Source organism: Acinetobacter sp. TR11 (genome assembly GCF_027105035.1).
In the GTDB taxonomy this organism is placed as follows: Bacteria; Pseudomonadota; Gammaproteobacteria; order Pseudomonadales; family Moraxellaceae; genus Acinetobacter.
Genome location: NZ_CP114256.1, coordinates 2,996,846 through 3,054,516 on the forward strand (window position 1 = coordinate 2,996,846; position 57,671 = coordinate 3,054,516).

50 protein-coding genes, 5 tRNA genes and 1 pseudogene (2 of these 56 running past the window's edge) are annotated in these 57,671 nt (G+C 39.3%); 13 read left to right on the forward strand and 43 right to left on the reverse strand.

Annotation, left to right across the window (positions count from 1 at the left end; genetic code table 11):
- From O1450_RS14540 to O1450_RS14570, 7 genes and pseudogenes are all read right to left on the reverse strand, one after another.
- On the reverse strand, positions 1 to 1,151 hold the 5' portion of the coding sequence (locus O1450_RS14540; protein WP_269228997.1) for a hypothetical protein. 10 nt of this gene lie to the left of the window's left edge; 1,151 of the gene's 1,161 nt are visible here — the first part of the coding sequence; the start codon lies at positions 1,149 to 1,151; its stop codon lies off the left edge, out of view.
- Between the two features lie 119 nt (positions 1,152 to 1,270).
- On the reverse strand, positions 1,271 to 1,858 hold the full coding sequence (gene pgsA / locus O1450_RS14545) for a CDP-diacylglycerol--glycerol-3-phosphate 3-phosphatidyltransferase (RefSeq protein ID WP_005218610.1): 588 nt from the start codon (positions 1,856 to 1,858) through the stop codon (positions 1,271 to 1,273).
- 105 nt (positions 1,859 to 1,963) lie between these two features.
- Positions 1,964 to 2,761, reverse strand: a complete 798-nt coding sequence (locus O1450_RS14550; RefSeq protein WP_269228998.1) for a thioesterase family protein — start codon at positions 2,759 to 2,761, stop codon at positions 1,964 to 1,966.
- Positions 2,762 to 2,865: 104 nt separating this feature from the next.
- Positions 2,866 to 4,665: an excinuclease ABC subunit UvrC gene (gene uvrC / locus O1450_RS14555; RefSeq protein WP_269228999.1), complete on the reverse strand. Its 1,800-nt coding sequence runs from the start codon at positions 4,663 to 4,665 to the stop codon at positions 2,866 to 2,868.
- A 106-nt stretch (positions 4,666 to 4,771) separates the two neighbouring features.
- A pseudogene (locus O1450_RS14560) lies at positions 4,772 to 5,092 on the reverse strand (hypothetical protein); the annotation flags it as partial.
- Positions 5,093 to 5,163: 71 nt separating this feature from the next.
- Positions 5,164 to 6,078, reverse strand: coding sequence for a lipid A hydroxylase LpxO (lpxO, locus tag O1450_RS14565; RefSeq protein ID WP_005218617.1), 915 nt, complete (start codon positions 6,076 to 6,078; stop codon positions 5,164 to 5,166).
- Between the two features lie 158 nt (positions 6,079 to 6,236).
- A complete protein-coding gene (locus O1450_RS14570; protein ID WP_269229000.1) occupies positions 6,237 to 7,301 on the reverse strand; it encodes a GGDEF domain-containing protein in 1,065 nt (354 codons plus the stop codon).
- Between the two features lie 608 nt (positions 7,302 to 7,909).
- Here O1450_RS14570 and fadB point away from each other — a divergent pair.
- The 3 genes from fadB to O1450_RS14585 all read left to right on the forward strand — a co-directional run bounded on the left by fadB (position 7,910) and on the right by O1450_RS14585 (position 12,038).
- Entirely contained in the window at positions 7,910 to 10,063 is a 2,154-nt protein-coding gene (fadB, locus tag O1450_RS14575) for a fatty acid oxidation complex subunit alpha FadB (protein ID WP_269230478.1), read from the forward strand.
- 12 nt (positions 10,064 to 10,075) lie between these two features.
- Positions 10,076 to 11,248, forward strand: a complete 1,173-nt coding sequence (fadA, locus tag O1450_RS14580; protein ID WP_269229001.1) for an acetyl-CoA C-acyltransferase FadA — start codon at positions 10,076 to 10,078, stop codon at positions 11,246 to 11,248.
- Between the two features lie 166 nt (positions 11,249 to 11,414).
- Positions 11,415 to 12,038 (forward strand): PH domain-containing protein, encoded by a 624-nt coding sequence (locus O1450_RS14585; RefSeq protein WP_269229002.1) that lies wholly within the window; start codon positions 11,415 to 11,417, stop codon positions 12,036 to 12,038.
- A 55-nt stretch (positions 12,039 to 12,093) separates the two neighbouring features.
- On the opposite strand, the gene O1450_RS14590 is transcribed toward O1450_RS14585, so the two are convergent.
- Entirely contained in the window at positions 12,094 to 12,594 is a 501-nt protein-coding gene (locus tag O1450_RS14590; protein ID WP_269229003.1) for a hypothetical protein, read from the reverse strand.
- A 295-nt stretch (positions 12,595 to 12,889) separates the two neighbouring features.
- Here O1450_RS14590 and O1450_RS14595 point away from each other — a divergent pair, with 295 nt between their 5' ends.
- Positions 12,890 to 13,588, forward strand: a complete 699-nt coding sequence (locus O1450_RS14595; protein WP_269229004.1) for a hypothetical protein — start codon at positions 12,890 to 12,892, stop codon at positions 13,586 to 13,588.
- A 54-nt stretch (positions 13,589 to 13,642) separates the two neighbouring features.
- Here the strand turns inward: O1450_RS14595 and O1450_RS14600 are convergent, their stop codons facing one another.
- Complete coding sequence (locus O1450_RS14600) at positions 13,643 to 14,392, reverse strand: hypothetical protein (protein WP_269229005.1); 750 nt, start codon at positions 14,390 to 14,392, stop codon at positions 13,643 to 13,645.
- Positions 14,393 to 14,568: 176 nt separating this feature from the next.
- Between O1450_RS14600 and O1450_RS14605 the strand changes: the two genes are divergently transcribed.
- The 5 genes from O1450_RS14605 to O1450_RS14625 all read left to right on the forward strand — a co-directional run bounded on the left by O1450_RS14605 (position 14,569) and on the right by O1450_RS14625 (position 19,634).
- A complete protein-coding gene (locus O1450_RS14605; protein WP_269229006.1) occupies positions 14,569 to 15,264 on the forward strand; it encodes a DsbA family oxidoreductase in 696 nt (231 codons plus the stop codon).
- A 392-nt stretch (positions 15,265 to 15,656) separates the two neighbouring features.
- Positions 15,657 to 15,842, forward strand: coding sequence for a hypothetical protein (locus O1450_RS14610; protein ID WP_269229007.1), 186 nt, complete (start codon positions 15,657 to 15,659; stop codon positions 15,840 to 15,842).
- Positions 15,843 to 15,853: 11 nt separating this feature from the next.
- Positions 15,854 to 17,296, forward strand: coding sequence for a hypothetical protein (locus tag O1450_RS14615; RefSeq protein ID WP_269229008.1), 1,443 nt, complete (start codon positions 15,854 to 15,856; stop codon positions 17,294 to 17,296).
- A 194-nt stretch (positions 17,297 to 17,490) separates the two neighbouring features.
- Positions 17,491 to 18,621, forward strand: coding sequence for a hypothetical protein (locus O1450_RS14620; RefSeq protein WP_269229009.1), 1,131 nt, complete (start codon positions 17,491 to 17,493; stop codon positions 18,619 to 18,621).
- Positions 18,622 to 18,752: 131 nt separating this feature from the next.
- Complete coding sequence (locus O1450_RS14625; RefSeq protein ID WP_269229010.1) at positions 18,753 to 19,634, forward strand: selenocysteine synthase; 882 nt, start codon at positions 18,753 to 18,755, stop codon at positions 19,632 to 19,634.
- Between the two features lie 90 nt (positions 19,635 to 19,724).
- Here the strand turns inward: O1450_RS14625 and htpG are convergent, their stop codons facing one another.
- From htpG to O1450_RS14650, 5 genes are all read right to left on the reverse strand, one after another.
- Entirely contained in the window at positions 19,725 to 21,644 is a 1,920-nt protein-coding gene (htpG, locus tag O1450_RS14630) for a molecular chaperone HtpG (protein WP_269229011.1), read from the reverse strand.
- Between the two features lie 116 nt (positions 21,645 to 21,760).
- The gene (locus O1450_RS14635; RefSeq protein ID WP_269229012.1) at positions 21,761 to 22,111 is read right to left on the reverse strand and encodes a lysozyme inhibitor LprI family protein; all 351 of its coding nucleotides are present in this window, start codon (positions 22,109 to 22,111) and stop codon (positions 21,761 to 21,763) included.
- A gap of 133 nt (positions 22,112 to 22,244) precedes the next feature.
- A complete protein-coding gene (locus tag O1450_RS14640; protein ID WP_269229013.1) occupies positions 22,245 to 22,847 on the reverse strand; it encodes an OmpW/AlkL family protein in 603 nt (200 codons plus the stop codon).
- Positions 22,848 to 23,241: 394 nt separating this feature from the next.
- Positions 23,242 to 24,663 (reverse strand): Na+/H+ antiporter family protein, encoded by a 1,422-nt coding sequence (locus O1450_RS14645; protein ID WP_269229014.1) that lies wholly within the window; start codon positions 24,661 to 24,663, stop codon positions 23,242 to 23,244.
- Positions 24,664 to 24,786: 123 nt separating this feature from the next.
- Positions 24,787 to 25,662, reverse strand: a complete 876-nt coding sequence (locus tag O1450_RS14650; RefSeq protein WP_269229015.1) for an alpha/beta fold hydrolase — start codon at positions 25,660 to 25,662, stop codon at positions 24,787 to 24,789.
- Positions 25,663 to 25,776: 114 nt separating this feature from the next.
- Here O1450_RS14650 and O1450_RS14655 point away from each other — a divergent pair, with 114 nt between their 5' ends.
- Positions 25,777 to 26,268 carry a DUF4442 domain-containing protein gene (locus tag O1450_RS14655; protein ID WP_269230479.1) on the forward strand — a complete coding sequence of 164 codons (492 nt, stop codon included), beginning with the start codon at positions 25,777 to 25,779 and terminating at the stop codon, positions 26,266 to 26,268.
- Between the two features lie 58 nt (positions 26,269 to 26,326).
- On the opposite strand, the gene O1450_RS14660 is transcribed toward O1450_RS14655, so the two are convergent.
- Positions 26,327 to 26,686, reverse strand: a complete 360-nt coding sequence (locus O1450_RS14660; protein ID WP_004659341.1) for a YMGG-like glycine zipper-containing protein — start codon at positions 26,684 to 26,686, stop codon at positions 26,327 to 26,329.
- 255 nt (positions 26,687 to 26,941) lie between these two features.
- Between O1450_RS14660 and O1450_RS14665 the strand changes: the two genes are divergently transcribed.
- Positions 26,942 to 27,793 (forward strand): alpha/beta hydrolase, encoded by an 852-nt coding sequence (locus O1450_RS14665; protein WP_269229016.1) that lies wholly within the window; start codon positions 26,942 to 26,944, stop codon positions 27,791 to 27,793.
- Positions 27,794 to 27,896: 103 nt separating this feature from the next.
- On the opposite strand, the gene rpoC is transcribed toward O1450_RS14665, so the two are convergent.
- The 28 genes from rpoC to O1450_RS14805 all read right to left on the reverse strand — a co-directional run bounded on the left by rpoC (position 27,897) and on the right by O1450_RS14805 (position 56,121).
- Complete coding sequence (rpoC, locus tag O1450_RS14670) at positions 27,897 to 32,090, reverse strand: DNA-directed RNA polymerase subunit beta' (RefSeq protein WP_269229017.1); 4,194 nt, start codon at positions 32,088 to 32,090, stop codon at positions 27,897 to 27,899.
- Between the two features lie 172 nt (positions 32,091 to 32,262).
- Complete coding sequence (gene rpoB / locus O1450_RS14675) at positions 32,263 to 36,351, reverse strand: DNA-directed RNA polymerase subunit beta (protein WP_269229018.1); 4,089 nt, start codon at positions 36,349 to 36,351, stop codon at positions 32,263 to 32,265.
- Between the two features lie 309 nt (positions 36,352 to 36,660).
- Positions 36,661 to 37,026: a 50S ribosomal protein L7/L12 gene (rplL, locus tag O1450_RS14680; RefSeq protein WP_269229019.1), complete on the reverse strand. Its 366-nt coding sequence runs from the start codon at positions 37,024 to 37,026 to the stop codon at positions 36,661 to 36,663.
- 48 nt (positions 37,027 to 37,074) lie between these two features.
- Entirely contained in the window at positions 37,075 to 37,581 is a 507-nt protein-coding gene (rplJ, locus tag O1450_RS14685) for a 50S ribosomal protein L10 (protein ID WP_004659354.1), read from the reverse strand.
- A 246-nt stretch (positions 37,582 to 37,827) separates the two neighbouring features.
- Positions 37,828 to 38,523 carry a 50S ribosomal protein L1 gene (gene rplA, locus O1450_RS14690; RefSeq protein ID WP_269229020.1) on the reverse strand — a complete coding sequence of 232 codons (696 nt, stop codon included), beginning with the start codon at positions 38,521 to 38,523 and terminating at the stop codon, positions 37,828 to 37,830.
- Between the two features lie 3 nt (positions 38,524 to 38,526).
- Entirely contained in the window at positions 38,527 to 38,955 is a 429-nt protein-coding gene (gene rplK / locus O1450_RS14695) for a 50S ribosomal protein L11 (RefSeq protein WP_004637639.1), read from the reverse strand.
- 112 nt (positions 38,956 to 39,067) lie between these two features.
- Positions 39,068 to 39,601 (reverse strand): transcription termination/antitermination protein NusG, encoded by a 534-nt coding sequence (gene nusG, locus O1450_RS14700; RefSeq protein WP_004659359.1) that lies wholly within the window; start codon positions 39,599 to 39,601, stop codon positions 39,068 to 39,070.
- Positions 39,602 to 39,608: 7 nt separating this feature from the next.
- Positions 39,609 to 40,049: a preprotein translocase subunit SecE gene (gene secE / locus O1450_RS14705; protein WP_004659360.1), complete on the reverse strand. Its 441-nt coding sequence runs from the start codon at positions 40,047 to 40,049 to the stop codon at positions 39,609 to 39,611.
- A gap of 76 nt (positions 40,050 to 40,125) precedes the next feature.
- Positions 40,126 to 40,201: transfer RNA gene (locus O1450_RS14710), tRNA-Trp, on the reverse strand.
- A 54-nt stretch (positions 40,202 to 40,255) separates the two neighbouring features.
- Entirely contained in the window at positions 40,256 to 41,446 is a 1,191-nt protein-coding gene (tuf, locus tag O1450_RS14715; RefSeq protein ID WP_269229021.1) for an elongation factor Tu, read from the reverse strand.
- A 164-nt stretch (positions 41,447 to 41,610) separates the two neighbouring features.
- Positions 41,611 to 41,685: transfer RNA gene (locus O1450_RS14720), tRNA-Thr, on the reverse strand.
- Between the two features lie 11 nt (positions 41,686 to 41,696).
- Positions 41,697 to 41,772, reverse strand: a tRNA-Gly gene (locus tag O1450_RS14725).
- A gap of 33 nt (positions 41,773 to 41,805) precedes the next feature.
- Positions 41,806 to 41,889: transfer RNA gene (locus O1450_RS14730), tRNA-Tyr, on the reverse strand.
- Between the two features lie 53 nt (positions 41,890 to 41,942).
- Positions 41,943 to 42,018: transfer RNA gene (locus O1450_RS14735), tRNA-Thr, on the reverse strand.
- A gap of 99 nt (positions 42,019 to 42,117) precedes the next feature.
- A complete protein-coding gene (gene trpE, locus O1450_RS14740; protein WP_269229022.1) occupies positions 42,118 to 43,611 on the reverse strand; it encodes an anthranilate synthase component I in 1,494 nt (497 codons plus the stop codon).
- A gap of 81 nt (positions 43,612 to 43,692) precedes the next feature.
- Positions 43,693 to 44,385, reverse strand: coding sequence for a phosphoglycolate phosphatase (locus O1450_RS14745; RefSeq protein ID WP_269229023.1), 693 nt, complete (start codon positions 44,383 to 44,385; stop codon positions 43,693 to 43,695).
- 69 nt (positions 44,386 to 44,454) lie between these two features.
- On the reverse strand, positions 44,455 to 45,072 hold the full coding sequence (locus O1450_RS14750) for an FHA domain-containing protein (RefSeq protein WP_269229024.1): 618 nt from the start codon (positions 45,070 to 45,072) through the stop codon (positions 44,455 to 44,457).
- Between the two features lie 64 nt (positions 45,073 to 45,136).
- Positions 45,137 to 47,395 (reverse strand): type II secretion system secretin GspD, encoded by a 2,259-nt coding sequence (gspD, locus tag O1450_RS14755; protein WP_269229025.1) that lies wholly within the window; start codon positions 47,393 to 47,395, stop codon positions 45,137 to 45,139.
- A 41-nt stretch (positions 47,396 to 47,436) separates the two neighbouring features.
- Positions 47,437 to 48,270: a type II secretion system protein N gene (locus O1450_RS14760; RefSeq protein ID WP_269229026.1), complete on the reverse strand. Its 834-nt coding sequence runs from the start codon at positions 48,268 to 48,270 to the stop codon at positions 47,437 to 47,439.
- Complete coding sequence (gene gspN, locus O1450_RS14765; protein ID WP_241306802.1) at positions 48,270 to 49,013, reverse strand: type II secretion system protein N; 744 nt, start codon at positions 49,011 to 49,013, stop codon at positions 48,270 to 48,272. The genes O1450_RS14760 and gspN overlap by 1 nt, the downstream gene beginning before the upstream one ends.
- Before the next feature lie 176 nt (positions 49,014 to 49,189).
- The gene (locus O1450_RS14770; RefSeq protein WP_018679168.1) at positions 49,190 to 49,516 is read right to left on the reverse strand and encodes an H-NS histone family protein; all 327 of its coding nucleotides are present in this window, start codon (positions 49,514 to 49,516) and stop codon (positions 49,190 to 49,192) included.
- Positions 49,517 to 49,913: 397 nt separating this feature from the next.
- The gene (locus O1450_RS14775) at positions 49,914 to 50,351 is read right to left on the reverse strand and encodes an acyl-CoA thioesterase (RefSeq protein ID WP_269229027.1); all 438 of its coding nucleotides are present in this window, start codon (positions 50,349 to 50,351) and stop codon (positions 49,914 to 49,916) included.
- 7 nt (positions 50,352 to 50,358) lie between these two features.
- A complete protein-coding gene (locus O1450_RS14780) occupies positions 50,359 to 51,552 on the reverse strand; it encodes a heme biosynthesis protein HemY (RefSeq protein WP_269229028.1) in 1,194 nt (397 codons plus the stop codon).
- Between the two features lie 7 nt (positions 51,553 to 51,559).
- Positions 51,560 to 52,387, reverse strand: coding sequence for a hypothetical protein (locus tag O1450_RS14785; protein ID WP_269229029.1), 828 nt, complete (start codon positions 52,385 to 52,387; stop codon positions 51,560 to 51,562).
- A complete protein-coding gene (locus O1450_RS14790; RefSeq protein WP_269229030.1) occupies positions 52,384 to 53,160 on the reverse strand; it encodes a uroporphyrinogen-III synthase in 777 nt (258 codons plus the stop codon). The genes O1450_RS14785 and O1450_RS14790 overlap by 4 nt, the downstream gene beginning before the upstream one ends.
- Positions 53,160 to 54,077: a hydroxymethylbilane synthase gene (gene hemC, locus O1450_RS14795; protein ID WP_269229031.1), complete on the reverse strand. Its 918-nt coding sequence runs from the start codon at positions 54,075 to 54,077 to the stop codon at positions 53,160 to 53,162. The genes O1450_RS14790 and hemC overlap by 1 nt, the downstream gene beginning before the upstream one ends.
- Positions 54,078 to 54,180: 103 nt before the next feature.
- Positions 54,181 to 54,921 carry a LytR/AlgR family response regulator transcription factor gene (locus O1450_RS14800; protein WP_269229032.1) on the reverse strand — a complete coding sequence of 247 codons (741 nt, stop codon included), beginning with the start codon at positions 54,919 to 54,921 and terminating at the stop codon, positions 54,181 to 54,183.
- A 57-nt stretch (positions 54,922 to 54,978) separates the two neighbouring features.
- Positions 54,979 to 56,121 (reverse strand): sensor histidine kinase, encoded by a 1,143-nt coding sequence (locus O1450_RS14805; protein WP_269229033.1) that lies wholly within the window; start codon positions 56,119 to 56,121, stop codon positions 54,979 to 54,981.
- On the opposite strand from O1450_RS14805, the gene argH reads away from it, so the two are divergent.
- Positions 56,112 to 57,545, forward strand: coding sequence for an argininosuccinate lyase (gene argH, locus O1450_RS14810; protein WP_269229034.1), 1,434 nt, complete (start codon positions 56,112 to 56,114; stop codon positions 57,543 to 57,545). The two genes, O1450_RS14805 and argH, sit on opposite strands and share 10 nt — an antisense overlap.
- 9 nt (positions 57,546 to 57,554) lie before the next feature.
- Positions 57,555 to 57,671, forward strand: the 5' end (the start) of a protein-coding gene (locus tag O1450_RS14815; protein WP_004659388.1) for an oxidative damage protection protein. The gene runs 156 nt beyond the window's last position; only the first 117 of its 273 coding nucleotides appear in the window; it begins with the start codon at positions 57,555 to 57,557; the stop codon falls past the right edge of the window.

Consider the following 57,671-nt stretch of genomic DNA (forward strand, 5'->3'; position numbering starts at 1 on the left):
ATTTTATTGATTAATTTTTCTTCAACCAACATCTGTTCAGTCTGATCAGTCGACATTGCAACCAAATATTTACCATTTGAATAATAAAGCGAACCATCCTGATTCAGGGCATAGCCTAACACCCCTCTTTTCAGAACTTTCTGCTCCCCATTCGTTGCATATTGAATCAGTTCCCAATTACGAGGGATCACACCCGCAAATTTTTCACCTGCACTTTGATTTTGTTGCAAAGTTTTCTGAGCTTTAATCAAATTACCTTCAACAAATAATTCTTCTTCAGATTTTTGTTTAGTCTTAGCAGGATTTGCACCTGAAGTCGACTTAAGCGATTCGCCAGTATAACGTTGCGTAAAAAAGTCTAACCAACCAATCACAGCACGAATAATTTTGAACGGCGCAAATATAATATCTTTGAGTGAATTGCCGCTGTGATGCTGATTTTTATATGGACGCCTAAGGAAATAAAGCTGCCCCGCCGTATCAATTTTTGGTTTATAAAAATCAAACTTCGGATCAGCAATGATTGTTTCTAGTTCACCTGTTCTTAGATTCAAGCGACAAATCTCTTTCGGTCCCACACTGACATTACCTTGATGATCATAGGCAAAACCACAGCTATCATAATAAACAATATCAGGATCTTGAGGATCAAAACTTGGATGTTCGTCTTGACAGTCACCTTCTGTAATATATTGGATGCGATTCGAATCTAACCCCAAAACACAAAGATGCCTTTCATATGCATAACCTTTACTTGCAGATAAAATTAATCTTTGTTTTTGCGCTGCATAATCAAGATGATGAACAATAAATTCATTGTTTCTAAGAACTAAAGCTTCTGGCTGTTGTAACTCAGTTAATGATTTCATATAAATTGCACAACCATCTTGTAGTCGCGCCGCATAAATCATCTGTTGATTATCAGTCAATACCGCATCAACTGGAAATACATAGGCTAATTCATTTGGATCATCTTGACGGGTCAACCCCATAAATTGCGCGCCAGTCCCAGTGGTTTTCCATTGTTTGCGCTGCTTAATTTCTTGTAAATTTTTCTTGTACTGACTGACCGCATGACAATCTATAGTCTGTGTTTTTTGATTTTGTAATAGATACAACTCTTGATTTGATAAATATAATAAAGATGACATGTAACCGTGTTCCTACGTTATCATTTTTAACATTCACTATATTTCACAAATATTATAGTGAATGCTTTGATTATCTAGATTTTTATTAAATTTAAATAAAATAGTGATGGCAAATCATTTTAAGGCTGTTTTAAATATGGCCAAGCAGCTTTCATATAAATAAACATCGACCATAAAGTCAAAATAACGGCGGTATAGAGTAAAGCATATGCCCAGATTTCGAGTGGTTTCCAGTTTAATAAGAACACACTAATCGCAATCATTTGAAATGCTGTTTTGTACTTTCCTACCGTAGAAACTGCAACGCTAGTACGTGCACCCAATTCAGCCATCCATTCACGCAATGCCGAAACGGTAATTTCACGCGAAATAATCACAATTGCAGCAAAAGCCATTGAGATCGTCGGTTGCCATTGCACCAATACAATTAATGCGGCTGCAACCATAAGCTTATCGGCGACTGGATCAAGGAAACGCCCGAAAGCAGAAGTCTGATTCAAAGTCCGAGCTAAATAACCATCGAACCAATCTGTCACTGCTGCAAGAACAAAGATTGCAGTCAATATCAGATGTCGCATCATTCCCCCATGATGCTCAGCAATTCCAATTGCAGGTGGCCAATAGGCTATTGCCAAAAATACAGGAATGAGGGCGATACGCGCCAAAGTTAAAATATTAGGAATGTTCAGGATTCGCCCTGTGCTCATAAACACCGCCATGTTGTTCGCATCAAATATGCATGTCGCACAAAGGATGTGCCGAGATTGTATCCATGTGTAAGCAACTTTATACGAAATGCACGGCAGTGTCGACTAGGCAAAAACGGCAACTGTTTGTCGAAGTACCGCAATCAGTCGATTTTCATCATCCCAAAGATAGGCATACTCGGTTGAATAACCATGTTCAGCATATTCAGTCACTACTTTGTATTTGAACCAATCCTGTACTTGATGAGCAATCGGCTGCAAATAAGTAATTTGCCATGTTAATGAGCTTGCTGGTGCAGGGGTTTTAAACATTGGTAACACACCCGGTGGCCACACATCCATCAATCCAAATAGATCGGCCAATTTCATTTCGCGATTTGGATGCAACTGAGGAATAAAACGACACCATCCGCCAAAGTCAGGTACTTTGCTGCCAGCCATTGGATAATTACCTTCAGCCCAACATAGTTCAAACTGTTGCAAACATTGTGGCATTAAACCTTCAATATAAGCCGTTTTTTCCAACTGTGCCGGCAGTGGATAATCAGGAATTTGCGGTAGATTTTGCACATGAATCCGAGATTCACGCTGCGAACCAAAACTTGCTATTAAAATACTTTGTACAGTATCTGCTTGCCATAACCGCACTTCTAAGGTTGTAACCGATTTACCCTCTCGCAACACCTCCGCCGTGAGTTTAGCCTGCCCCTCTTGCACAGGACCAACAAAGGTCACATTACAACTCAATAATTGCTTTGTTGTATCATGAACCACGCTCTGCGCCTTTTGGATTAATAATCCTGCAACTAAACCGCCAAATACGGTGCGACCTTGTAACCATCCTGAGGGAATATCAATCCACTCTTGATGTTCAACCTGTTGATACAGCGGAAGCAATGACATTATCTTTCCTTAATCGTCAAACCATCTTATCTTTAAATGTTTTTCTCTGTTTGTGAATGATCATTGACGCATCAGTCATTGAGAGATTGAGCCAATCAGTCAAATTATTCATGCAAAATTTTATAAATCGTTCTCGCCATGACTTCACCCAAACCCGGTACAAGCATCAACTCTTTTTCTGACGCTTTTAAAACCCCTTGTATACCACCAAAATGAGTGAGTAGATCACGACGGCGTTTTGGCCCTAGCCCAGGAATAGCCTCTAAAACAGAACTACTACGGCGTTTATCACGCTTAGCTCGATGTTTGGTAATGGCGAAACGATGCGCTTCATCTCGCACTTGTTGGATGAGGTGTAAAGCTTTATGGTCTTCGGGTAATTGAATCTTAGTCCCATCGGTAAAATGTAGCGTTTCTAACCCCGGTTTACGTCCCTCACCTTTAGAGACACCAATCATAAAAGCATCAAGCGCTAATTCTTGCATAACCTCCATCGCCATATGCAACTGCCCTTTACCACCATCAATCAAGAGTAGATCAGGTAACATATTTTTTTTATAACGGCGTATCAATGCTTGGCGCATCGCCGCATAATCATCACCGCCCGTAATATCCTGAATCGCAAACTGACGATAATCTCGCTTTCTTGCACCGCCCTGATCAAAGACTACACATGAAGCAATCGGCGCTTCACCCATGGTATGACTGATATCAAAGCATTCAATCCGATCAATAGGTCTTCCAACCACTTGTTCAAGTTGATGAAAACGCTCGTTCAATTCCAAATGATTACTCAGTTTACCTTTAATCGCATGTTGCACATTCATTTGCGCCAACTCTAGCCATTCAGCCCGAGTTTCTCGCACTTTATGTTTGATTTGAACTTTCTTATTGAAGGTTTGTTGTAATGCTTCTTCTAATTGTTTTTGGTCGGGAATATCTACATTTACAATCAATTCTGATGGTACTTCATCCGCCACTTGGAAATAGAAATTCGCCATAAAATCATTCAGCATTTGCGCCAAATCATCTCCCAACATATCTGGAAAATAACTTTTACCACCCAGCATCCGCCCATTACGCACATACATGATTTGCACACAGGTCACACCTGCTTGATAGGCAATCGCCAAAATATCGGCTTCGCCTTTGATCTTAAATACTGCTTGTTGTGCTTGAACCTCGCGCAATAACGCAAGACGATCACGATAAAATACGGCTTTTTCAAACTCAAGAGCTTCCGCAGCCTGTTCCATTTTTCCAATCAGCTCTTGATTGAGTTCTTTGGTATCACCCTGTAAAAAACGAATTGAATTATCCACATCTTCCTTATAGTCCTGAGGGCTAATCAGACCGACACAAGGCGCTGTACAACGTTTAATCTGATACTGTAAACAAGGGCGTTTACGTTGTGAAAAATAACTGTTTTCACATTGGCGGACATTAAATAATTTTTGTAATACAAGTAGTGTATCTCTAGCACTATAAGCACTTGGATATGGACCAAAAAACTTGCCAACTTGATGTTTACCTTTGCCACGGCCACTAGCAATACGTGGGTAAGGTTTATCTGCTGAAACGAAGATATAGACATACGACTTATCGTCACGCAACATAATATTGTATGGCGGACGATGTAATTTAATCAGATTTTGTTCAAGTAATAATGCTTCTGTTTCAGAACGAACAACTAAACTTTCGATGTCATAAATTCGCGCCACTAAAGCCTGTGTCTTAGGATGATCAATCGTTTTAACAAAATAGCTGGATACACGATTCTTTAAGTTTTTGGCTTTTCCGACATACAGTAACTCTCCATCTTTGCCAAGCATTTTATAAACACCAGGCAATTGAGTCATATGAATCAATATTTTTTCAATGTGTTCACGCGCGTTTGGATTCACAGCAGACTTTCATCATCAGTAATGCTTTCGATGATGTAGTCTGCATAAATCAATTTCAAGTCAATTGAGCCAAAATTCATCAATTCAACAACTCAAATAACACCAATTATTTAAAAACTCGACTCAATACTTGATCAGCGCTCTTAAATGCAGACTCATTAAAGAAATCATAGGCTAGTTCATTTGTTGGAGCGATTGGATTAACTTCTCTAGTTGTATGGTAAAAACCCCAATATTCACGAGACTGATGACGAATGCGTGTATCTGCTAAATTAAACTCAGTATTAGGTGTAAATGCAGTCCAAGCTGCATTTTGCCAAATATCTTGGCGGATAATACTGCTTCCTATACTTACATGTGACAGATTTTGAGTTGGATATGACTCAATATAATCTTGAGTACTCAACTGAACTTTTTTTTGCCAACATTAATAAACAAATAAACAACCAAATCATCGCTATCAAAAAACGCCCTTTCGGGCGTTGATCTCATTCAGATTTAAAATACATAAGGCCGAATAAAAATTAAGAAAAATAGTCCTAACATGATGAACCATTTCAAAAAATAATATAAACCACGATTGCTTGCTTTTAAGGCTTTGGCTTTTAAACGAAACTGATAAATATATCCAAAAAGCTTATTCAACCCACCAGTTTGATCACCCGCTTCATTGGGTGAACTGGCTGCCGTCATGACACTTTTACCAAACCAATGATTAAACTTTTCCATAAAACGGGTTTTTAATGGGCGTTCTACATCAGCGAAAAAGATAATACGATTCTGGTCAGTGGTGTTTTCCGCATAATGGATATAGGTTTCATCAAACACTACACTTTCACCATCACGCCACGAATAACGCTGACCATCGACATCAATAAAACAGCGATCATCATTTGGTGTAATAAGACCTAAATGGTAACGCAATGAACCCGCATAAGGATCACGATGGCGAACTAAACGGCTATCTGGTGCTAACTCAGTAAACATCGCAGCTTTAATTGTTGGAAGGGTTTTTAATAATGCAGTTGTTTTTGGGCAAAGTTCAGCAGCCGATGGATGTGCCGAGTCGTACCATTTCAAATAGAAACGTTTCCAACCTGTTTTAAAGAAGGAGTTGAAACCGAGGTCATCATAACTACTTGAAGCTTTAATCCCACCTTTGTCATATAAAGCTTTGGCTTCGTCTCGAATCATTTCCCAATTTTCATCTAAAACTTTTAAATCTTTAAAATACTGAGTATCAATATAAGGTTGATTCGGTACTTTAGAAAACATGTACATTAAAAAATTTATAGGTGCAAGAATCGTTGAATGATCAAAAAATTGACGATAAAACGAATGCTTTACTTTACCGCGTCGCTGAATGTACAAAGCTGAAATAATGAAAATCGCTAAAATGATCCATTTAACCATTGAAAAAATCGACCAAAAAAATGAATCTCGGAATTTTATCATCGTCTTTTTTAATTTCTAGCCAATTTTGGTTCAGCAATTTGTTCTACTTAATTAATTAGAAAAAATAAACAATAAATATCATGTATATATAAAAACAAATCTTTCAATGAAAATTGTTATTTTTTTATTTTTTGCTGTTTTTTGACCAAATACATTTTTGCATCAGCTTCATGAATCAAAGTAGATGCATCTAAGTAGCCATCAACATGATCTGTTTGTTTTGCACCGATACTCAAAGTAATATTCGGCTCAATTTGATAAACATACTGTAGTAATCTCGGAACGAAACTTTCGAGTGCCTGTGCTTCAGTACAACGCGGAAATACAATACAGAACTCATCTCCACCACATCTAAAACAATGATCATCCAAACGTGCAACGAATCGAATCGCATCCGCTACAATCTTTAAGATTTGATCACCTTTAGAATGCCCAAAATTATCATTAATTATTTTAAAATCATTGATATCAATAAATACGACTGTAACGGGTTCTAAACTTCGTTCAGCCGCATAAATTGTCGAATTTAAAATACGATTTAAATGTCTCACATTTAATAGTCCTGTGAGCGGATCAGTTTGAGATAAAGCTTCCATTTGCTGAGCACGATCTTCTAACACAGACGCATATTGCTCAATTTTTTCTTTAGATGCCTTCAACTCACTGACCAAACTCCATACATAAGTTTCTACAACCAGCGAAATATCAAACATAAATAACTTTTCTAAAGTAGAACGTATTTGATGAAAATTCTCTGTATCGCCTAATTGTTGTTGAATCATTGATATCAGCATGGTTTTGAGATGATAGACAGCGGATAAATATAATTTGGGTTCGACACCAATTCGTTTATGCACTAAACCGATTCTCAATCGATTATTGACATAATTGGCATCATAATTACCTGAAAAAAGTTCTATCAAGTATTGGCGTTGTGCATGTTGTAACCGTGATAAAGTGTCTATATCACCAATCAGTGAAGCTATCTCAGAAATCGAGGTTTGCTGTTGATAAAATGTAATCACAACTTGGTCAAGTAGATACTCAAGATCGATTTGTTCCCCTAAGTCAACCAACTGCTGTAATTCTTGATGACTTAAACTAAGCAAAGATCGTCGATATTCAATTTCTTCAATCGAAATATGCATTTGTTTCATCAATGTTTGGTCTGTTGGTTTCATCCTTTACCCAGCCTTCCCTAAACAGGTTTGTTTTTTTATTCAGCTTCTCAACCACATCATCAACAAATAATTATTTTTCTATTCGTTTTCACATAAACCCTAAAAATAGCTATAACTAACATTTTTTGTCATAAAATCAAACCATGTCTGATTTTAAAAACAAAAAAAATCTTTCAAAATCCTTTTTCAACAAAGAGTTAACAATAAAACATTGCTTTCTCTATATCTATAATAAAGCAATAAATAAGCCATAACTTGATCAACTTAACTTAAATATTAGATTAAATATGCTAATAAAAAAAATATGAATTTAAAAATGATTTATGGCTTGCTTAATACACTTTTTACGTTTAAAACCGATAATCACATGACTAAAATCAATCAACTTTTCACTATTTTTAAAGGAAAAAATAGCTTTCTATTTTTATACAAGCCTTAGAAATAAATTCTTTAAAAGAATAGATGACCCTAGCGTCACGGCTTGATACAACTTGTTATGTCCTTTTTGGATATAGTTATCGTAAGATTAGCGAAGCATTTTGTGTGCGCTAACGCATACACGCTTTATGACATCAACTCAGAATCCTCCACAACAAGGGAGATCAGGCATGATCCACGCTGGCAATGCCATTACCGTCCAAATGCTTGCGGACGGAATTGCAGAATTCCGCTTTGACTTACAAGGTGAGTCGGTTAATAAATTTAACCGTGCAACCATCGAAGACTTCCAAGCAGCAATTGCTGCGGTTAAAGCCAATAACGACATTAAAGGCTTAGTTGTTACCTCTGGTAAATCAACATTTATCGTTGGTGCAGATATTACTGAATTTGGCGACAACTTCGCTGCTGGTGAACAAGCAATTGTTGATTGGCTTATGCCTGTACATGACGTCTTCAATAGCTTTGAAGATTTAGACATCCCTAAAGTTGTTGCTATTAACGGTACAGCGCTTGGTGGTGGTTTTGAAATGTGCTTAGTGTGTGACTACCGTGTCATGTCTGAGCAAGCACAAGTTGGCTTACCAGAAATCAAACTCGGTATCTATCCTGGTTTTGGTGGTAGCGTACGTTTAAGCCGTGTAATTGGTATCGACAATGCTGTTGAATGGATGGCAATGGCGAACCCGAAAAAACCAGCTGCTGCACTAAAAGATGGTGCTGTAGATGCGGTTGTTGCTGCTGACAAACTTCAAGAAGCTGCGATTGATTTGGTAAAACAAGCCATTGCTGGTCGTTTGAACTGGAAAGCAAAACGTCAAGAAAAATTAGACGCAATTAAATTGAACCCACTTGAACAAATGATGGCGTTCAATACAGCAAAAGGTGCGGTACTTGCAAAAGCAAACCCTGCACAATACCCTGCGCCAAAATTGTTACTTGACTCATTACAAGCAGGTGCAAGCCTTACACGTAATGATGCATTAAAAGCAGAAGCTCAAGGTTTTGCTAAAGCAGCAATTACTCCTCAAGCAGGTGCATTGATTGGCTTATTCATCAATGACCAAGTTGTGAAGAAAACTGCGAAGAAATATGAGAAAGGTGCTCACCCTGTTAACCAAGCAGCTGTATTAGGTGCGGGTATCATGGGTGGTGGTATTGCTTACCAAACGGCAAGCAAAGGCACACCAATCATCATGAAAGACATTGGTAACCCACAACTTTCACTTGGTATGAAAGAAGCGAATGGCTTACTGACCAAGCAAGTTGAACGCAAAAAAATGAAACCTGCGCAAATGGGTGAAACACTTGCTCGCATCCGTCCAACTTTAAGCTACGATGAGTTTAAAGAAGTGGATATCGTGATCGAAGCAGTGACTGAAAATCCAAAAGTAAAAGAAATGGTACTTGCAGACACTGAGAAGAATGTTCGTGAAAACACGATTATTGCTTCTAACACGTCTACGATTTCAATTACGCGTTTGGCGAAAGCATTACAACGTCCTGAAAACTTTGTTGGTATGCACTTCTTTAACCCAGTACACATGATGCCATTGGTAGAAGTGATCCGTGGTGAGAAGACATCTGATGAAGCGATTGCAACTACTGTTGTTCTTGCTCAGAAAATGGGTAAAACACCTATCGTTGTTAACGACTGCCCTGGTTTCTTAGTTAACCGTGTATTGTTCCCTTACTTTGGTGCATTCGACCTTCTTGTAAAAGATGGCGCGGATTTCCAACAAGTGGATAATGTCATGGCGAAATTCGGCTGGCCAATGGGTCCTGCATACTTGATCGACGTTGTTGGTATCGATACAGGTGTTCATGGCGCAGAAGTAATGGCTGAAGGTTTCCCTGACCGTATGAAGCCAGACTACAAAGGTTCTATCGAAGCGATGTACGAAGCAAAACGTCTTGGTCAAAAGAATGACGTTGGTTTCTACAAATACGTGTTAGATAAGAAAGGTAAGAAAGCGAAAACTGTTGATCCAACAGCTTACGAAATAATTGCGCCTTTCGTGACTGGTGAAAAACGCGAGTTTGACAACCAAGAAATCATTGACCGTATGATGCTTGCTTTCTGTAACGAAACAGTTCGTTGCTTAGAAGACAACATCGTTGCAACTGCTTCTGAAGCAGATATGGCGATGATCATGGGTGTAGGTTTCCCTCCATTCCGTGGTGGTCCATGCCGTTACATCGACCAAACAGGTGTTGCTGAATACGTTGCGCTTTGCGACAAATATGCACACTTAGGTAAGGCTTATGAAGCGCCACAAATGTTGCGTGACATGGCTGCTAACAACAAAAAATTCTACGGTTAAGGAGCAACGTGAATGGCTACTTTAAATCCACGTGACGTTGTAATTGTTGATGGCGTTCGTTCAGCAATGGGCAAATCACGTAACGGTATGTTCCGCAATGTTCGTGCCGACAGTTTATCTGCTGAATTGGTACGTGCACTTGTTGCTCGTAACCAGTTTGATACCAATGAAGTTGAAGACATCATTTGGGGCTGTGTAAACCAAACTTTAGAGCAAGGTATGAACATTGCTCGTAATATTGGTTTATTGGCTGACATTCCAAAAACTGCTGGCGGTCAAACAGTAAACCGTCTTTGTGGTTCTTCAATGCAAGCAATCCACACTGCGGCAGCACAGATTGCAACGAATCAAGGTGATGTATTCATCATTGGTGGTGTTGAGCACATGGGTCACGTAGGTATGATGCACGGCATCGATCTTAACCCAGAAGCGTCTAAACACTATGCGAAAGCATCGAACATGATGGGCTTAACAGCTGAAATGTTAGGTCGTATGAACGGTATCTCTCGTGAAGAACAAGATGCTTTCGGTGTTGAATCTCACCGTCGTGCTTGGGCTGCAACTCAAGAAGGTCGTTTCAAAAATGAAATCGTTGGTGTTGAAGGTCATGATGCAAATGGCTTCAAAATCTTGTGTGACATCGACGAAGTAATTCGTGCTGATGCAAACCTTGAAGCATTCAAAGCATTGAAACCTGTTTTCGATCCTAAAGGTGGTTCAGTAACAGCAGCAACTTCTTCTGCTCTTTCTGACGGTGCATCTGCAATGTTGTTGATGTCAGCTGAACGTGCTGCATCTTTAGGTTTAAAACCTCGTGCTGTGATTCGCTCTATGGCGATTGCAGGTTGTGATGCTGCAATCATGGGTTACGGCCCTGTTCCAGCAACTCAAAAAGCGCTTAAACGTGCTGGTTTAACGATGGCGGATATCCAAACTATCGAATTAAACGAAGCATTTGCTGCACAAGGCTTATCAGTAATGAAAGGCTTAGGCGTTTATGAGAAACAAGACATCATCAACTTGAATGGTGGTGCGATTGCATTAGGTCATCCATTGGGTTGTTCTGGTGCGCGTATCACAACAACATTGTTGAACGTGATGGAACAACAAGATACGCAAATCGGTCTTGCGACCATGTGTATCGGTCTTGGTCAAGGTATCGCGACTATTATCGAACGTGTTTAATCGACACTGAGATAAAAAGAAAATCCCCGCTATACGCGGGGATTTTTTTATGTGATAGAAATTCATTTCATCGTTGTATCGAATCTTTGAAATACAAATATCCACTGTAGACAGAACAATACACGACAAATTATTATCAAATTCCAAAAACGACAAGGTTCTAACAATGTTTAAAAATATGGCAGCTGATCTAATGGGAACCAGTGATATCGGTAAGATTATTGAACCTAGAGATTATGATAAGACGGATATTGATGACTATATTTTCCATGAAGACAATGAAAAAATTTTCTTTTTGATCAAAGCAAAAACCGACGAATACTGCTTTACCAATACCGCTTTCATTCATCTAGATGGTACAAGTGCGGTCAGCAAAAAACGGACGTTGAATCGCTATCCATATAAACACTATCAGATTAGTCGGGTGCTTCTAGAAACAGCAGGTACAATTGATCGGGACGTCGAAATCAAATTCCAACTTGGTGGTGCAAGTTATTCAATTGATATTGAAAAATCACAAATCGAAAAGGTACGAGATTTATATAAAGCTCTATTTAGTATTGGGGAAGCATGCAAAGAAATTGAACGTCAAATAAATTCGCTAGTCATCACTCAACAAGCTGTGAATAACATGTTTTCTCTGCGTGAATTACCAGAACAAGTGTTGTTAAACCTCCCTGATATTATTTCACAGACTACGATTCAAGTTGAAAATAAGTTTACTGAACGTCGTAAACAAATTGAGAACTATGATTTCTCTGCAATTTTTGAGCGTTACCTAAAACAATAATAGAAAAAATCCCCACTAGATATGCGGGGATTTTTATCTTAATCAATGATATAAGCTATGGTTGTCTAAAATCTTTTAAACCATTTTGAATTTGCTGCTGTAATAGCAAAATATCATTCAAATTGACTTTAATCGAACCATCACGAATGCCATCAATATTGTTGCGATTTATATTAAGTGGCTCTAATATTTTAAATACACCATTAGTTGGATCAGATGATTGAAAACCTGAAGCCACCGCTAGAATATACTCTTGTAACCCAGGTGAAACTTGAGATAAGCCTGACTGCACCTTTGGTTCAAATTCAACTGCACTAATATTCTCAGGAATTCCTGCATTCTGCATATCAGTATGGGTTTTATAAATACGATGCTGAAGTGCTTGACGTACCTTTTTATCTTCTTGAAATGGAGTAGGTCCTACGACTTCTTCACGTAATTCAGATTCAGCCATAATACGAATGGTTGGTAAAGTTGCAACCTCTTCGGCATGTACTGCTGAAAATCCAACCAAAGTAAATGCCATCATCAGCGCTGATCGTTTTAGAAAGTTCATCACTTGCTCCAAAAATCATTCACCTTAAACATTGAATAAAAATAACTATAAGCTTAAGCCTACAACAAAGTAATATTGAATTCTGTATCACTCTGATAAACGGTAAATTTCACCAAAATTTTAAACGAGAAATCAAATTTATCCGTATTAGCGATCATGTTTAATCTTTGTAAAGATCGCCATACTTAAGAGAAAAGTCCTCGCTTCTACTTAGATTTTTCATTATGGTCTTTTAAATATTGTATGAATATCAATTATTTTTTAAATTTTAAACTTAAATCATTAGGAGAACTGGATGTTTTCAACTCTAATTAAAATGACTACAGCGATATCAATTACAGCATTATGTTTAACGGGATGCGCAACCAAAACACTGATTAACAAAGACAACAAAACCTATACTCGAACAGAACGTGTCACTTTAGTTGAAGACAATGTGGTTGCTTTTGGGCGACCTGCGCAAACATCGTCAAATTTACCCAAAGACAGTATCGTGATTGCAGGGAAAAAAAACAGCTATATTTTGACTCAAGGTGGTTCTCAATTTGTGAGCTTGATCAGTAAACTTGATGCTAAAAATATCCAAATAACACGGGACTTGAGTTTTTATTCTGAAAAGAATGATGGTAATTTTTCAGGTACATTGCCACTTTCCTATATAAAACTTAAAGAAGATTTAAGCAAAAAAGATTTAGAGTTCTTTATTGAAAATGGCGCAAAAGAATGTTCATCCTCAAGCGATGAGCGTATGTATGCACAGCGTTTCTGTTTTGATATTAAGCTTGCTGGTGTCGTATACCCTGCTGCAAATAATCTCACCTCATTAAAAGCATTAAGTAAGCCTTACCAAGTATCTATCTATACCAATAAAGAAGAAAGTTATAAATCAAAATCAGGTATGAATCCTTTGGAAAAACTGGTATTACTGCCTTTTGCTGTAGCGATTGATGTTGTGAGTTTACCGTTCCAAGCAGCGGAAAAGATTTTCGACTAAAGTTGATCTTACAATCAAGCAATGATTCACAGGCTGAATCATTGCTTGATCGAACTACAATTCTTCATCTAATACTTCAACATTACTTTTCTTAATTTTTTCCATCTTCGCATTTAGCCTGAGTACATCCTGATATAAGTTATTAAAATTTTTCACTTGTATTGTTTCTTGAAAAAGAATCATTTTGTCTTGTTTCTGCCATGGGTAGGTTCTCAACATATCGAACATTGCCTGTGCTTTTTCTATAATTTTCTGTTCAATCGGGAAAATATCATGTGCTTTATCTACTTTAAGGTTATGTTCTAATTTAACTTGCAAGGATTTTCTCATTTCATTATGAATAGCCAAACTTTTTGCTTGTTTAAGTGAATCGGTCTGTATTTGTTGCCGTTTTCGTTCATATTCAGCCGATATTTTCCGAACCTCGCGAAGCATTTGTTCTGTTTCTTTATAAGCTTGCTGACGATCTTGATCCAAACGCTCTACATCTAAAAAAGTATCCCAATTTGCTGCTTTGAGTTGCCTTAAATAATGATTTCGCGCTTCAACATTTTGCATCCAATAACTAAGTAGAAACTCGGACATCAACTTATAATCACCTGACAAACGATCATCATGTACATTCAGTTGCACAGGTTTTGACCAATCTTGCGCTTGGTCATACAGCGCACGCATTTTTTCAGCCATAACAATTTCAAACATTTGTTCAGTATTGGCTGCTTTTTGCTGCACACGATATTGATAGAAAAAGAAAGTACTTATACAAATTACAATGACTGCAAGGAATAATAGAAAACGGCGCATACAGCCTCCAATCTTAATTATATTTTTTATGTTCTGAATTTAAGTTTAATCAATCAAACATAGGCTGTTAATTGATTTTTATTTCATTTCTCGTAACGGAGCATTACATTTTCATCGCTTTAAATTTCGTACTTACGCCCCTATTATCAAACCAACTAAAATTGTAGAGATATACCATGCGCGTAGATATTTGGTCAGATGTGGTTTGCCCTTTTTGTTATATTGGGAAAAAGCGTCTTGAACATATTGCTGAACAAGCAGGAATTGAGCTTGATATTCATTGGCATAGCTTTGAACTCGATCCAGATGCTCCAGCTAAACACGAGACTTCAAATACGGAGCGCTTAGCAAAGAAATATGGGCGTAGCTTTGCTGAAATGGAAGAAATGGAACGTAATGTCGCTGCTATGGCAGCAGTTGAAGGCATCGACTTCCAATGGCAAAAAGCCAATTCAGGCAATAGTTTTAATGCTCATCGGATCATTCATCTTGCTCAAAGTAAAGGCTTAGGTAACGAAGCAAAAGAAGCCTTTTTTCATGCTTATATGACTGAAGGTCTTGCAATTGGTGAACGTGAAGTGGTTGAAGAAATCGCTTCACGGATTGGTCTAGACCATGCTGAGGTTGAGTATGTGCTGGATTCAGATGAGTTGGCAGATTTTGTGCGTCACGATGAAAAAATTGCACGTGAGCAATTGAATGTTACTGGCGTGCCTTTTTTTGTCTTTGATCAAAAACTAGCACTTTCAGGTGCACAACCGCGTGAGATTTTCTTACAAGCATTACAACAAGCTCAATCAGCATCTACACAAGAAATCGAGCAAACCAATGCAGCTCAATGTAACGATGATCAGTGTGACATTCATCCCTAACTATTTTTACTAAATCACAAGCTTCAAGATTAATTTGGAGCTTGTTCAGGACATTTTCAAAAACCACAATTCTTATGCCCTCACCTATTATCCCAAAAAGAATACCGCTTATCTGAGCAGAAAATCCTGTAACAAAGTAACCATCTTTATTGATCAACTTTTAACTCAACAATATGCGACTTGAGTCACATATTGATGATATATTTATAGATATGTTTTCGCATAACTATCTATTTATCCGATTTATTGTTTTACGGTGTTGATATTTTGAAAGCCAAAACATGATCAAAATCTCTATTTGGAATACCTAAATGAGATTTTTTACTAACTTGCAGTCTATAGATTTTGCATAGTTTTCTTCTATAATCGTCATAAAGTGACATTCTTTTGTTATGAAAATTCAAGAGTTACAAGCCCTAATAAATGGTCAGATTCAACCCGAACAAATATGCATTGAGCAACTTGTAGCTTTGGCTAGACAGCATAATTTGACGAATACACCTGAATACAAACTGTTAGATGATGCTGTGAATATTGTACTTATTTATTATTTAAAACAGGCTCAAGCCTATCTCTAAGGAAACTATCAATGGACGTATTAGAGAAAGCATTATTGGTTGATGAGCTCAAACATCTGATTGTTGGGCTAAACAACGATAAAAACTCACTTTTTGAGATTGCAAAATCAAAGCAACGTATTAAGGATATTTGTTCTTCTTGTGACGATCCATTGTTTCAAGAACAACTCACTCCATTTAAAGAATTTATTCAACAAGAAGAATTTCCGGCTGAAGAATTAGAAAGCTTTGGGTATGCACTCACTTATCGCGGAACATTTAAATTTATGGGGCGTGTTGAACATGCTTTATTTGCATCAGGCGACATGGGATGGGCAGCTTTACGTCAGTCACAGCATTGGCAAATTTGGGTTATTCGTCCTGCATTGTCTTTTATAAAGAGCCCTTGGTTTACATCTACTCGACAAGCACTTGAATGGATTCAAACGAGCACAAGTGATTATATAAAAACAGATGATGAACTCAAAAGCCTTATTCCTGTTTTAGAGCCAATTCATCAAAGTTCAACAAATTTATCATTAGATTCAAATCAGACAATTCACAAGGACAGATTATCTGCTATGAGAGAAGAAACTGCGAATTTTGAAGCACAACTCGAAGCAATTATTCAGGAAAGAATTCAATCTGTACCCAATACTCCAACACCAAGTATTCCAACGGTCGCAAAGCCTAAACCAAGTTTTAGACAAAATGTGCGTCCTGTTGCAAATCTAAATAAAGCTAAACCTGTTGCGTTAAAAGATTTTAATTTAGATGGACTCGTATGTCGCTTAGAGCGTATCGATCCTAAAACATTTCCATCTTTATATCGTGTAGAGCTACACGATGAGATTGATCAAAATATTAAAATTGATTGGTTATATTTAAAAGCTGAGAATGACGTTCAACCTGTTTGGGAAACAGCTCAAATCTTTGTTGCGGAACAGCTTTATGCTCAAGGACAGTTTTCACATTATGTCGTACTTATTGGTACTCATAGTGTCGAATATGCTGCAACAATCTTACAAGCTTATACAGACCAACGTCATACTCAAACAAGCTCGATTCATCAAACAGACTGGGTTATTTTTAAACAACACTACCACCAACATGAAACACTATTTAATGAATGTATCATGAATGGTAGTGAAGTTTGGCAGCGTAATGAGCGATCTTACCCTTATATTCCTGCTGCCTTTATTAACACGCAAAAGTTTATTCCTTTTGAAGAAACAGCAGCGACTTTTCTGACGCCAGTCATCCTACTCAAAGAGCGTCAAAAAATCAGAGTGCTACACGGCGCAGAACGGGTAAAATTATCGAGCGAAGATCAAGCTTATCCGTATCTATTGTTAGATCGTGCAGACGGCTATACATGGCAATTAATACGTCAAGTGATTAGCCGTCTCCCTCAACCAATTTCAGTTCACGATCTCTATCAAGCACTCGAAAATGCAGATGTTTCAGCGACCTAAATATCCATTTTTAAGATACATCTAATCCACCATCAAACTTGTGATTGCTTATTGCAAGTTTCATGGTGGACTTTCATAAATACTCATTCAAATTTTCAAAAGCATTGTTAAATTGCTGTTTTTTGTGTCTTTAGCTTGATTTTATTGCTTGAATAATCAAAAGTTAAATGAAGAACAATATATAAGTTTTAACTATGACGACTTTAAATCAAACGGTACCATCATATATTTTATATACGCTCATTGTACTTCCATTCGGTTTATCAACAACTGTTAGTGCAGCAACTAAACTGGTTGAACAAACTGAGAATAATATTCCCAAAGCGGAAACATCAAATCAAGAAAACTTCTTAGACTATATTCCTAAATGGGTAGATGCGAGCCCCACCATTCTTCCTGAACAATCTGATCAATCTATTGTTCCTCCAACCGCTGAAACTGAGAATAAAACATGGGTTGATCGTAAACAGCGTGATATTCGCAACTGGGCTGATCGAACCTCGGTTAAGATTGATGACTGGTTTGGTGATGTCGACCCTGAAAAACCAGCTTCAGCAACGATTCGTTTTATGTTGGACAATTATTGGAATGAATATGATAACTATGAAGTTAAACCTCGTATTCGAGGAAAAATCAAACTTCCAACTTTAGAAAAAAAACTTAGCTTAGTTTTTGGTGATGATTCTCTAGATGACGAATTTAAAAATAATATTGCCAATACCAATACACAACCAAATCAAGATCCAAATAAAAAACTTGATTCTAAACAAACACGTGACAGCAATGGTTCTCTTGCATTACGTTGGTCTAATTTTTCCAAAAAACTACCATTTGAAACAGATGCAGATATTGGTATTCGTTCTGGTGATGATGTTTACTTACGTCTAAGAGCTGAGAAGCACTGGGATTTACACAATGATTTCCACTTTAATGCTGAACAAATCTATAGATATGGTAGTCAAAGTGAGAACTATTTGCGTACAAATTTAGAATTGATACATGCTCGACCCAACCAACCTTTTCTTTCAAATCAATTCAGTTTAACTTACGCTGACAAGCAAGATGATGATTTGTTATGGGACAATCGAATTTTCCGCCAACACAAATTCTTTGCGCATAACAATTTTAATTACGGTCTCTATACAGGTGGCTATTACAACAATAATGACTTACGTCTAAATAGTTGGGGGCCTTTTGTTTCTTGGAGACAACCTTTATGGCGTGAGTGGTTCTATGTACAAGGTGATCTCAACTATTTCAATGATCATCGTTCAGATCGCAGTCATTTCGTTAGTACTTTCGTTCGTCTTGAAACCCTATTCTAAATTCATTTAAATGATCTGAATGCTCAATTTAAATTTAGATTGAGCATTTTCACTTTTAAACAATCTTATAAAATAAATAATTAATTAAGCTTTGATTATTATTATTTGATTCTTTAATTTTTCTTTTATGCATGAATCATCGATACGCCATACTTGTGTATGTTTTGATTATAGGAAATCTATATTTAGCTTACCTACTGCTCCCCTTTTTTCCTTTTTTGATCCCAATCAATAGACATCATACGCATCTTGCTCATCAATCTTTTTTACAGCCACATTCGCAAGTACATCATATTTTAAAATGTACGGCTATGATTACAGATGAAACTTATGCAGTCAGCAATGATCAACAACTTGCCGATGAACTTATGCAGGTTTTTGGTCATGACACTTTATGGCAACGTGCTCAACAAACTCAACCGCCTAAAAAACTAGGCAAAAATACCAAGCACAATGCCCACAAAACAATTCCCACGCCGAATCCACTCAGCGCAAGCTGGTCAACCATTTCTAATTTATTGCCCTTTCATAATGATCTAGATTTAGGGTCAAATTCAGATACAGATATTTATGTCCAATTTCTAGCAAAGAAAAGCTGGATCTTGCATTCAGGGCTACGGCTCAATACAACTCAAATCTTTCGTTACGGTTCAATCAGTAAAAACTATGCGGAAACCTACTTAGATTTAACCCAAAAATTTCAGCAACAAGCACAAATTTCCACGCAATTTAACTTTTCTAAAACTCAAAACTCAGAATATGTATGGAGTAATCGCACTTTTCAGAAATTAGATCTGTTATCTCAAAACAATCTCAGCTATGGAATTTTGAGTACAGGTGATTATGAAAACAAGGCGCTTCGTGTGAATGAGTGGGGGCCATATTTTTCTTGGAAAAGACCAATTTGGCGTAATTGGGTCTTTATGCAAAATGACATTAATTATGTAAACATGCCAACGAGTGAACAAGGATATTCTTTCAACTATCAAATGAAGTTTGAAGCACAGTTTTGATCAAAAGACCAACACAACTGTGGATAACTTAAATGTTATCCATAGATATAAAAAACCTCTGCCGAAGCAGAGGTTTTTAGGTCAAATCACTTATTGTAATAACAAGCTGTTGATACGTTTTACATAGGCTGCTGGATCTTCTGGTAAGCCACCTTCAGCAATTACCGCCTGATCAAAGATCACATTCGCAAGATCATCAAACTGTGCAGAGCTTTCTAATTTTTTCACCAATGGATGTTCTGGATTGATCTCTAAAGTCGGCTTGATTTCTGGCACAGCCTGTCCTGCTTGTTTCAGCATACGGATCAGTTGCGGAGAAAGTTCACCCTCACTCGTTACCAAACATGCTGGTGAATCAACTAAACGCGTCGTAACACGCACTTCTTTGGTTTTGTCTTTTAACGATGTCGTTAAGCGGTCCACCACAGGCTTGAACTGCTCAGCCGCTTGTTCTAAAGCCTTTTTCTCTTCAGCATCCTGTAAGTCACCAAGATCAACAGCGCCTTTAGAAACGTTTTGTAGTGGCGTACCATCAAACTCAAAGACAAAGTTCATTGCCCACTCATCCACACGATCTGCCATGAGCAATACTTCAATACCTTTTTTCTTGAATACTTCAAGTTGTGGCGAATTTTTCGCGGCTGTAAGGTTATCAGCAGTCACATAGTAAATCGCTTTCTGCCCTTCTTTCATACGTGCTTTATAGTCGGCAAATGAAGTCGAGATTTCATCATTGCTAGAAGTTGCATAACGCAATAATTTCAAGATACGCTCACGATTACCCGTATCTTCGCCTAAACCTTCTTTTAATACCGAACCAAATTCAGTATAGAAAGCTTTAAATTTCTCTTGGTCTTTCTCATCTTCCGATTTTGCCAAGCCATCCAGTAAGGTCAATACACGACGCGCATTACCTTCACGAATGGTTTTTACATCACGGCTTTCTTGAAGTAATTCACGACTGACATTTAATGGTAAATCAGCACTATCGACCACGCCTTGTACAAAACGTAAATAGTTTGGAATGAGGTTGTCTGCTTCATCCAAAATGAATACACGCTTCACATACAATTTGATGCCCGCTTTTGCTTCACGTGTAAACAGATCTTGTTTGGCTTGACTTGGGATATACAATAATTGCGTATATTCAGTGCTACCTTCCACGCGGTTATGCGCCCATGCCAAAGGCTCTGCAAAATCGTGGCTCAGGTTTTTATAAAACTCGATGTATTGCTCATCAGTGATTTCACTCTTATTACGTGTCCATAACGCACTTGCTGAGTTAATCGCTTCCCATTCATCCGTCTTCACCATCTGACCGCCTTTCGGTTCTTCACCTTCAGCGACTTCTTCCTCTTGCCACACTTCTTTTTGCATTTCGATTGGCAAACTGATGTGGTCAGAATATTTATTAATGATTTGTTTAACTTTCCACGACTCTAAATAGTCGAGTGCATCATCACGTAAATGCAAGATGATATCGGTACCACGGGTTGCTTTCTCAATTGTTTGAACTTCGAACTCACCTGTACCGCCACTGATCCAACGCACACCTTCAGCAGTCTCTAAGCCAGCGCGGCGTGATTCAACCGTAATTTTATCGGCTACAATAAATCCAGAATAAAAACCAACACCAAATTGACCAATTAACTGTGCGTCGGCTTTCTGATCACCACTTAACTTTGACATAAAATCTTTAGTGCCCGATTTTGCAATCGTACCAAGATTCTCTATCGCCTCTTGTTGACTCAGACCAATACCATTATCGGAAATAGTTAAAGTTTTATTCTCTTTATTCAAGCTCACACGAACATGTAAGTTTGCATCATTTTCATAATATTCAGGGTGATTAATCCCTTCAAAACGTAACTTATCGCAAGCATCCGAAGCATTTGAAATCAGTTCACGTAAGAAAATTTCTGGGTTGGAATACAGCGAATGTGTCACCAAATGTAATAACTGAGCAACTTCAGCTTGGAAACTATAATTTTGTGCGACTTGTTCACTCATAAATCACTCCTTATCTTGAGGTTTATATATTTGGAATGATTTATGAATGGTGCATATCTTGAATATTTCAATCCTTGTGTTTTATTTTTTCAGTTAAAAAATGCACAAAAGAACAATTAGAATGGTCCTTGGCTCAATATACGTGTTTGTAGAAGTTGATCTAATTGCTGTTGTCTTTGTGCATAAGCACGACGAAGACAGGGAGTATTTGCTGCACATGAATTACGCTGTTTCAACCATTGGAATTGCTTATCTTTTTCTGCATCACGTCCTCCCATAGGGAGTGCGTGCAAAATAATCTGGTAAGTTGTTGCCAGTTTTACATCTGCATCATTTAAACCAAGATCGTTACAAATCTGTTGTTCCGATTTTAATTTTGCAGCTTTGCATGGGAAACTAGCGGCATGGGTTTGAGATAAAATGAGTAATGGCATAAGAAATAATGCTGAGCTTAATAATTTTTTCATCACCGATCACAACTTATTAAAAACTAGTTCTTAGCTTACCGCACGCTCTGTTTCAGGCTTGTATCTGTTTTATATTACGATTGCAAAATAAAAAACCTCACGATTTGTGAGGTTTCTTTAAATCTAAATCGCCTTAGAACTTATAGCTATAACCCAAGGTATAGACCATAGGATTAATATCTAAATCCGTCAGCTTAGTTCCATTAATTTTAACTTCTGGGCTTAATTGTGCGTAACGCGCGTCAAAGAAAACACCCCAGTTCTTTGCATCAGCAGGTTTAAAATTAAAACCAATTTGACCTGCAAAACCAAAATCTTCTTTGACTGATAAATCTTTACCAGTCAATCCACCTGTTGTTTGTTCATCCCAAGCAAGAAATGCTGAGCCACCAACACCGATATAAGGTGTAAAACCTGTTGAATTCTTCAAATTATATTTGAATGTTATTGTTGGTGGTAAATGCTTAATTTTCGCTACTTTCTCACCATTTAGCAAAACATCATGTGCAATAGGTGTTGCAAGTAATAGCTCTGCTGAAAATGGCGTATCACCAAAGAAATATTCTACTGAAGGTGTAAAAGCAAACTCATTGTCACCTTTTAAGGTACCTACACCCGCAATTTTTGTTTCATCTGTTGGCGCAATAACACTACCACCGACCTTAACCTGAAAACCACCTGCAAACGCAGTTGATGATAACCCCAATAATGCAACAACTAATACATTTTTTAGCATTTAAACAACCTCTTTTAAAAAATTATGTTCTTGTTCAACATAATAAACACGTGTTTTTATATTATGCAATACATATTAATTCCAACCTTTTTGATTGATTTTGTAATATATTGAATAATAAAAAAATATATTTGTTAAAATATGTAATATAAAATAATTCAGACCAATTCAATCAACTTAAATCATTATAAAACCTAGTATTTTTATCAAGATTTATTGTTTAAAATTTAGCTGAAGTTTTTAAAAAAATAAAATTAAGATTAATTTAAAAATTAAATTACATATAAATTTCTATTTAGAATATATTATAAAATTAGATTAAAAAACAGACAAAAAATGTCACTTCTTGATATTTTTTATACTCAACAAAAAAGGCTCATATTGAGCCTTTTTATTATAAAACCATTGCTGCGATCCAGCCAAAAATAAGTAGCGGGATATTAAAATGTATAAATGTTGGCACTACAGTATCCCAAATGTGATCATGTTGACCATCTACACCTAGTCCTGCTGTAGGTCCTAATGTTGAATCTGAAGCAGGCGAACCTGCATCACCTAATGCAGCAGCAGTGCCAATCAATGCAATTGTTGCTAAAGGTGAGAATCCAAATTGTACGCAGAGTGGCACATAAATCACTGCCAACACAGGCACACTTGAGAAAGATGAACCAATACCGATCGTGACAAACAGGCCAATAAATAGCATCAAGAACGCAGCTAAAGCATGATTATCACCAATAATATGTACAACTCCATTCACTAGATGAGCAATGTCGCCTGTATGCGTCATGACTGAAGCAAAACCTGCCGCAGAAATCATGATAAAACCAACTAAGGCCATCATCCGCATCCCTTGCACAAACACATCATCGGCTTCTTGCCATTTAAAGATGCCAGAAGCGGATAACACAGCAAAACCAACAAGACCACCTAAAATCATCGAACCTGAATACAACTGTGCAACTAAGGTTAAACCGATTGCAAGTAAAGCCATGAGCATGGTTTTTTTGGAAATATAAGGTACATTTTCAGCTTCATGCTTCAACTCTTCAGCATCCACCTTGAGGTCATATTCAGCTTGTGTTGTTGCTCGTAGTGGTTTATCCAAATCAATGCTTGTAACAGGTGAAATTGATCGATCAACATATTCACGCGGCTTACGATAACTAATAAACACAGCGACTAAAGTACCTAAAACCATGCCCAAAACAGGTATCGCCATGCCCATAGGCATCATGCCACGTTCTACATGCAAACCATATGCAGCCCCAATTTTATTGATATTTCCCATCAAAATTTGTTCAAGGAAAATGGCACCAAAGCCCACAGGTAAGAATATATATGTTCCAACTAAACCCAACGTCAGTACACATGCTGCCGCACGTCGATCAAGCTTGAGGTGATTCATCACTTTTAACAATGGCGGAACCAATACGGGAATAAAAGCGATATGAACTGGGATTAGATTTTGAGAAAAAATTGCAGCGATGAGTAAAATCGTTAATAAAAGATATTTCACTTTTTTTTCTTGATTTTTACTGGCTTCCATTCCTAATAAACCAATCAATTTATGTGCAAGTAAATCTGGTAAACCAGATTTGGATAATGCTAAGGCAAAAGCACCTAGAACAGCATAAGCCAAAGCAACTTCAGCACCATCTCCCAATCCTGCATTAAAAGCTTCTACAGTTTGAGAAAGGCTCAGTCCAGCAACCAAACCACCAATAATGGCTGATATGACCAAAGTGAGAACAACAGAAACGCGTGCCAGTGACAAAATAAACATCACGGCAATCGCAATTACGACAGCATTCATGGACAAAATTTAGGAGCAAAAAGAAAGGCGACATTCTAGCAGATTCATTGTATAGAAGCTGAAAATGTCGCCAAATTGCAATCTGTTTTAAGTGATTTTTATTTTGATTAATCCGCTAAAGCCTTAAACAGTCTGGCGTTTTAAAAAATGACGGATTAGTTCAGCAATTTTGGTTGGCTGACTTAGAACCGCCCAGTGATTGGCATCAAGTTCAACATATTCAAAGTTTTCAACCCATTTTGGCATCGATTCTGTAATGTACTCTGGGCTAACAAATGCATCGCGTTTTAATACAATTGCCTGTACAGGACATTGAGCATAGCGTTGGCGTGGTTGAGTCAGTGAAGGAATAAAGTTAGCACGATACAGATTAATACCGTATTTACCATCTGACACAATATTTGCATTTAATGGCAAGTTTTGTTTTTTCTCTAAGCCACTTAAAATCTTCCCCCACTTTTCTGGACTAAAGAAAGTCCATACAGTTGGTGCAACTAATGGTAAATGGAAAGCACCAATGTACCAAGATTTAGTCAGCATTTTCAGTACATTACTTGGCGCAGATTTAAACTTTTCACGTAAATATAAAGAAGCATGATCCAAGCAAGGGCCTGAGATTGTTGTATAAGATAGTAAACGGCCTTTTAACTTAGGTTCAGTTACTGATTCCCAAGACTGTAAAGAACCCCAGTCATGCGCTGCCATATGGAAATTACGGTTTGGTAACACTTCATCAACGACTTCTTGTAAATCCAAAGATAAACGCGGTAATCGATAGTCTTTAATACGCTTTGGAATTGATGACAAACCTGCACCACGTACATCGTAAGTAACGACATAATAGTCATCAACCAATTGCTCAATAATCGGCTCCCATACTTCCTGATTATCGGGATATCCATGTACTAACACCAATGGTGTTTTCTTTTCATCACCCCATGTTTTGACACAGAGGCTTTGTTGGTCAGAAGTGGTTACTGTTTTTACTTGTGCTTGCATAATTCTTTCCCATTTTATTTTCTATCGGCTTGGTTATAAAACAGCCATTGCCAGCGATGCACTAAAAATGATACTTATGGAGTATGAATAGAGTTGCAAGAAAAAAAATTGACCATGAAAGACTTTTTCAAAAAAATTCGAACCATTCCAGCGATTTCTAAATTTATGCTGAATCATTACTCCCCTTACCGTGGTGCAGGCATTGCAATCGAATCATTTGATCTTGATCGTTACTTCATTCGTGTCAAAATGCCGCTGACTAGAAAAAATCGTAATATCGTCGGAACACATTTTGGCGGCAGTTTATATTCGATGGTTGATCCCTTTTATATGCTGATTCTCATGCATCATTTAGGGTATAAATATATTGTTTGGGACAAAAGTGCTTCTATTAATTTCCTGTCACCTGGTCGTAGTGAGGTCGTTGCCGACATTAAACTGAGTAAAAATGAAATTGATGAAATCAAACGATTATCAGAAAATTATGAACCTGTTTTACGTCATTACACGCTCAATATTTTAGATGATGCAGGAACACGAATTGCAGAGGTTGAAAAAATTTTATATATACGCCGGAAGAAGCCCAAAGCAAGTTCTTTGGGATGAACCTAAATATAAAATGCCTGCAAACCATAGCAGGCATTTATTAAAACTTTAATTCATATTACTTTTTCTTTTCTTGGATTGCAGCTCCTGCGCCACCACCGATTGCACCACCAATCGCTGCACCAGTATCGCCACCAAAAATAGACTTACCAATTACAGAACCAATACCTGCACCAATTGCACTACTTGTGGTTGAATTACTACTACCACCCTTGGCATTTGCACCTACACCAGCACCTGCTGCTGCACCTACACCCGCTCCTAAGCCACCACCTACATGATTACCAACACCACCACCAACTGCACCACCCAATGCTGCTGCACCAATACGCTGATCAGATGCGCTCATGTTTTGGCAGCCTGTAAACATTAAAGTAGATAATACTAATGTTGAAATTAAACCAATTGTTTTTTTCATATCCAAAACTCCTCAATTTTATAGTCTAAGCATAATCTGATTTTTGTTAGAAAATAATCAGATTATGTAATTGCTCTAAGTGCATTCTTTTCTTTTTGTAATAAAATAAACTAAATGGAAGAATATTTGATCAATACAGTACTACACTGTTGATTGAATTAGGTTATTAAAAACGAAGTCAAAGTTCCAATCTAATCAGCATGAAAACAAAATGTGTGACTCAATGTAGAAATACAATTTAACAGGGGCGAAAAAATGACAAGATTTATGCTATCCATGTTGATCTTGATGAGTTTGAATTCAGCAACTCAGGCAAATTTTTTCAAGTTCCAAACATTAGCAAAAGTAGAATCACTTAAAAATATTGCTTACGGTCATGATTCCCAACAAATGATGGATATCTATTTCCCATCTAAACCACACACCGATAATAATCTAGCTCCAATCATCGTTATGGTGCATGGTGGTGCTTGGAGTATCGGTGATAAAAATAATGCTGCTGTAGTGAAAAATAAAGTCGATTATTGGTGTAAACAAGGGTGGCTTTTGATCTCCGTTAATTACCGATTAGTTCCAAATGCAACCGTACAGCAACAGACTCAAGATATATCAAACGCTTTACTCTATATTCAAAAACATGCAAATGATTGGCATGCAAACTCAAAACGGCTTATTTTGGTAGGACATTCTGCTGGTGCACATTTAGTTAGCTTGGTTACTGTACGGCCCTCGTGGTTAACTCCTCAACCGCAACCTTGGCGAGCAACCATTGCCTTAGATAGCGCTGCTTACGATATCGAAAAGATCATGCAAAATCGGCATGCTCGATTTTATGATCGAGCCTTTGGTCAACAACCTGAGAACTGGAAAGCCCTATCTCCGATCTTACAACTACATCAAAGTTTACCTGCATTTCTTGCTGTTTGCTCAACCACTCGCCCTGATCAACCCTGTATACAGGCTCAACAATTTATTCAGCAAGTACAAAAACTTGGGACATCCGCACAATTATTATCACTCCCACTTTCACATCGTGAAATAAATAGATCTTTGGGAGAAGATAATAAATATACACAACAAGTGAATCACTTTATACAATCCCACTAATTTATACCTATGAAAACTTAGCTTCGTTTTCTAAATACAATCATTTTGCTATTTTCAAACATAAAAAAGGCACCCAAAGGTGCCTTTTTTAATTCGTTAAGACTTAGAACTGGTCTGAGTTCAACGCTTGACTAAATGCTTGATCAACTTCACTGAAATCATTGTGAAGTTCAAATTCAGCAGCTTCAGATTCTTGACGACGACGTTCTAAATGATACGCAAGACCCGTACCTGCTGGGATCAGACGACCTACAACAACGTTTTCTTTCAAGCCGCGTAAATCATCTTCTTTACCTGTTACAGCAGCTTCAGTTAACACGCGTGTTGTTTCCTGGAACGATGCAGCAGAGATGAATGAGTCAGTAGAAAGCGACGCTTTGGTGATACCCATCAATTGACGTTCAAACTTCGCTGGGAACTTGTTCTGAGCCAAGACAGCTTGGTTCTCTTGAACAACGCGGATGTAATCCACTTGCTCGCCTTTGATGAAGCTTGTATCACCGCCATCAGTGATATCAACTTTACGCAACATTTGACGTACAACAACTTCAATGTGCTTATCGTTGATTTTTACACCTTGGAGACGGTAAACGTCTTGAACTTCGTTCACGATGTAGTTAGTTAATGCTACTTCACCTTTCAAACGCAAGATGTCATGTGGGTTTTGTGGACCATCAGAAATGGTTTCACCACGGTTCACATGTTCACCTTCGAACACGTTAATGGTACGCCATTTTGGAATCAATTCTTCGTAGATCTCAGAACCATCATCAGGGCTAATCACTAAGCGGTTCTTACCTTTAGTCTCTTTACCAAAGCTTACAACACCTGATACTTCTGCAAGAATCGCGTGTTCTTTCGGTTTACGTGCTTCAAATAAGTCAGCTACACGTGGAAGACCACCGGTAATATCACGGGTACGTGAAGTTTCTTGTGGTACACGACCAAGTACATCACCCACACCAATCGTTGCGCCATCACGAACGGTTACGATCGTATTTTGTGGTAAGAAGTAGAATTGTTCGCCACCATCTGTTGTATCCAACACAATTGCAGGACGTAAATCTTTACCAGAAGCAGGACGAGCTGTTACAGGCAAGATTTCAACAGTAGTCATACCTGTTGCATCATCAGTTTTAGAGGTTGCAGTTACGCCATCAGCGATCTGGCTGAAACGCGCTTTACCAGCAACTTCGGTAACAAGTGGATGTGTATGTGGATCCCAAGTCGCCACGATACCGCCCGCTTCTACAGCTTCACCATCTTTCAACAAGATGCTTGCACCGTAAGGAAGTTTATAGCGCTCACGCTCACGACCTAAGTCATCCGCAATACCAATTTCACCTGAACGTGAAACTGACACCAAGTGACCTTTAGCATGTTGTACAGTTTTCACGTTGTGGAAACGTACAGTACCTTTGTTACGTACTTGAACACTGTTTGCAGCAGAAGTTCGGCTTGCAGCACCACCCACGTGGAAGGTACGCATCGTTAACTGTGTACCTGGCTCACCAATTGATTGTGCAGCCATTACACCCACTGATTCACCTGGGTTCACCAAGTGACCACGTGCAAGGTCACGACCATAACAACGCGCACATACACCGAATGTCGATTCACATGCAATTACTGAACGTACTTTAACTTCATCGACACCCGCTTCTTCAAGCTCAGCAGCAATTTTCTCGTCAATTAACGTACCACGTGGAAGTACAACTTCATCATCAGATGCACGACGTACATCTTCAGCAGTTACACGACCCAATACGCGATCGCGTAATGGCTCGATCACGTCACCACCTTGAATGAATGGTGTCATCACTAAGCCACCCGCTGTACCACAATCAGATTCAGTAATAACTAAATCTTGTGCTACGTCTACAAGACGACGAGTCAAGTAACCAGAGTTCGCAGTTTTCAATGCGGTATCGGCCAAACCTTTACGCGCACCGTGTGTTGAGATGAAGTACTGAAGTACTGTCAAACCTTCACGGAAGTTTGCTTTAATTGGGGTCTCAATGATCGAGCCATCTGGCTTCGCCATCAAACCACGCATACCAGCAAGCTGACGGATCTGCGCCGCACTACCACGGGCACCCGAGTCAGACATCATATAAATTGAGTTGAATGACTTCTGTTTCTCGTCTTCACCTTGTTTGTTTTTCACAAGGGTATAAGACAAGTTGTCCATCATCGCTTTCGCAACTTGGTCATTGGTACGCGCCCAAATATCGACCACTTTGTTATAGCGCTCACCCGCAGTAACGAAGCCTTGTTCAAACTGTTGTTCGATTTCACGAACTTCAGTTTCAGCTTTGTCGATAATGGTGTGCTTATTTGGTGGAATCAACATATCTTCCATACCGACTGATACACCTGAACGCGTCGCTTGACGGAAGCCCAAATACATCAATTGGTCAGCGAAGATAACGGTATCTTTCAAACCGAGTTTACGGTAGCAAGAGTTGATTAACTTCGAGATGTTTTTCTTGGTCATCTCAAGGTTGATCGATTCAAAGCTTAAACCTTGTGGAACAACTTCCCATAACAAGCAACGACCTGGTGTTGTATCAACAATGATGGTTTGCTTTTCATGGTTACCGTTTTCATCAATAACAGTTTGGTGTACACGTACTTTTACACGCGCATGGATCGCAACTTTACCCGTTGCCAACGCACGGTTAACTTCGTGTGTATCCGCAAACACCATGCCTTCACCTTTGGCATTTACCGCATCACGTGTGATGTAGTAAAGACCCAAGACAACGTCCTGAGAAGGAACGATGATTGGCTCACCGTTTGCAGGTGACAAGATGTTGTTGGTTGACATCATCAACGCACGCGCTTCTAACTGTGCTTCAAGTGTCAATGGAACGTGTACCGCCATTTGGTCACCATCGAAGTCGGCGTTAAACGCAGCACATACGAGTGGGTGAAGACGGATCGCTTTACCTTCAATCAGAATAGGTTCAAATGCTTGAAGACCTAAACGGTGAAGTGTTGGCGCACGGTTCAACATGACTGGATGTTGACGAATTACAGAAGCAAGAACGTCCCAAACTTCTGGGGTTTCACGCTCAACCATTTTCTTCGCAGCTTTAATGGTTGTTGCCTGGCCAGATGCTTGTAGTTTCGCGAAAATAAATGGCTTGAAGAGTTCAAGTGCCATCTTCTTCGGAAGACCACATTGGTGAAGACGTAAAGTAGGACCTACGGTAATTACCGAACGACCAGAATAGTCAACACGCTTACCAAGTAAGTTTTGACGGAAACGACCTTGTTTACCTTTGATCATATCTGCCAAAGATTTCAATGGACGTTTGTTCGAACCTGTAATCGCACGACCACGACGACCGTTATCAAGCAACGCATCTACAGACTCTTGTAACATACGTTTTTCGTTACGTACGATAATGTCTGGTGCAGCAAGGTCAAGAAGACGCTTCAAACGGTTGTTACGGTTGATCACACGACGATATAAATCGTTCAAGTCAGAAGTCGCGAAACGACCACCTTCAAGTGGTACAAGCGGACGTAAGTCTGGTGGAAGTACTGGCAGTACGTTCATCACCATCCATTCAGGCTTGTTGTTTGAATCTTTGAATGCTTCCATCAATTTCAAACGCTTAGACGCTTTTTTAAGTTTCGTCTCAGACGTTGTTTGTGGAATTTCTTCACGTAAACGCGCAATCTCAGCTTCAAGATCGATATCTTTTAATAAATCCTGAACTGCTTCTGCACCCATTTTCGCAGTGAATTCATCACCGTGTTCTTCAAGTGCATTGTAGTATTCTTCGTCTGTTAAAAGTTGATACTTTTCAAACGGAGTCATACCAGGATCAGTAACAACATAAGATTCGAAATACAATACGCGCTCGATATCACGTAGTGTCATATCAAGTAGTAAACCGATACGGCTCGGTAATGATTTCAAGAACCAGATGTGTGCAACTGGAGAAGCAAGGTCAATATGACCCATACGCTCACGACGAACTTTTGCAGTTGTTACTTCAACGCCACATTTTTCACAAATGACGCCTTTATATTTCATACGCTTGTATTTACCACACAAGCATTCATAATCTTTTACTGGACCAAAAATTTTGGCACAGAACAAACCGTCACGTTCAGGTTTAAAAGTACGGTAGTTAATGGTTTCAGGCTTTTTAACTTCACCGTGAGACCATGACTTAATCATCTCTGGTGACGCAAGACCAATACGGATACGGTCAAATTCAACAGGTGCATGACCTTCTGAATCCGTTTTCTTACGCATGATATCGAGCAAGTCTTTCAATTTTTTTCTCCGTGTGTCGAGGAGCTACGCTCACCCGACTGGGTCACAAATATTGTTTTTACTGAACAATCCTCCCTCAATCCCTCCTTTTTCTAAGGAGGGAAGCTCCTACTCTTTTAAAGTGGGAGCTCTCCCTTTCTCAAAGGGGATTGGGGGGATTAAATGGAACTAATTAGTCACCATTTTTCAGTTCAATGTTGATACCTAAAGAACGGATCTCTTTGGTCAATACGTTGAACGATTCAGGCATACCCGGATCCATATAATGGTTTCCATCTACAATATTCTTATAGATGCGTGTACGACCTTCGACGTCATCCGACTTCACTGTAAGCATTTCTTGGAGCGTATATGCAGCACCGTATGCTTCAAGTGCCCATACTTCCATCTCACCGAAACGCTGACCACCGAATTGTGCTTTACCACCAAGCGGCTGTTGAGTCACAAGTGAGTAAGAACCCGTTGAACGCGCATGCATCTTGTCATCAACCAAGTGGTTCAATTTGAGCATGTACATGTAACCTACAGTTACAGGACGGTCAAACTGTTCACCTGTACGACCATCAAACAATACTGTTTGACCTGTACGAGAAATGTCTGCCAATTCAAGTAAGTCTTTGATCTGGCTTTCTTCAGCACCATCAAATACTGGAGTTGCTAATGGAACACCAGCACGCAAGTTACCTGAAAGCGCCAAGATTTCTGCGTCAGTCAAGCTATCAAGCTCTTCCTGCTCACCACCAACCTTGTTATAAATCTTGTCTAAGAATTCACGCAGTTCAATCACTGTACGTTGTTCTTTCAACATTTTTTCGATCTTATCGCCAAGACCTTTCGCCGCCATACCCAAGTGAGTCTCAAGAATCTGACCCACGTTCATACGTGACGGTACACCTAGTGGGTTCAATACGATGTCGACTGGTACACCATTGGCATCATGTGGCATGTCTTCAACTGGCAAGATGTTTGATACAACACCCTTGTTACCGTGACGACCCGCCATCTTATCACCAGGCTGGATACGACGTTTAACTGCAAGGTAAACCTTAACAACCTTCAATACGCCAGTGGTTAATTCATCACCTGTAGAAAGTTTACGCTTCTTCTCAGCAAACTTCTCGTCAATCTCGTAACTCTTCTCTTTCAAGAACACTTGAATTTGAGTTAAACGCTCAGCAATTGCTTCATCATTTGGCTGGATTTCAAGTAAATCAACAAGCTCTAAACCAGACAATAAGTCTTCAGAAAGTTTATCACCGCGTTTAGTTGAACCACCACCGTTAGATTCTTGACCTTTCAACAAACGAACAATACGTTCACGTGCTGCTTCTTCGAAGATTTTGTATTCTTCTTTCAAGTCTTTACGGTATGCGTCAAGCTGAGCTTTCTCAATTGCTTGAGCACGTTCATCTTTTTCTAAACCATCACGTGTGAAGACTTGAACGTCAATCACCGTACCTTTGGTACCAGACGGAACACGTAAAGACGAGTCTTTTACGTCAGCCGCTTTTTCACCAAAGATTGCGCGAAGTAATTTTTCTTCAGGTGTTAACTGAGTTTCACCTTTAGGCGTTACCTTACCAACAAGGATGTCACCTGCAGTCACTTCAGCACCGATATAAACAATACCTGACTCATCCAATTTAGACAGTGCAGCTTCACCAACGTTAGGAATATCGGCAGTAATTTCTTCTGCGCCTAACTTAGTATCACGTGCTACACATGACAATTCTTGAATGTGAATTGACGTTAAACGGTCTTCTTGAAGAACACGCTCAGAAAGTAAGATCGAGTCTTCGTAGTTATAACCGTTCCATGTCATGAACGCGACGCGCATGTTTTGACCAAGCGCAAGTTCACCCATGTCAGTCGATGGACCGTCAGCCAAGATATCGCCACGAGCAACTTTGTCACCCAAGTTTACGATAACGTTTTGGTTGATACATGTATTTTGGTTTGAACGTGTATATTTGATCAGGTTATAGATATCTACACCCGCTTCACCCGCGATCATTTCATCTTCGTTGACACGAATAACGATACGAGATGCATCAACATATTCAATCGCACCACCACGGTCAGCGATCACACACACACCAGAGTCACGTGCTACGTTTGCTTCCATACCTGTACCAACAAGCGGCTTGTCAGCACGCAAGGTAGGAACAGCCTGACGTTGCATGTTTGAACCCATCAATGCACGGTTCGCATCATCGTGTTCAAGGAATGGAATCAATGACGCTGCTACAGATACAACCTGTTGAGCAGAAACGTCCATATGCGTTACGCGCTCAGGCGACATACGAACGAAGTCACCTTGATGACGTACAGAAACCATTTCTTCAGTTAAAGTACCATCTTTATCCACTGCAGAATCGGCCTGTGCAATAACAGTCCCTACTTCTTCAATTGCAGATAAGTATTCAACTTCATCAGTCACACGACCATCAACAACTTTACGATATGGTGTTTCCAAGAAACCGAAGTCATTCGCTTTTGCATAGACAGAAAGCGAGTTGATCAAACCAATGTTTGGACCTTCAGGCGTTTCAATTGGACAAACACGACCATAGTGAGTTTGATGTACGTCACGTACTTCGAAGCCCGCGCGTTCACGTGTCAAACCACCAGGACCAAGCGCAGATACACGACGTTTGTGTGTAATTTCAGACAATGGATTGTTTTGGTCCATGAACTGAGACAATTGGCTTGAACCAAAGAATTCTTTGATTGCGGCAGCAACTGGTTTCGCGTTGATTAAATCTTGCGGAGACAAGTTATCTGTTTCTGCTTGGCTTAAACGCTCTTTCACAGCACGTTCAACACGAACTAAACCAACACGGAATTGGTTTTCTGTCATTTCACCAACAGAACGTACACGACGGTTACCCAAGTGATCGATATCGTCGACTTCACCTTTACCGTTACGAATTTCTACTAATGTACGTAATACATCAATAATATCGTCGTGTGACAGAATACCTTCAACTTCACGTGACTTCTGGTCAGTACCGACTTCGTAAGGACGACCCAAACGACGGTTGAACTTCATACGGCCTACTGGAGAAAGGTCATAACGCTCAGAAGAGAAGAATAAGTTGTTGAATAAGTTTTCAGCAGCTTCTTTCGTTGGCGGCTCGCCTGGACGCATTACTTTATAGATTTCAACAAGTGCTTCTTCACGACCTGTTGTTGTATCCGCACGCAATGTATCTGCAACGAAAGGACCACGATCGATGTCGTTCGTGAACAGGATATTAAACTGTTTAACACCACCTTCAGCGATCTTCACCATGATGTCATGGCTAAGAACGGTATTCGCAGGAATCACATCACCACTTTTCAGTGTGATATCTTCAGCTGTAATACGCTCATATAAATATTCATCAGGTACAGAAAGCTTGGCTAAGTTCGCAGCTTCCATTTGACGTACGTGACGTGCATTAATACGTTTACCTTGTTCAACGATCACTTTACCATCATTGTCTAAGATATCAAATTGTGCCATTTCACCACGTAAGCGATCTGGAACAAGATCAATTTGATAGCTACCCATATCAAGATATACAGGTACTTTTTCATAGAACAAATTCAAGATTTGTTCATTGCTGTAATTCAAGGCACGTAGAATCACCGTTGCAAGCAGCTTACGACGACGGTCAATACGTACGAATACTAAATCTTTAGCATCAAATTCAAAATCTAGCCATGAACCACGGTAAGGAATAATACGTGCTGAATACAACACTTTACCACTTGAGTGGGTTTTACCCTTGTCATGGTCAAAGAATACACCTGGTGAACGGTGTAATTGAGATACGATGACACGCTCAGTACCGTTGATAACGAAAGTACCGTTATCAGTCATGAGCGGCATTTCACCCATGTATACTTCTTGTTCACGCACGTCTTTAATTGATTTCGTTTCACGATCTTTAATGATCAAACGAATTTTTACGCGCATTGGTGCTGCATAAGTTGAACCACGTAAAATACATTCACGTACGTCAAACTCAGGCTTACCAAGACTATACTCAACAAATTCTAAAGCAGCATTGCCAGAATAACTTTCAATAGGAAAAACTGAACGAAATGCGGCTTGGAGACCGATATCTTCGCGATTTTTTGGAGTTTTACCGCCTTGTAAGAATGTACGGTACGAATCGACCTGAATCGACAGTAAGTACGGTGCTTCCATTACGTGGGGCAATTTACCAAAATTCTTACGGATCCGTTTCTTTTCGGTATATGAGTATGCCATCTGGAGTCCTCGGAAAGTAAACTAAACCCGCCTGCAGAACGGGTCTAGAAGGAATTACGCAGGCCGATATGGCCACCACTGTTTACAAATGCTGCAATTTTTAGTGGTATTAAAACGCTTAACAATATTTTTATAAGCAAAAAAATATTGGTAAGCGTTTGATTTCATGAATTTTGTTTAAATAATACGCACAATAAACGTAAAACTATCAAAAAACGAGCCGATTATTGTAACGCAAAAAGGCTGATGACCCAAGAGCCATCAGCCATTTTTTGGAGCCGATTTTGAAAAAATCGACTCCCTACAGCATTACTTAAGTGTAACTGTAGCACCAGCTTCTTCAAGCTTCTTCTTAAGTTCTTCGCCTTCTTCTTTAGAAACGCCTTCTTTAAGAACTGCAGGAGCGCCTTCAACAAGATCTTTAGCTTCTTTAAGACCAAGGCCAGTAGCTTCACGAACTGCTTTAATTACAGCAACTTTGTTAGCACCGAAAGAAGTCAACTCAACGTTGAATTCAGTTTGTTCTTCAACAACAGCAGCAGCAGGACCAGCAGCTACAGCTACAGCAGCAGCAGATACGTTGAAACGCTCTTCAAATGCTTTGATTAAGTCAACAAGTTCGATAACTTTTAATTCAGCAACTGCGTCTAAGATTTGTTCGTTTGTTAAAGCCATGAGAATAACTCCAAATGGATATTGAATGGTGTGAAAGTAGATTTAAGCTTAAGCAGCTTCTGACTCGTTTTTCTCTTGGAGCGCTGTAAGTAAACGACCCAATTTCGAAATAGGAGCTTGAAGAACAGAGGCAAGCATAGTAAGCGCTTTTTCGTGGTTCGGAAGGTTCGCAATAATACTAACTTCTTCACCTTGATAAAGTTTGCCGTCAAATGCAGCAGCTTTTAATTCAAATGCTTTGTTAGTTTTAGCAAATTCTTCGAACAAGCGTGCAGCTGCACCCATATCGTCTTCAGAAGTTGAGAATGCTAAGATTGTTGGACCAACAAGATTGTCATTCAAGATAGAGAATTGCGTATCTTGAAGAGCACGTTTAGCTAAAGTATTACGTACAACACGTGTAGCAACACCTAGTTTACGAGCTTCAACACGAAGAGCAGTTAATTGCTCAACCGTTAAACCTTGGTAGTCAGCAACAACGGCAGCGAACGCTGTAGAAGCAACTTCAGTTACTTCAGCAACGATCTGTTTTTTGTCTTCGATAAGAAGAGCCATCGTAAAACCTCCTAACGGTGATTTATGTACCTACACAGGTACACTCCCAATTCGTAAGTCTTTCGACTTACACGCGGAGGAGCAACAAATCACACCACCGCGTCTACTCAGACTGGTATTTTAAGAAGCAAATCCTAAGAACTGCCTCGCCTGAGGTCTTTGACGCTGATAAACATTCATTTATCAATTCAAAGTTTGCTTAGATTTTTCCAATGAAAAAATCTAAGACTTCAAAATTCTTTCTAATTACTTAGAAACGTTGTTTACGTCAACGATCAAACCAGGACCCATAGTTGAGCTCAAAGTGATCTTCTTAACGTATACACCTTTAGACGTTGCAGGTTTTAAACGTTTTAAATCTGCAATTAAAGTTTCAACGTTTTGACGCACAGCTTCTTCGCTAAAGCCAAGTTGACCGATTGCAGCATGGATGATACCACCCTTGTCTACACGGTAACGTGCCTGACCAGATTTAGCATTTTTAACTGCATTAGCAACATCTGGAGTCACTGTACCCACTTTAGGGTTTGGCATTAAGCCACGTGGACCAAGAATTGTACCTAACTTACCAACAACACGCATTGCATCAGGAGCAGCAATTACGACGTCAAAATCAAGGTTTCCACCTTGAATGCTTTCAGCAAGATCATCAAATCCAACAACATCAGCACCAGCAGCTTTCGCAGCCTCAGCAGCAGCACCTTGAGCAAATACTGCAACACGTACAGTTTTACCAGTACCCGCAGGTAAAGTCGTCGCACCACGAACAACCTGATCAGATTTACGTGGATCAACACCAAGGTTTACAGAGATGTCTAATGATTCTTTGAACTTCGCAGCTGGAAGGCTGTTAAGAACCTGTACTGCTTCTTCCAAAGTATAAACTTTGTTTGCTTCTACAGCAGCAGCAATGGCTTTTTGACGTTTAGTTAACTTTGCCATGTCTTATAGCTCCACTTCCAAGCCCATAGAACGTGCAGAACCAGCAATGGTACGCACACGAGCGTCTAAATCAGCACCAGTTAAATCTGGTTCTTTAGTAGTCGCAATTTCTTCTAATTGAGCACGAGTCAACTTACCAACTTTAGTTTTGTTAGGTACAGAAGAACCCTTTTGAATACCAGCAGCTTTCTTAAGAAGAATAGATGCAGGTGGAGTTTTCATGATGAATGTGAACGACTTATCGTTGTACACAGTAATCACGACAGGAATTGGCAAGCCAACTTCAAGTTTTTGTGTAGCAGCATTGAATTCTTTACAGAATGCCATGATGTTTACACCACGTTGACCTAAAGCAGGACCAATTGGTGGAGATGGATTTGCTTTACCAGCTGGAACTTGCAGCTTGATATAGCCGTCAATCTTCTTAGCCATTGAAAATTACCTCTGGGTACAGTCGCCGCTAGGCTCCCCAAAAAATTAAACAACACCGAAGTGTTAGAACAACAATGCCCGATCAAATCGGGCGCTTACCAACCAACTCAAATTAAATCGTTTTTTCGACTTGTCGAAACTCGAGTTCAACTTGCGTTGGTCGATTAAATACATTAATCGTCAACGTTAAACGTGACTTTTCGTATTGTACTTCCTCCACGACCCCTTTAAAGTCAGTGAACGGACCATCAACTACGAGTAATTCTTCACCAGGCTCAAACATTGTCTTAGGACGAGGTGCTTCACCTGTATTACGTACACGTGCAAGAATTGCATCAGCTTCACGTTGAGAAATTGGCGCTGGTTTTTCTGGTGTACCACCAATAAAACCTAGAACCTTTGGACACTCTTTAACGATGTGCCAAGTATCATCATTCATTTCCATTTCAACTAATACATAGCCAGGAAAGAATTTACGCTCAGACTTACGCTTCTTACCATCCTTCATTTCAACTACTTCTTCAGTAGGAACAAGGACTTCACCAAAACTATCAGCAACAGTGCTGCGCTGGATTCGGTCATTAAGTGAACGCATCACTTGTTTTTCAAAACCTGAATAGGCATGAATAATATACCAACGTTTCATCGCACTCTTACCCGATAATTAACTTAATAAACCAACCTAACCCGTAATCGAAACACCATAAAACCAATGATGCAACAACCACAACCAAAAGCACTTGCCACGATGTCGTGATCGTCTCTTGTTTTGTTGGCCAGGTCACTCGACGCAGTTCAATTCGCGCATCTTGCAACAAACGCACAAAGCCTTTGCCTTGATGGGTGGCGTATAATAAACCTAAAGCGACGACGACACAAGCCAAAATTACCCCAACGCGCACCCAAATATCATTTGCAGGTGCCCAATAGGCTGGTAAATGTTGATTTACCAATGCTGAACCAACTAACAAAACAATTGCAATTAACCACAAGACAATATCAAGCGGCGAACTTGCATTTATAACTTCTGCAGCATTATTTCTTTGAGGGATTGGCGCGTCGCTTAATGCGTCACGCGATTTATCATTCGACATTTTTTTACTCGTCGTAGAATTCGCGAATTATTATATGACAACTTAGCCAGAATTAAGCTTTTTTATTTAAAAAAAGTGGCAGGCCAGGAGGGACTCGAACCCCCAACATTCGGTTTTGGAGACCGACGCTCTACCAATTGAACTACTAGCCTATGAAGCAAATCGAAAGCCGAAGCTTCCGATTTGAATGTAATACAATATTGGGCTTATGCAGTTACTTTAGCAACAACACCAGCACCTACAGTACGACCACCTTCACGGATCGCAAAACGTAGACCTGGGTCCATTGCGATCGGGTGGATTAACTCTACTGACATCTCAACGTTGTCACCAGGCATTACCATTTCTACGCCTTCTTGTAACTTGATTGCGCCAGTTACGTCAGTTGTACGGAAGTAGAACTGTGGACGGTAACCGTTAAGGAATGGAGTATGACGACCACCTTCTTCTTTAGAAAGTACGTATACTTCTGCATCGAATTTAGTGTGCGGCTTGATTGTACCTGGTTTAGCAAGTACTTGACCACGTTGTACGTCTTCACGCTTAGTACCACGTAGAAGAACACCACAGTTCTCGCCCGCACGACCTTCATCAAGAAGTTTACGGAACATTTCTACGCCAGTTACAGTCGTTACAACTGTGTCACGGATACCAACGATTTCAACTGTTTCGCCAACTTTAACGATACCAGACTCAACACGACCTGTTACAACAGTACCACGGCCAGAAATAGAGAATACGTCTTCGATTGGCATTAAGAATGCTTTGTCGATTGCACGTTCTGGTTCTGGGATGTAAGAGTCAAGCGCTTCAACAAGTGCAAGAACTGATGCTTCACCGTAAGGACCGTCATTACCGTTTAATGCTTGAAGCGCTGAACCACGGATGATTGGAGTGTCATCACCTGGGAAGTCATAAGTAGAAAGAAGTTCACGAACTTCCATTTCTACTAATTCAAGTAATTCTTCATCATCAACAAGGTCACACTTGTTAAGGAATACAAGAATAAATGGTACACCAACCTGACGTGAAAGAAGGATGTGTTCACGAGTTTGTGGCATTGGACCATCAGTCGCAGCACACACAAGGATCGCGCCATCCATCTGAGCAGCACCAGTAATCATGTTTTTAACATAATCGGCGTGACCAGGACAGTCTACGTGAGCGTAGTGACGGATTGGAGAATCGTATTCTACGTGTGAAGTATTAATTGTAATACCACGTGCTTTTTCTTCAGGAGCTGAGTCGATTTGTGAGTAATCTTTCGCTTCACCGCCGTAAGTTTTTGCACAAATAGTTGCAATCGCAGCAGTTAAAGTTGTTTTACCATGGTCAACGTGACCAATTGTACCCACGTTTACGTGTGGTTTATTACGTTCAAACTTAGCCTTAGCCATTTGATTTTCCTCGTTTACGTCGACACCAGTTTAGAGAAAAACAACCCTGAAAAACTTTCTTTATCGACATTCGCCTAAAAAACTAGACACCCAATACTTGAAAAGCAGACTATAATAGCCTGCTTCTTTAAAAATTTTGTAGAAATTCTACTAAGCTGTATATCTGGAGCTCTTATCGAGATTTGAACTCGAGACCTCTCCCTTACCAAGGGAGTGCTCTACCACTGAGCTATAAGAGCGACATCTTCGATGGAGCGGGAGACGAGGATCGAACTCGCGACATGCAGCTTGGAAGGCTGCCACTCTACCAACTGAGTTACTCCCGCATGTTGGTACTTACCACTTCAATCGAAGTTAGATGGTGGTGAGAGAAGGATTCGAACCTTCGAAACTTTCGTAGCAGAGTTACAGTCTGCCCCCTTTGGCCGCTCGGGAATCTCACCATATCACACTTACACAGTGCTGTTCCTTACTCTATACTACCACACTTTTAAGATGGTGCCGGCACACGGATTCGAACTGTGGACCTACTGATTACAAGTCAGTTGCTCTACCAACTGAGCTATGCCGGCTCTTTCTTAGTGTTTCGTACGTTTCGTATCGGAACGGTGTGCAGTTTAGCAAAACTCTGAATCGATGCAAGTGGTTTTTTCAAAAAAACCGTTAAAAACTCATAAAATCAATCCGTTTGATGATAATTCAACCGCTTTGATCACTGCGCGAGCTTTTATTTGGGTTTCATTCCACTCTGATTCAGGATTTGAGTCTGCAACTAAGCCTGCCCCAGCCTGTACATAGACCTTTTTATCACGAATCACACAGGTACGAATCGCAATCGACATGTCCATTTCACCATGCCAGCCTAAATAACCTACAGCACCACCAAATACACCACGTTTTACGGGTTCTACTTCATCAATAATTTCCATAGCACGGATTTTTGGTGCACCTGAAAGTGTTCCAGCAGGAAAGGTTGCTTTAAACACATCTAAGGCATCCACATCATCACGTACTTCACCCTGCACATTAGACACGATATGCATAACATGAGAATAACGCTCAATCACCATACGATCAGTCACTTGTACTTTACCAATTTTAGAAACTCGCCCAACATCATTACGCCCAAGATCAATCAACATTAAATGTTCAGCAATCTCTTTTTCATCTGCGAGTAAATCTTGCTCCAAGGCAAGATCTTCTTCCTTAGTTTTACCACGTGGTCGTGTTCCAGCCAAAGGACGTACTGTTGCAATACCATTTTCTAAGCGTGAAAGAATTTCTGGCGAAGAACCCACAATATGAAAGGGCTTTTGATCCGTCAGGGTTTGTCCTTGCACTAGAAACAAATACGGCGATGGATTGAGATGGCGCAATGCACGATAAACTTGTAAAGCCTCACCATCAAAGTCAGATACCATACGTTGACCAGGCACAACCTGCATCACATCGCCTGCACGGATATACTCTTTTACTTTCTCAACGGTTTCTAAAAACTTTTCTTTACCCGTAATGGATTCGAAATATGGTGCAGTATGAGGTTTCGCTTGTAAGCTGACAGGCGTAGCGAGCAACTGCTCAAGTTGATCCAGCTTCTGCTGAGCCTTATTATAGGCATCAGGCTCACTCGAATCTGCATGATGAATTAAAAACAAAGTATCCTTTAAATTATCAAACACAATCACGGTTTGAGACAACATTAACCAAAGATCTGGCAAGGTCACAGGATCAGCCGTGGGAACGTTTTTAAGTTTTGGTTCAATATAACGTACCGCGTCATACCCCAGATACCCAACCAAGCCACCAGTAAAACTTGGTAACTCAGGCAATTCAGCTTGAGTTGGCACTTTGAATTGACTTTGAAAATCGCGGATATACTGAAATGGATCAGCGCAGTCTTGCTGGCGAAGCGAACCATCAGCTTGCTGAATGGTTAATACGCCTGCATTACAGGAAAAAACAATCGACTCCCCTAAACCAATCATTGAATAGCGCGCCCAATTCTCGCCCCCTTCAACGGACTCAAAGAGATAAGCTTGTTTTTGTTCTTTAAAACGTGCAAAAACAGAAAGTGGGGTTTCTGTATCAGCTAAACGTTGGCGATACACAGGAATAGTGTTATAGCCTGCTGATTTTAATTGCTCAAATTGTACTAAGGTCGTCATGAATTTTCTCTATGGTTTTAATTTCTGCGCGTTTTTCTGTAGTGCCTTTTCAAGCCCGCCATCGAAAAACCATAACAAACTTCATGCTTGTCTCCTGACTAAATCATCTTTTATCAATTCTGCCAAACTATCGACCACTTGCTGTGGCTGACAGTCATAGATACTTTCCCCATGATTATAGCCATAGCTGACCACAATACAATCAATACCTGCAAGTCTGGCGGCTTCCACATCATTACTTGAATCACCAATCATCAAAGTTTGTGAGGCTATAATATTTTGCTGCTGCATACAGTGTAGTAAAGGCAATGGATGGGGTTTACGTTCAGCTAAACTATCACCACCAACCACCATCTTAAAATATGGGCTTAACTGCAAAATATTGAGGATACCTTGCGCTAAATGCTCTGGTTTATTAGTTACGCAAGCCATCGTAATATTATGCTCTTGGCAGTAATCCAAAAATGGTAAAACACCTTCATACACCTTGGTGTTTACACATAATTCTTGTTCATAAATCTCAACAAAAGTATCAAGCAACTGCTTCTGCTGCTGGGCATCAATCTGCCCAAACAAATGCTCCAAAACAGTCTCACATAGTTTAGCCGCACCCTTGCCTACCCAAGCTCGAATTTGCACCTCTGTTACGAATGGTAATGCCAGCTTTTCCAAACTTAGATTCATTGCTCGATATAAATCAGCTGCCGAATCCACAAGTGTCCCATCCAGATCAAATAAAATTAAATTTCGTTGTTGTAACTGAGCAACAGACATAGATTTCGACTCAAGAAATAAAAAGGCACGCCCATGTGAGCATGCCTTGATTGTAGAAGCTTAATATAATTATTTAAAGAATAACCAAGCAATCACAGCTAAAATGATGAGCACAACAATTGAAATTAAACCAATCGATGCATTTTTTTGCTGTTCAATTTCTTGTTGGACACGAGAAATAGGTTCTTCAATCGCGATCGGTTGCTGTTCAGCAGCAGCCTGAACATCAATACCTTCAGGAATTGGTGCCGGTTTTGGAATGCCAACCTGTTGCGGCATACCATCTCGATTAATCGAAGTTTCCGAAGCTCGCTCTGCAAGCGTTGGCATGCCCGCATCGTGCTTCGTTGCCGTTACTGGCTCAACTTCAATTTCTGGTAACTCTGTAAGTGTTGGCACAATTGCCAAAACTAAAAATACAAAACTCGCGAATTGTAAAATATCGCCATCATTTAAAGCAGCTTCTTGTTCAACACGGGTATCATTAATAAACGTACCGTTTGAAGAATTTAAATCTTGCACCCACAACTGCTCTCCTTTGAGTAGCAGTGCTGCGTGACGACGCGAAATATCCGCAGATTGCAATAAAATATCTGCATCCTGATGTCGCCCCACCAACATATCACGCTCAACACTAATCTCTTGCCCTGTAAATTCACCTGTAATGGCTTGTAATTTCCAAGTCATAGATGTTTATCCTTATCATAATTTCTTTCAATCATAACATTGTGACATAAGCGCTTCTGTGCATCTACTGTGAAGACGCAGGACGAATCGTCGTGGTTGTCACTGTATTTTTACTGCGTTCAGTTGCTTTGGCTGGAAGCTGCACCGTTTTTCTTTGTATTTGAGGCTCGACCACAACGACAGGCTTTGTGATAACCACAGCCTCTTTTTGCGTTGTTGTTGGAACTTTTTGGTATGGTGAGCTACTTACAGCAGGTTGTGGGCGATAAATATCCGCAACATTTTCAGGTAATTTTGCAAAATTACCATTTTTATCCATAGACAATTGGAGGCTGTATAGCTGGTTGTAACGTTGTTGAGATATACGTTGCACATCCTCAGCATCACCCACTATGGTTGGATGGATAAATACAAGTAAATTACGTTTTTGATTGCCACGACTATCTGAACGGAACAAACGACCAAGATAAGGAATATCCCCAAGAACAGGCAAACTTTGACGACTAACATCAGTCTGATCGGTAACCAAGCCACCTAACACGACAGTTTGCCCATGATCTGCGAGGACTGAAGTTTTAATCGCTCGTTTACTTGTCACCAAATCAGTAGCCTGACCCTTACTATTTTCAACGTTTGAAACTTCTTGCTCCACTTCAAGTCGAACAGAACCACCTTCACCAATATGAGGGATCACCTTTAAAGTAACACCCACATCTTTACGTTCAACGGTTGTGTAAGGATTCACCGTACTGTTTCCATTCGTCGCAACCGAGCCGGTCACAAATGGAACATTCTGCCCCACTACGATATACGCTTCTTCATTATCCATTGTCACGATAGATGGTGTAGACAATAAATTTGATTTTTTATTTTCTTTTAGCGCTTGAATGAGAGCACCATACAATTTACGCGAGCCATTCGCACCTTCCTTGTATTCACCCAAGATAATGGATGAACCTGTACCAAGTGCGGAACCAACACCAGCCGCCCCACCTGTTAGATAACCTGCCGCGAGCTTAGAGATACTAGAGCCAACATTCGAAAAGTTAATTAATCCAACGCCGCTATTGAGATCACCTAATGCCCATTGCACACCAAGTTGATCAGCATCACTACCTACAATTTCAATAATAGCAGCCTCGATCAAGACTTGCTGACGTCGAGTATCTAACTGCTGAATGGCTGCCTCAATTTCACGCATCAATTGCGGATCAGCTTTAACAACCAAAGCATTTTGAGTGCTATCTGCAATAATACTCACACCAGCACTATTAAAGCTTGTAACACCACTATTTTGGCTATTATTACTGTTATTGTTAAGATTAATTGACGGCGTGGAAATTGAAGAGGTTGAAGTTCCCGTCGATGAACCCGAATTTTGATTATTTGAAACTAGATTGCTAATTGAGTTTGATTTACTAGCACTAGAATTTGATGAGGACGAAACTGACTGCCCTGTGACTAAACCTTGTAGAATTTCAGCTAAGTTCTTGGCACTCGCATATTTCAAACGGAATACTTTCAAACCACCCAAGCGATCTGCCGATGGAACATCGAGCATTTCAATCATCTGGCGTAAACGTTTGCGTGAATCAGGATCACCCTTAATTAAAATACGATTGGTTCGATTATCTGCAATAATTCGCACACGCGAACCAATAAAATCTTTAGAGGCACCTGTTGCACTAATGGTTTCGAGCAAACCAATAACTTCTTCAGCCTGACTTGATTGTAAACTGATCGCTTCAATATCATTTTGCCCTGTACCATCCAAATTACGGATAATATTTTCAAGTTGATAAATATTCGTGGCACGATCTGAAACAATCAAAGCATTGGTGCCAGCAACAGCAGCCAAATGTGCAAATTGCGGCATCAATGGTCGTAACGCAGGAATCAAATCATTTGGATTCGTATTTTGTAACCAAATGACGCGAGTAACAATTTGATCACCACCTGCACGACTTCGTGCATCGTAAGGAATCCCTGAGTTTTTAGCATTGCTATCGGGGACTAACTTGACCGTATTACCTGATGGAAGTGCAACTACACCATTAACATTCAATACACCTAAAAATAGGTCATACACCTCATCTTTATTGAGAGGTTTATTGGAAATAACAGTAACGTTCCCGCGCACACGAGGATCAACTGCAAAGTTCTTACCCGTAATATCAGCGACTTCATTAATAAATGCCGTTAAATCCGCATCACGTAGATTAATCTTCCATGTTTGTGCTTGCACATTGGTACTGATGGTCGCAACCAAAGGTGCGGCAGCAAGTAGTGCCCAAAGTGGACGTTGATGATTCAAGAAAGCCATAACCTGCACTTATTCCTAACTAATGTGATGACGTGTTATCACTAAAAACTTTGTTGTATGGTCATCACTTGATCACCACGTTTTATTTCTATTTTGGCATGTCCTTCACGACGTACTTGCTCTAATAATTGCACTTCGCTAAGACCCTGCCCGACTGTCTGACCGTTGATCGATAGAATACGATCACCAGACCGCAAACCCAAGGTATTTTTTAAATTCGTTGGTGTTCGATCTGAGATTTCGTAACCGTCTGAACCACCACTCACTCCCATATTTTTTAAATACTGCTCACGATTTTCCTGCATTTGTTGGATCGCTTGTCCTAGTGCAGATTGCGATGAGTTTTGAGCAGGCGCAGGTGTTTGAGGTGTTGCAGCTTGAGGGTTTAACACAGGGGTAATTGGCTGGTATAAACCATTATCTAAACCCTTAAATTTAACTTCTCGTGTTGCACCATTACCCTGCTTCAGAATGACATGGTCCCAATACACTTCCGCCAGTTGATAGGAAGTTGAACCGATGGTTTCACCAACACGATAACGTTCAGCAGTATCGTTTAACTTAATAACCGCCGATGACAAATAGCTTGGATAACCCAACAGTACGCCCTGCAACTCCACATTGACATTATCTTGTGCTGTCGTGGCAGCAGGTTCATTAAATAGTGCAAAAGAACTAATATTAGGAACTTGCGCCTGTTGTGAACCTAATGCAACACGATCAAACTGCATCGGCTGAGGTGGAGCCACCACCCACCAAAATAAAGAAGCTAACTTCCAGCACAACCATAAAATTAGTAAGGCTAGGATAAAAGCACTTGTTTTATCGAATTGCTGCCAACGAAACTGTTGTAGTTTTTGTGCTATTGTTTTCATTAAAAACCACCTTGCAACAATGGTTGGCGAGAACTAATCACATAAGTGTCGAGTCCCGCTTTACCTTGATAAGATGGTACATTTAATAACATCCGCTGTGTCAATTGAACATCGAGCATAAGATTCGGGTCTAAACTTAGATTCGCCATTTTCTGACTTTGCTGATCCCGAACATCTATTTGCAATTGTCCATTTTCATCTTTCATTTCTGCAGTTAATGAAGGCATATTCATACGATCTTGGCGTTGACCAAAGGTATAATTCAACTCACCACCACCCCAGTGCAATTTACCTTGAGTTGAAGTAAAGCCTTTTTCTTTTTGATAATTAAATTGTACATCTTTAAGTTGAATTGAATTCTCAGGCCACTGCCAATTGGCAAAATACTTTAAAGTCTCTGGTGCAATTTCACCTTGCAAATCTTTGATCAAAATCTTTTGACCTAAACCGTAACCAAAAATGCCATTAAATTGGGTATTCCCGCTGTGAATATCGAGATTTGCACCAAGACGCAACATTAATAAATCTAAAGGACGGGTTTTCCAATGCACAGAACCACGTAACTGACCTTTTTGCCAATCCGCTTGTCCCTGCCAAATATTGCCGCTAACATTATGTAAGATTTGATTATCTTTAGAAAATTTCGCAATTAACCATGTTGCTGGAATTTGTAAAATAATAAAAATTAAAAATGCAAAAATGGCAAAAACCCACCACTTCCATTGTTTGGTATTTTTCTTCATTCCACCCTTACCAAATGCAAAATATCATCCTTTTAGAGACACTCGCCCCTGAATGACATTATGCATACTTTTTCAACATCGCCAATTCTCTCATATAAAAAAACCAAGCTTTTTAAGCTTGGCTTTAATGAAGCATAGAATCATCGTATGACAAAACGATGACGACTAAAACTTGTTTAGATTAGAAAATCTTCAAGTTTTGCGCCTTTCTCTAATTCAGCAACTAACCAACGTGGTTGCTTACCACGACCAGTCCAAGTTTCTTCAGTGTTGTTTTTATTACGATAGCGTGGCTCGACTGCTTTGCGTGTAGTTTTCTTACGCTTTTGCTCACCTAACTCTAATAATTCTTCAACGCTAAAACCAACGGCTTCAGCAATCGCAATAATTTGATTATAAGCATCTTCAATTGCTTGATCTTTTTTACTTAAAATTAAAGCTTCTGCTTCTACCTGTAAACGTTTTAAATCTTCCACAGATAAATCACTAATATCTGGTTTCATGAGAACCACTCCAACTCAAAAAGAAATATATCACTCAAAATAAAAAATGAATTCAAAGATTCAATTCTATATTAATTTATATACAATTAAATAATCAATATTAAATTAGTCAAATTAATCACAATATAACCATAAATCATCTTATATTTACAATAAAACAAAAAACATCAGCATTATTTGATCAATCAGGCTCTATTTAATTTCAATTCGATTATAAAAAACAGTTCTTACCAAATCTTATCAATATTAATTTTTTCTTAATTTTTGATGGTTTTATGACAATAAGTTTCATATAAAAAGCTTATCTTATTTTTAAATCAATCCTTAAATAAGCAAGCCAATTATATAAAACCAAGCCTTTAATGAATCAATATAGACATAATAGTCTTTATAAAAATTATTTTAATGCAAGATTATTTCCAACACTTTGTTCAATAGCAATAATATTTTGTTTAATCAATTCAGGAATAGCTTGTTTATTGGACGTTAATTTATCAAGACAAACCATCACCGCCTCTCCTGTTGCAACGATTTGGTTTTGTGTTTCACTCCATAAACTATAATGCATTCGAAAAGCACTATTTCTGAGCTCTTCAATACGTGCACCAATATGCAGCAAATCAGGATAAAATACTGGCTTTAAATATTTACATTGACTAGAGGCTACCACCGTCACTATATCTTGATCAAAAATATTTAATGCCATTAAATAAGCAATTCGTGCACTTTCAATATAACGATAATACTGCACATTATTTACATGCCCAAAAGCATCCATATCTCCCCAAGCAATTGTTTGTCGATATACAACAGGGTAGACAGACAGTTCTTTCATATTCCACTCATATCTTAAAGTTTAAAAAATTAACATCATTTTCAAAGATTAAATTCAACTGTCTGATTAAATCCAGATTATCTCCAAGCGTTGATTTAATCCGCAAATAGCTCATTAATATATTATCAGGATATAAAGTTAATAATTGCTCAGCTTCTTCTGAACGTTGAGTTGCAACATAAATATGCCATTTTGCAAAGGTCAACATTGGAACACTCGTGTAACGCTGTTCTAGCTGAATAATACGTTGCTCAACATAGCTATAATCGGGAATTTGCTTCAGTAGTTGCTGTTGGAACCAAAGATAAAAAACCTCTGGATCGAAATTTTCTTGCAATAAATGCAATGCAAGATCCTCATGCTGCAATCCCATTTCTGGCATACGTGCTAATAATTTCAACCACAAAACCTTACTACTATATGGTCGTGCTTGAATTTCATTCTCTAGAGCAATATATCGCTGTTGCAGTGCAGCTAAGTCATCCACAGATGCTTGATCAAACTGTATGAGTAATTGTTGCAACCAAAGATCGCGATGTTCTGCACTTAATAAACCATGCTGAATTGATTGTAAAAATAACCAAGGCTGTTGTAAGGCAAGTTTGCCCCACAAAACAGTAATACGTTGTTGGTAAGCAGTTTCAATCTCAGCCAACCAAGGTGAAAGTTGATGCTGTGCAAGGAATTCTAAATGGGTTAATGCTTTTTCTGTTTCATGTTGTTCTAAGAAAATATCGATCCGCTGTAGTTCTGCAAGCTCAAAGGCCATCGGTGCTGATTTCTCTAGTTTCTGCAAAGCGAGTTGATAGTCACCATTTTTATAATCAAATTGCGCATCAACAATATTACTCAATAAGCCTGATTGAGTAAAAACACGCTCAATAAATTCTTGCTGTTCTTTTGCCGCATCAAGCAGCCAGACTATACCGAGCTGTTCATATGGATGTAGATCTTTAAATTGTAAAATATTTTCTTTCTTACGCTGTTCTCGCGCAAAATATCTGCGACTCACAAACCATAACAACTGTGCGAATAAACTAATCACAATAAAAAGTGCGATTAAGCCCCATAAACTGCTTTGGAACTGCCAATCGCGCCAGTAAATATACACATAGCCATTACCGTAGCCATAGCTCAGCATGGCAAACATAGCAAAAAATAATAGGCTTACAAGTAAATAAATGAGCACCAATTGTTTCATAATTACATTACCCCAGCAAACCAAGGGTCATTAATTTAGGTGTCGGAATAACCGAAAGATTTAACAGCTTTTCTAATTTTTGCTTGATCGTTTGACTGTTTTGATCAGGTAAAATTGATAATAATCGAATTACCTCTTGAACGGATTTGCGATACTCAGATGCCTGCCCTTGATGTAAAGCCTGCGAAGCAAGCAGTAACCGTAACTGGGCTTCCTTTAAAATGAGATGACGATTGATTAAATCAGGCTGTGTACGTTGCACCTTTTCAAATTTGAACCAAGACCACCATGAAGAAGCTTCAGCTTTTTGCATTTTAATAGTTGGGTTATGCACTTCTTGTAAAAGCTTTTGATCCAACTGCTGCAATAAAGTATCAATCTGTTGCTGCTGTTGGGTTTGCATAAGCACATAATGTTGAATAGCTTGTTTATCCTGTTCGATCGCTTTCATCAGACTATGCTGTAAAGCAGGAGAAACCGTATATTGAACAATATGCTGCTGTACTTGATTTAATTGATCAATCGCATAAATGAACTGTTGTTGATCTATTGCGAATTGAACTAACTCTAATTGCTGTTTGATTAATATAACAGGAGCAACACCCGTGACCATACTGGGTAAGCTCGAAGCTTCTGAAGGGTCAGATAAATGAGCATCTTGCAATTGTCGCTGCACAGCGACAAATTGATCATTCAGCAAAGAATAACGTTGCTGCTGCTGTGTAAGCTGTTGCTGGAATTGAGGAACGATCTGAGAATATTGTGCTACGTCATAACTAAGTTTGGCTAACCATAATAAACTTAGTAATAAAATCAGGTAAACAATCTTTCTCATATACGTCCTTGCCAAGCACCGATACGTTGAATAATCTCTGATGTAGATAAATTATCAAGCTGAATAATGTTAATCTCTTGATGTGTTTGCAACCGTGCATTTTTGAGTAACTGTGCTAAACGCTCACCTAACGCCAAATATATCCATTTCGCATCTATATTATTTTGACCACAAAGCTGCTGCCAATTATTCCAACTCGCCTCACTACTAATCAACACCATAACAGGTTGACTTAGCATTATTTTTTTTAAAATTTTTGGAAAAAGCGTAACACTTTGAATTGGGCATTGGCGACGATAAAGAACAAAATTAAGAATCTCGACACCTTGCTGTTGCAACCGGTGCATCATAAACTGCCGTCCCCCAAGACCACGCCAAAAAGCAACTTTATCCAAATGCACGTGTTGATTTAATATCGGGAGATCTAGCATACCTTCTGAATTTTCAACCTCGGGGATGTGGCTGTCTACATTAAATTTTGCGAGTGCTTGGGCCGTTGCTTGCCCCACTGCGATCCATTGCACATGCTTGAGTTGATCTAAGGATATCTTTTGTTGTTGTAAATATTGCATACCGACATCAACGGCGGTCGGGCTGACCACAACAATAACTTGCACCTGCTCAAGTTGCTGATACAGTTCACGTAAATTCAACGAAAAAGGTTCAGCAACAAGTTCCAATAATGGCAGATTGATAACTTGATGACCTACTTCCAACAATGCTTGCGTTAAGTTCACAGCACGGTCTTCAGGGCGCGTATTAATAAAAAGCATTAATAAAGCGCTTTTAACAATTCACCTGCACCTTGCTCCAATAAGCATTGTGCAAGTTGTTCACCTAATTGTTCAGCATCTTCTGAAGTTCCAACCAATTGTTGTTTTAGTAAGATTTTCCCATCAACACTTCCCACACGACCTTCTATGCTGAGCTGATCATTGGCTAAAGTTGCATATCCTGCGATTGGAACTTGACAACCACCTTCTAGATAGGCATTAAACGCACGTTCTGCACGCACACAAATTGAGGTTTCTTCATGCTGTAATGGTTGGATAATTTTTAATAATTCCACATCATCTGCACGGCACTCTAAGCCCAATGCACCCTGACCAACAGCAGGTAAACTTAAAACAGGCGCTAAACAATGACGAATTCGATCCGCTAAACCTAAACGCTTTAGACCTGCACTGGCTAAAATAATGGCATCATATAGACCATCATCAAGTTTTGATAAACGTGTCCCCACATTGCCACGTAAGTCAATAATCTCTAAATCAGGACGTATTTGTAAAATCTGGCATTTGCGACGCAAACTAGATGTACCTACTTTGGCACCTTGAGGTAACTCATCAAAACTTTGGTAATGATTCGAAACAAAGGCATCAAGTGGGTCTTCTCGCTCACAAGTGACAGCGAGCGTTAAACCTTCTGGTAAGTGCATTGGCACGTCTTTCATTGAATGGACCGCCAAATCAGCGCGACCATCTAACAAAGCAGCTTCCAGTTCTTTAACGAATAATCCCTTACCACCAATTTTTGCCAAAGGTGTATCTAGAATTTTATCACCCTGCGTCACAAACTTAACCAACTCAACCGTTAAATCTGGATAAAGCACGTTTAAACGGGAGCGAATATGCTCCGCCTGCCAAAGTGCAAGTGGGCTTTGTCGAGTCGCAATTTTTAAGGTTTTCATAAATTCAAGTTAAGCATGGATCAAAACAATTGTTTCAAACTTAACTTGCTCACCTAAAATTGCAAGCAAAAACTGATTTTTCATCTGACTTAAGCTCAATATTTTATAATTGATGCATACATTCTCTTAAGCTTGGTAAATGACGGCGACTCACAGATAAGCGCTCATCCAACTCACGCAATCTAACCTGATACTGACCCGCCGCAATCAGTTCCAATCCTTCTAAATAATCAAGAGAAACTAAAGCATTACGATGAATTCGAATGAAACGATCTGAAAACTCAGATTCTAGATCTTTCAAAGTTTCATCAATTAATACACTGCCATTCCGATGACGAACAGTGACGTATTTCTGATCTGCTAGAAAATAGTAAATATTCTCGATTGGAATAAGTTCGACCCCGCGATAAGTTTTCGCAGCAATTTGATGGCGTTGAGTTTTAGTATCGTACATATCGTCTTGTTGTTGTAAACCAGTCATTTGTGCTTGTGTAAGTTGCGTCAGACTATTGAACACCTGTTGTAAATCTTGTTGTGCAATAGGCTTGAGCAAATATCCCTGTGCTTGAAACTTAAACGCTTCCAATGCGTGTTGATCATATGCTGTACAAAAAATAATAGCTGGACGAGGGTGAAGATGACTGATCTGCTCAGCGCACTCCAATCCGTTCATTCCAGGCATTTGAATATCTAATAGAACAACATCGGGCGAATCATTTTCTATATGGTTTAACACATCCTGCCCATGATGCGCCGTCGCAATCACTTCATGACCCATTTGGGTCACTAAACGTGACAAACGCTCTACTGCGAGAGGTTCATCATCAGCAATCAGAACTTTCATCCTCTCCTCCTTGTCACCGTTAACTTCATCCGTCATTTTTATGGTTAACTTAACTTATTATTTTACTCGATAGTGATAACTTACCACCGTGGTATATAACGATACTCCCCCATAAACCTGAAACTTCACTGTCTGTCCGTAATAGGCTTTTAGACGTTGCTTCACATTTTCTATTGCAATACCATTCCCTTGTCTCGATTTTATTGTATCGTGAGAATAAGGGTTAGTAATGACTATACTGACTTGATTTTGCAATATTTCAACCAATACACTAATGGTTGAGGGTTGCAAAACTTTTTCTACCCCATGAAAAATACTATTCTCTAGCAAAGGTTGCAATGTTAATAATGGGATTGTGACCCGTTTTAATTCTATAGGTGTTGCTTGTATATTCCATTCTACCTGTAAACGGTCACCTAAGCGCATCTTTTCTATACTTAAATATTGCTGGCATAAATCAATTTCTTCAGCCAAATTAACCAACTTTAGCTCTTGGAAACTGGCTCGAAATAAACGTGACAGACTAATCAACATGTTTTCTGCTTTGTCAGGATCAATTGAAATCAAACTCACGACACTATTTAAACTATTAAACAAGAAATGAGGATGAATACGTGCTTGCATGGCTTGAATCCGCGCATTCAGCTCACTATATTGCTGATTCATCCATTGCTCTCGCATATAGAGATAACGCAAACAGAAAGCACCAAGCAAGATGCCATACCCCAAATGCAGACTTACACCTTGAAATAAGATATCTTCAGAAAACTCATTGGTTGATGAACCCCAATATTGAATTATATTAATGACACAAGTCGTAAGTAAAACAATAAGTTGAAGAAAAATAAAACCTAAAATTAACGCCATTTTCTGACTAAATTTGGCAAAAAACTCTTGAAAATAGTCAACAAAAGCAGAAAACGATAAAATTATCCAGTTAATAAAAAGCATGTATTGAAACACTCGGATACTTTCCACTGCTTGCCAAGAACGGGCTTCTGCAAGTGCGAGTACCATTGCCAAAACATTACTTGCTACAATTAATTCCAATAAGTGTTGCGATTGCCTTATTTTCGTAAAAAAATAGGACCCTGCTGGACTCATTTGACGTGTTTTCGATAACTTCTTGCGTCGAATTTCAGCAACTACGTTTGGATTTGCTATACTCTTTTTTATTTTACTGAGCCGCCATGACCACATCTTCTCAATCCTCTTCTTCAGCAAGCCCTAATCAAACCTCTGGAATGTGGGGCGGTCGCTTCTCTGAAGCAACAGATGCATTTGTTGCAGAATTTACCGCATCTGTGCAATTTGACCAACGTTTTTATAAACAAGATATTGCAGGTTCGATTGCACATGCAACCATGCTTGCTAAAGTTGGTGTACTGACTGAGGCTGAACGTGATGATATTATCCAAGGTTTGAATACAATCAAAGCTGAAATCGAAGCGGGTAATTTCGAATGGCGTATTGATTTAGAAGATGTACACATGAACATTGAGTCTCGCTTGACTCAACGTATCGGCATCACAGGTAAAAAATTACATACAGGCCGCAGCCGTAATGACCAAGTTGCAACTGACATCCGTTTATATTTACGTGATGAAATTGATGACATTTTAGGTTTATTACTACGCCTACAAAAAGGCCTACTCAGTCTGGCAAGTCAAAATACGCATACGATTATGCCAGGTTTTACTCATTTACAAACAGCTCAGCCAGTAACATTTGGTCATCACCTATTGGCTTGGTTTGAGATGTTAGTTCGTGATACTGAACGCCTTCAAGATTGCCGCAAGCGAGTTAATCGCATGCCACTCGGTTCAGCAGCCTTAGCAGGAACAACCTACCCGATTGATCGCGCATATACAGCAGAATTATTGGGTTTTGAAGCAGTTTCTGAAAACTCACTTGATGCTGTTTCCGATCGTGACTTTGCCATTGAATTTAACGCTGCTGCATCATTAATCATGATGCATTTATCACGCATGTCTGAAGAACTGATTTTATGGACTTCGGCACAATTCAAATTTGTGAACATCCCTGATCGTTTCTGCACAGGCTCTTCAATTATGCCGCAGAAGAAAAATCCAGATGTACCTGAACTTGTGCGTGGTAAATCAGGTCGCGTGTTTGGCGATTTGATTAGTTTATTGACCCTAATGAAAGGCCAACCATTGGCATATAACAAAGACAACCAAGAAGATAAAGAACCTTTATTTGATGCAATTGATACCGTTCGTGGTTGCTTAATGGCTTTTGCAGACATGGTGCCTGCACTCGTTCCAAACATTGAAATTATGCGTGAAGCAGCACTTCGTGGTTTCTCTACAGCAACTGACCTTGCTGATTACCTTGTGAAGAAAGGTGTTGCTTTCCGTGATGCACATGAAATTGTAGGTAAAGCAGTTGCGCTTGGTGTGGCTGAAGAAAAAGATTTATCTGAATTGACACTGGAACAGCTTCAACAATTCTCTGATTTGATCGAAGCAGATGTATTTGATAAAGCCTTAACTTTAGAAGCTTCTGTGAATGCGCGTGATCATATCGGCGGGACATCACCAAAACAAGTTGAAGCAGCTATTACTCGTGCACACACTCGCCTAGAACAGTTGTACGCTTAAGGATAAATCATGACTAGACAAGTATTTTGCCGCAAATATAAACAAGAGCTTGACGGTTTAGACTTTGCGCCATTCCCAGGTGCAAAAGGTCAAGAGTTCTTTGAAACCGTTTCAAAACAGGCTTGG

What these genes read in the sequence shown, in the direction of transcription:
- O1450_RS14585 (WP_269229002.1), top strand. Translation starts at nt 11,415, where the DNA reads ATGTTTAAAAATATGGCAGCTGATCTAATGGGAACCAGTGATATCGGT.
- O1450_RS14590 (WP_269229003.1), bottom strand. Translation starts at nt 12,594, where the DNA reads ATGAACTTTCTAAAACGATCAGCGCTGATGATGGCATTTACTTTGGTT.
- rplJ (WP_004659354.1), bottom strand. Translation starts at nt 37,581, where the DNA reads ATGGCTCTTCTTATCGAAGACAAAAAACAGATCGTTGCTGAAGTAACT.
- O1450_RS14770 (WP_018679168.1), bottom strand. Translation starts at nt 49,516, where the DNA reads ATGAAACCAGATATTAGTGATTTATCTGTGGAAGATTTAAAACGTTTA.
- O1450_RS14775 (WP_269229027.1), bottom strand. Translation starts at nt 50,351, where the DNA reads ATGAAAGAACTGTCTGTCTACCCTGTTGTATATCGACAAACAATTGCT.
- O1450_RS14650 (WP_269229015.1), bottom strand. Translation starts at nt 25,662, where the DNA reads ATGCAAGCACAAGTAAAAACAGTAACCACTTCTGACCAACAAAGCCTC.
- lpxO (WP_005218617.1), bottom strand. Translation starts at nt 6,078, where the DNA reads ATGGTTAAATGGATCATTTTAGCGATTTTCATTATTTCAGCTTTGTAC.
- O1450_RS14660 (WP_004659341.1), bottom strand. Translation starts at nt 26,686, where the DNA reads ATGAAAAAAACAATTGGTTTAATTTCAACATTAGTATTATCTACTTTA.
- O1450_RS14790 (WP_269229030.1), bottom strand. Translation starts at nt 53,160, where the DNA reads ATGCTTTTTATTAATACGCGCCCTGAAGACCGTGCTGTGAACTTAACG.
- fadA (WP_269229001.1), top strand. Translation starts at nt 10,076, where the DNA reads ATGGCTACTTTAAATCCACGTGACGTTGTAATTGTTGATGGCGTTCGT.
- O1450_RS14600 (WP_269229005.1), bottom strand. Translation starts at nt 14,392, where the DNA reads ATGCGCCGTTTTCTATTATTCCTTGCAGTCATTGTAATTTGTATAAGT.
- rplA (WP_269229020.1), bottom strand. Translation starts at nt 38,523, where the DNA reads ATGGCAAAGTTAACTAAACGTCAAAAAGCCATTGCTGCTGCTGTAGAA.
- O1450_RS14615 (WP_269229008.1), top strand. Translation starts at nt 15,854, where the DNA reads ATGGACGTATTAGAGAAAGCATTATTGGTTGATGAGCTCAAACATCTG.
- O1450_RS14595 (WP_269229004.1), top strand. Translation starts at nt 12,890, where the DNA reads ATGTTTTCAACTCTAATTAAAATGACTACAGCGATATCAATTACAGCA.
- trpE (WP_269229022.1), bottom strand. Translation starts at nt 43,611, where the DNA reads ATGACGACCTTAGTACAATTTGAGCAATTAAAATCAGCAGGCTATAAC.
- rpoB (WP_269229018.1), bottom strand. Translation starts at nt 36,351, where the DNA reads ATGGCATACTCATATACCGAAAAGAAACGGATCCGTAAGAATTTTGGT.
- O1450_RS14625 (WP_269229010.1), top strand. Translation starts at nt 18,753, where the DNA reads ATGAATCATCGATACGCCATACTTGTGTATGTTTTGATTATAGGAAAT.
- O1450_RS14645 (WP_269229014.1), bottom strand. Translation starts at nt 24,663, where the DNA reads ATGAATGCTGTCGTAATTGCGATTGCCGTGATGTTTATTTTGTCACTG.
- tuf (WP_269229021.1), bottom strand. Translation starts at nt 41,446, where the DNA reads ATGGCTAAGGCTAAGTTTGAACGTAATAAACCACACGTAAACGTGGGT.
- pgsA (WP_005218610.1), bottom strand. Translation starts at nt 1,858, where the DNA reads ATGAGCACAGGGCGAATCCTGAACATTCCTAATATTTTAACTTTGGCG.
- rplK (WP_004637639.1), bottom strand. Translation starts at nt 38,955, where the DNA reads ATGGCTAAGAAGATTGACGGCTATATCAAGCTGCAAGTTCCAGCTGGT.
- O1450_RS14665 (WP_269229016.1), top strand. Translation starts at nt 26,942, where the DNA reads ATGACAAGATTTATGCTATCCATGTTGATCTTGATGAGTTTGAATTCA.
- O1450_RS14760 (WP_269229026.1), bottom strand. Translation starts at nt 48,270, where the DNA reads ATGAAAACAATAGCACAAAAACTACAACAGTTTCGTTGGCAGCAATTC.
- O1450_RS14605 (WP_269229006.1), top strand. Translation starts at nt 14,569, where the DNA reads ATGCGCGTAGATATTTGGTCAGATGTGGTTTGCCCTTTTTGTTATATT.
- hemC (WP_269229031.1), bottom strand. Translation starts at nt 54,077, where the DNA reads ATGAAAACCTTAAAAATTGCGACTCGACAAAGCCCACTTGCACTTTGG.
- O1450_RS14655 (WP_269230479.1), top strand. Translation starts at nt 25,777, where the DNA reads ATGAAAGACTTTTTCAAAAAAATTCGAACCATTCCAGCGATTTCTAAA.
- O1450_RS14785 (WP_269229029.1), bottom strand. Translation starts at nt 52,387, where the DNA reads ATGAGAAAGATTGTTTACCTGATTTTATTACTAAGTTTATTATGGTTA.
- O1450_RS14610 (WP_269229007.1), top strand. Translation starts at nt 15,657, where the DNA reads ATGAAAATTCAAGAGTTACAAGCCCTAATAAATGGTCAGATTCAACCC.
- O1450_RS14780 (WP_269229028.1), bottom strand. Translation starts at nt 51,552, where the DNA reads ATGAAACAATTGGTGCTCATTTATTTACTTGTAAGCCTATTATTTTTT.
- O1450_RS14570 (WP_269229000.1), bottom strand. Translation starts at nt 7,301, where the DNA reads ATGAAACCAACAGACCAAACATTGATGAAACAAATGCATATTTCGATT.
- htpG (WP_269229011.1), bottom strand. Translation starts at nt 21,644, where the DNA reads ATGAGTGAACAAGTCGCACAAAATTATAGTTTCCAAGCTGAAGTTGCT.
- secE (WP_004659360.1), bottom strand. Translation starts at nt 40,049, where the DNA reads ATGTCGAATGATAAATCGCGTGACGCATTAAGCGACGCGCCAATCCCT.
- O1450_RS14635 (WP_269229012.1), bottom strand. Translation starts at nt 22,111, where the DNA reads ATGAAAAAATTATTAAGCTCAGCATTATTTCTTATGCCATTACTCATT.
- gspN (WP_241306802.1), bottom strand. Translation starts at nt 49,013, where the DNA reads ATGAAGAAAAATACCAAACAATGGAAGTGGTGGGTTTTTGCCATTTTT.
- O1450_RS14550 (WP_269228998.1), bottom strand. Translation starts at nt 2,761, where the DNA reads ATGTCATTGCTTCCGCTGTATCAACAGGTTGAACATCAAGAGTGGATT.
- O1450_RS14805 (WP_269229033.1), bottom strand. Translation starts at nt 56,121, where the DNA reads ATGTGGTCATGGCGGCTCAGTAAAATAAAAAAGAGTATAGCAAATCCA.
- gspD (WP_269229025.1), bottom strand. Translation starts at nt 47,395, where the DNA reads ATGGCTTTCTTGAATCATCAACGTCCACTTTGGGCACTACTTGCTGCC.
- O1450_RS14745 (WP_269229023.1), bottom strand. Translation starts at nt 44,385, where the DNA reads ATGTCTGTTGCTCAGTTACAACAACGAAATTTAATTTTATTTGATCTG.
- fadB (WP_269230478.1), top strand. Translation starts at nt 7,910, where the DNA reads ATGATCCACGCTGGCAATGCCATTACCGTCCAAATGCTTGCGGACGGA.
- O1450_RS14620 (WP_269229009.1), top strand. Translation starts at nt 17,491, where the DNA reads ATGACGACTTTAAATCAAACGGTACCATCATATATTTTATATACGCTC.
- O1450_RS14800 (WP_269229032.1), bottom strand. Translation starts at nt 54,921, where the DNA reads ATGAAAGTTCTGATTGCTGATGATGAACCTCTCGCAGTAGAGCGTTTG.
- argH (WP_269229034.1), top strand. Translation starts at nt 56,112, where the DNA reads ATGACCACATCTTCTCAATCCTCTTCTTCAGCAAGCCCTAATCAAACC.
- O1450_RS14640 (WP_269229013.1), bottom strand. Translation starts at nt 22,847, where the DNA reads ATGCTAAAAAATGTATTAGTTGTTGCATTATTGGGGTTATCATCAACT.
- rplL (WP_269229019.1), bottom strand. Translation starts at nt 37,026, where the DNA reads ATGGCTTTAACAAACGAACAAATCTTAGACGCAGTTGCTGAATTAAAA.
- nusG (WP_004659359.1), bottom strand. Translation starts at nt 39,601, where the DNA reads ATGAAACGTTGGTATATTATTCATGCCTATTCAGGTTTTGAAAAACAA.
- O1450_RS14750 (WP_269229024.1), bottom strand. Translation starts at nt 45,072, where the DNA reads ATGACTTGGAAATTACAAGCCATTACAGGTGAATTTACAGGGCAAGAG.